At 57.2% G+C, this 55205-nt stretch carries 59 protein-coding genes, 5 pseudogenes and 1 riboswitch (1 of these 65 running past the window's edge); of the genes and pseudogenes, 31 read left to right on the forward strand and 33 right to left on the reverse strand.

Annotation, left to right across the window (positions count from 1 at the left end):
- Positions 1-225, forward strand: a pseudogene (locus V0R37_RS13570) (IS91 family transposase); the annotation flags it as partial.
- Positions 226-388: 163 nt separating this feature from the next.
- Here the strand turns inward: V0R37_RS13570 and V0R37_RS13575 are convergent.
- Together V0R37_RS13575 and V0R37_RS13580 are read right to left on the reverse strand one after the other, a co-directional pair.
- On the reverse strand, positions 389-622 hold the full coding sequence (locus V0R37_RS13575) for a hypothetical protein (RefSeq protein WP_420375040.1): 234 nt from the start codon (positions 620-622) through the stop codon (positions 389-391).
- A complete protein-coding gene (locus tag V0R37_RS13580; RefSeq protein ID WP_420375041.1) occupies positions 623-790 on the reverse strand; it encodes a hypothetical protein in 168 nt (55 codons plus the stop codon).
- Between the two features lie 324 nt (positions 791-1114).
- On the opposite strand from V0R37_RS13580, the pseudogene V0R37_RS13585 reads away from it, so the two are divergent.
- Positions 1115-1219: pseudogene (locus tag V0R37_RS13585) on the forward strand (IS1595 family transposase); the annotation flags it as partial.
- Positions 1220-1255: 36 nt separating this feature from the next.
- On the opposite strand, the pseudogene V0R37_RS13590 reads toward V0R37_RS13585, so the two are convergent.
- The 5 genes and pseudogenes from V0R37_RS13590 to V0R37_RS13610 all read right to left on the reverse strand — a co-directional run.
- A pseudogene (locus tag V0R37_RS13590) lies at positions 1256-1435 on the reverse strand (recombinase family protein); the annotation flags it as partial.
- A gap of 238 nt (positions 1436-1673) precedes the next feature.
- Positions 1674-2471 (reverse strand): sulfite exporter TauE/SafE family protein, encoded by a 798-nt coding sequence (locus V0R37_RS13595; RefSeq protein WP_311434962.1) that lies wholly within the window; start codon positions 2469-2471, stop codon positions 1674-1676.
- An 8-nt stretch (positions 2472-2479) separates the two neighbouring features.
- The gene (locus tag V0R37_RS13600; protein WP_420375042.1) at positions 2480-2917 is read right to left on the reverse strand and encodes a DUF6691 family protein; all 438 of its coding nucleotides are present in this window, start codon (positions 2915-2917) and stop codon (positions 2480-2482) included.
- A gap of 10 nt (positions 2918-2927) precedes the next feature.
- Positions 2928-3359: a YeeE/YedE family protein gene (locus V0R37_RS13605; RefSeq protein ID WP_284078247.1), complete on the reverse strand. Its 432-nt coding sequence runs from the start codon at positions 3357-3359 to the stop codon at positions 2928-2930.
- A gap of 9 nt (positions 3360-3368) precedes the next feature.
- A complete protein-coding gene (locus V0R37_RS13610) occupies positions 3369-3680 on the reverse strand; it encodes an ArsR/SmtB family transcription factor (protein WP_284078246.1) in 312 nt (103 codons plus the stop codon).
- A 124-nt stretch (positions 3681-3804) separates the two neighbouring features.
- Between V0R37_RS13610 and V0R37_RS13615 the strand changes: the two genes are divergently transcribed.
- The 3 genes from V0R37_RS13615 to V0R37_RS13625 all read left to right on the forward strand — a co-directional run bounded on the left by V0R37_RS13615 (position 3805) and on the right by V0R37_RS13625 (position 5887).
- A complete protein-coding gene (locus V0R37_RS13615; protein WP_284078245.1) occupies positions 3805-4554 on the forward strand; it encodes an MBL fold metallo-hydrolase in 750 nt (249 codons plus the stop codon).
- A 28-nt stretch (positions 4555-4582) separates the two neighbouring features.
- Positions 4583-5011 carry a protein tyrosine phosphatase family protein gene (locus tag V0R37_RS13620; protein ID WP_284078244.1) on the forward strand — a complete coding sequence of 143 codons (429 nt, stop codon included), beginning with the start codon at positions 4583-4585 and terminating at the stop codon, positions 5009-5011.
- 129 nt (positions 5012-5140) lie between these two features.
- Entirely contained in the window at positions 5141-5887 is a 747-nt protein-coding gene (locus V0R37_RS13625; RefSeq protein WP_284078243.1) for a TlpA family protein disulfide reductase, read from the forward strand.
- A 280-nt stretch (positions 5888-6167) separates the two neighbouring features.
- Here the strand turns inward: V0R37_RS13625 and V0R37_RS13630 are convergent, their stop codons facing one another.
- A complete protein-coding gene (locus V0R37_RS13630; RefSeq protein ID WP_202943819.1) occupies positions 6168-6428 on the reverse strand; it encodes a hypothetical protein in 261 nt (86 codons plus the stop codon).
- A complete protein-coding gene (locus V0R37_RS13635; RefSeq protein WP_012079610.1) occupies positions 6397-7371 on the reverse strand; it encodes a site-specific integrase in 975 nt (324 codons plus the stop codon). The genes V0R37_RS13630 and V0R37_RS13635 overlap by 32 nt, the downstream gene beginning before the upstream one ends.
- Before the next feature lie 199 nt (positions 7372-7570).
- Between V0R37_RS13635 and V0R37_RS13640 the strand changes: the two genes are divergently transcribed.
- On the forward strand, positions 7571-8605 hold the full coding sequence (locus V0R37_RS13640) for a DNA-binding protein (RefSeq protein ID WP_012079611.1): 1035 nt from the start codon (positions 7571-7573) through the stop codon (positions 8603-8605).
- 80 nt (positions 8606-8685) lie between these two features.
- On the opposite strand, the pseudogene V0R37_RS13645 reads toward V0R37_RS13640, so the two are convergent.
- Positions 8686-9015: pseudogene (locus tag V0R37_RS13645) on the reverse strand (manganese efflux pump MntP); the annotation flags it as partial.
- 50 nt (positions 9016-9065) lie between these two features.
- Positions 9066-9190, reverse strand: a riboswitch (yybP-ykoY riboswitch).
- Between the two features lie 257 nt (positions 9191-9447).
- Here V0R37_RS13645 and V0R37_RS13650 point away from each other — a divergent pair.
- On the forward strand, positions 9448-9957 hold the full coding sequence (locus tag V0R37_RS13650; protein WP_420375043.1) for a cupredoxin domain-containing protein: 510 nt from the start codon (positions 9448-9450) through the stop codon (positions 9955-9957).
- A gap of 15 nt (positions 9958-9972) precedes the next feature.
- On the forward strand, positions 9973-10449 hold the full coding sequence (locus V0R37_RS13655; protein WP_420375044.1) for a c-type cytochrome: 477 nt from the start codon (positions 9973-9975) through the stop codon (positions 10447-10449).
- Between the two features lie 184 nt (positions 10450-10633).
- Here the strand turns inward: V0R37_RS13655 and V0R37_RS13660 are convergent, their stop codons facing one another.
- Entirely contained in the window at positions 10634-10969 is a 336-nt protein-coding gene (locus V0R37_RS13660) for a hypothetical protein (protein WP_420375045.1), read from the reverse strand.
- Between the two features lie 122 nt (positions 10970-11091).
- Here V0R37_RS13660 and V0R37_RS13665 point away from each other — a divergent pair, with 122 nt between their 5' ends.
- The 3 genes from V0R37_RS13665 to V0R37_RS13675 all read left to right on the forward strand — a co-directional run bounded on the left by V0R37_RS13665 (position 11092) and on the right by V0R37_RS13675 (position 15509).
- Positions 11092-12870 carry a hypothetical protein gene (locus V0R37_RS13665; protein ID WP_420375046.1) on the forward strand — a complete coding sequence of 593 codons (1779 nt, stop codon included), beginning with the start codon at positions 11092-11094 and terminating at the stop codon, positions 12868-12870.
- A 351-nt stretch (positions 12871-13221) separates the two neighbouring features.
- The gene (locus tag V0R37_RS13670; protein WP_420375047.1) at positions 13222-13347 is read left to right on the forward strand and encodes a YHYH domain-containing protein; all 126 of its coding nucleotides are present in this window, start codon (positions 13222-13224) and stop codon (positions 13345-13347) included.
- A 599-nt stretch (positions 13348-13946) separates the two neighbouring features.
- Positions 13947-15509, forward strand: a complete 1563-nt coding sequence (locus tag V0R37_RS13675; protein WP_420375048.1) for a TerC family protein — start codon at positions 13947-13949, stop codon at positions 15507-15509.
- A 3-nt stretch (positions 15510-15512) separates the two neighbouring features.
- Here the strand turns inward: V0R37_RS13675 and V0R37_RS13680 are convergent, their stop codons facing one another.
- Together V0R37_RS13680 and V0R37_RS13685 are read right to left on the reverse strand one after the other, a co-directional pair.
- The gene (locus V0R37_RS13680) at positions 15513-16907 is read right to left on the reverse strand and encodes a sensor histidine kinase (RefSeq protein WP_420375049.1); all 1395 of its coding nucleotides are present in this window, start codon (positions 16905-16907) and stop codon (positions 15513-15515) included.
- A complete protein-coding gene (locus V0R37_RS13685) occupies positions 16904-17566 on the reverse strand; it encodes a response regulator transcription factor (RefSeq protein WP_420375050.1) in 663 nt (220 codons plus the stop codon). The genes V0R37_RS13680 and V0R37_RS13685 overlap by 4 nt, the downstream gene beginning before the upstream one ends.
- Positions 17567-17840: 274 nt before the next feature.
- On the opposite strand from V0R37_RS13685, the gene V0R37_RS13690 reads away from it, so the two are divergent.
- Entirely contained in the window at positions 17841-18842 is a 1002-nt protein-coding gene (locus V0R37_RS13690; RefSeq protein ID WP_420375051.1) for a glycosyltransferase family 2 protein, read from the forward strand.
- 61 nt (positions 18843-18903) lie between these two features.
- On the opposite strand, the gene V0R37_RS13695 is transcribed toward V0R37_RS13690, so the two are convergent.
- The 6 genes and pseudogenes from V0R37_RS13695 to V0R37_RS13720 all read right to left on the reverse strand — a co-directional run bounded on the left by V0R37_RS13695 (position 18904) and on the right by V0R37_RS13720 (position 22639).
- Positions 18904-19359 (reverse strand): chromate resistance protein ChrB domain-containing protein, encoded by a 456-nt coding sequence (locus tag V0R37_RS13695; RefSeq protein WP_420375052.1) that lies wholly within the window; start codon positions 19357-19359, stop codon positions 18904-18906.
- An 88-nt stretch (positions 19360-19447) separates the two neighbouring features.
- Positions 19448-20812: a chromate efflux transporter gene (gene chrA / locus V0R37_RS13700; RefSeq protein ID WP_420375053.1), complete on the reverse strand. Its 1365-nt coding sequence runs from the start codon at positions 20810-20812 to the stop codon at positions 19448-19450.
- Entirely contained in the window at positions 20809-21747 is a 939-nt protein-coding gene (locus V0R37_RS13705) for a chromate resistance protein ChrB domain-containing protein (protein WP_420375054.1), read from the reverse strand. The genes chrA (V0R37_RS13700) and V0R37_RS13705 overlap by 4 nt, the downstream gene beginning before the upstream one ends.
- An 87-nt stretch (positions 21748-21834) precedes the next feature.
- Positions 21835-22113, reverse strand: a complete 279-nt coding sequence (locus V0R37_RS13710; RefSeq protein WP_420375055.1) for a DUF2798 domain-containing protein — start codon at positions 22111-22113, stop codon at positions 21835-21837.
- Positions 22110-22253, reverse strand: a pseudogene (locus V0R37_RS13715) (YqaA family protein); the annotation flags it as partial. The gene V0R37_RS13710 and the pseudogene V0R37_RS13715, both read right to left, overlap by 4 nt.
- 104 nt (positions 22254-22357) lie before the next feature.
- Positions 22358-22639 (reverse strand): metal-sensing transcriptional repressor, encoded by a 282-nt coding sequence (locus V0R37_RS13720; protein ID WP_420375056.1) that lies wholly within the window; start codon positions 22637-22639, stop codon positions 22358-22360.
- Between the two features lie 287 nt (positions 22640-22926).
- On the opposite strand from V0R37_RS13720, the gene V0R37_RS13725 reads away from it, so the two are divergent.
- Positions 22927-23844 (forward strand): metal ABC transporter solute-binding protein, Zn/Mn family, encoded by a 918-nt coding sequence (locus V0R37_RS13725; protein ID WP_420375057.1) that lies wholly within the window; start codon positions 22927-22929, stop codon positions 23842-23844.
- Positions 23845-23888: 44 nt separating this feature from the next.
- On the opposite strand, the gene V0R37_RS13730 is transcribed toward V0R37_RS13725, so the two are convergent.
- A complete protein-coding gene (locus tag V0R37_RS13730; RefSeq protein WP_420375058.1) occupies positions 23889-25199 on the reverse strand; it encodes an MFS transporter in 1311 nt (436 codons plus the stop codon).
- A gap of 370 nt (positions 25200-25569) precedes the next feature.
- Here V0R37_RS13730 and V0R37_RS13735 point away from each other — a divergent pair, with 370 nt between their 5' ends.
- From V0R37_RS13735 to V0R37_RS13795, 13 genes are all read left to right on the forward strand, one after another.
- Positions 25570-25962 carry a hypothetical protein gene (locus V0R37_RS13735; RefSeq protein ID WP_420375059.1) on the forward strand — a complete coding sequence of 131 codons (393 nt, stop codon included), beginning with the start codon at positions 25570-25572 and terminating at the stop codon, positions 25960-25962.
- A 52-nt stretch (positions 25963-26014) separates the two neighbouring features.
- Positions 26015-26746: a HupE/UreJ family protein gene (locus tag V0R37_RS13740; protein WP_420375060.1), complete on the forward strand. Its 732-nt coding sequence runs from the start codon at positions 26015-26017 to the stop codon at positions 26744-26746.
- A 10-nt stretch (positions 26747-26756) separates the two neighbouring features.
- A complete protein-coding gene (locus V0R37_RS13745; RefSeq protein WP_420375061.1) occupies positions 26757-27455 on the forward strand; it encodes a transmembrane anchor protein in 699 nt (232 codons plus the stop codon).
- A gap of 574 nt (positions 27456-28029) precedes the next feature.
- Positions 28030-28119, forward strand: a complete 90-nt coding sequence (locus V0R37_RS13750; RefSeq protein ID WP_420375062.1) for a potassium-transporting ATPase subunit F — start codon at positions 28030-28032, stop codon at positions 28117-28119.
- A gap of 1 nt (position 28120) precedes the next feature.
- A complete protein-coding gene (gene kdpA / locus V0R37_RS13755; RefSeq protein WP_420375063.1) occupies positions 28121-29926 on the forward strand; it encodes a potassium-transporting ATPase subunit KdpA in 1806 nt (601 codons plus the stop codon).
- Between the two features lie 14 nt (positions 29927-29940).
- Positions 29941-32022: a potassium-transporting ATPase subunit KdpB gene (gene kdpB / locus V0R37_RS13760; protein ID WP_420375064.1), complete on the forward strand. Its 2082-nt coding sequence runs from the start codon at positions 29941-29943 to the stop codon at positions 32020-32022.
- Between the two features lie 7 nt (positions 32023-32029).
- Positions 32030-32605 carry a potassium-transporting ATPase subunit KdpC gene (kdpC, locus tag V0R37_RS13765; protein ID WP_420375065.1) on the forward strand — a complete coding sequence of 192 codons (576 nt, stop codon included), beginning with the start codon at positions 32030-32032 and terminating at the stop codon, positions 32603-32605.
- A 17-nt stretch (positions 32606-32622) separates the two neighbouring features.
- Positions 32623-35370 (forward strand): DUF4118 domain-containing protein, encoded by a 2748-nt coding sequence (locus V0R37_RS13770; RefSeq protein WP_420375066.1) that lies wholly within the window; start codon positions 32623-32625, stop codon positions 35368-35370.
- Positions 35367-36065, forward strand: coding sequence for a two-component system response regulator KdpE (kdpE, locus tag V0R37_RS13775; RefSeq protein ID WP_420375067.1), 699 nt, complete (start codon positions 35367-35369; stop codon positions 36063-36065). Before V0R37_RS13770 ends, kdpE begins: the two co-directional genes overlap by 4 nt.
- Before the next feature lie 124 nt (positions 36066-36189).
- Entirely contained in the window at positions 36190-36909 is a 720-nt protein-coding gene (locus tag V0R37_RS13780; protein ID WP_420375325.1) for a response regulator transcription factor, read from the forward strand.
- Positions 36906-38312, forward strand: coding sequence for a sensor histidine kinase (locus tag V0R37_RS13785; protein ID WP_420375068.1), 1407 nt, complete (start codon positions 36906-36908; stop codon positions 38310-38312). Before V0R37_RS13780 ends, V0R37_RS13785 begins: the two co-directional genes overlap by 4 nt.
- A 164-nt stretch (positions 38313-38476) precedes the next feature.
- On the forward strand, positions 38477-38938 hold the full coding sequence (locus V0R37_RS13790; protein WP_420375069.1) for a tripartite tricarboxylate transporter TctB family protein: 462 nt from the start codon (positions 38477-38479) through the stop codon (positions 38936-38938).
- Positions 38939-38951: 13 nt separating this feature from the next.
- Positions 38952-40457: a tripartite tricarboxylate transporter permease gene (locus V0R37_RS13795; protein WP_420375070.1), complete on the forward strand. Its 1506-nt coding sequence runs from the start codon at positions 38952-38954 to the stop codon at positions 40455-40457.
- Between the two features lie 57 nt (positions 40458-40514).
- Here the strand turns inward: V0R37_RS13795 and V0R37_RS13800 are convergent, their stop codons facing one another.
- The 7 genes from V0R37_RS13800 to V0R37_RS13830 all read right to left on the reverse strand — a co-directional run bounded on the left by V0R37_RS13800 (position 40515) and on the right by V0R37_RS13830 (position 45079).
- On the reverse strand, positions 40515-41297 hold the full coding sequence (locus V0R37_RS13800; RefSeq protein ID WP_420375071.1) for an anti-sigma factor family protein: 783 nt from the start codon (positions 41295-41297) through the stop codon (positions 40515-40517).
- Positions 41294-41821 carry a sigma-70 family RNA polymerase sigma factor gene (locus V0R37_RS13805; protein WP_420375072.1) on the reverse strand — a complete coding sequence of 176 codons (528 nt, stop codon included), beginning with the start codon at positions 41819-41821 and terminating at the stop codon, positions 41294-41296. Before V0R37_RS13805 ends, V0R37_RS13800 begins: the two co-directional genes overlap by 4 nt.
- A 37-nt stretch (positions 41822-41858) precedes the next feature.
- The gene (locus V0R37_RS13810; RefSeq protein WP_420375073.1) at positions 41859-42002 is read right to left on the reverse strand and encodes a hypothetical protein; all 144 of its coding nucleotides are present in this window, start codon (positions 42000-42002) and stop codon (positions 41859-41861) included.
- Between the two features lie 36 nt (positions 42003-42038).
- Positions 42039-42404: a COG4315 family predicted lipoprotein gene (locus tag V0R37_RS13815; protein ID WP_420375074.1), complete on the reverse strand. Its 366-nt coding sequence runs from the start codon at positions 42402-42404 to the stop codon at positions 42039-42041.
- A gap of 215 nt (positions 42405-42619) precedes the next feature.
- On the reverse strand, positions 42620-43039 hold the full coding sequence (arfB, locus tag V0R37_RS13820; protein WP_420375075.1) for an alternative ribosome rescue aminoacyl-tRNA hydrolase ArfB: 420 nt from the start codon (positions 43037-43039) through the stop codon (positions 42620-42622).
- A 161-nt stretch (positions 43040-43200) separates the two neighbouring features.
- Positions 43201-44169 (reverse strand): Bug family tripartite tricarboxylate transporter substrate binding protein, encoded by a 969-nt coding sequence (locus tag V0R37_RS13825; RefSeq protein WP_420375076.1) that lies wholly within the window; start codon positions 44167-44169, stop codon positions 43201-43203.
- A gap of 34 nt (positions 44170-44203) precedes the next feature.
- Positions 44204-45079: a fumarylacetoacetate hydrolase family protein gene (locus tag V0R37_RS13830; RefSeq protein WP_420375077.1), complete on the reverse strand. Its 876-nt coding sequence runs from the start codon at positions 45077-45079 to the stop codon at positions 44204-44206.
- A gap of 178 nt (positions 45080-45257) precedes the next feature.
- Here V0R37_RS13830 and V0R37_RS13835 point away from each other — a divergent pair, with 178 nt between their 5' ends.
- A complete protein-coding gene (locus V0R37_RS13835) occupies positions 45258-45962 on the forward strand; it encodes a FadR/GntR family transcriptional regulator (protein ID WP_420375078.1) in 705 nt (234 codons plus the stop codon).
- An 82-nt stretch (positions 45963-46044) separates the two neighbouring features.
- On the opposite strand, the gene V0R37_RS13840 is transcribed toward V0R37_RS13835, so the two are convergent.
- Entirely contained in the window at positions 46045-46392 is a 348-nt protein-coding gene (locus tag V0R37_RS13840; protein ID WP_420375079.1) for a carboxymuconolactone decarboxylase family protein, read from the reverse strand.
- Between the two features lie 216 nt (positions 46393-46608).
- On the opposite strand from V0R37_RS13840, the gene V0R37_RS13845 reads away from it, so the two are divergent.
- Positions 46609-47157: an NADPH-dependent FMN reductase gene (locus V0R37_RS13845; protein WP_420375080.1), complete on the forward strand. Its 549-nt coding sequence runs from the start codon at positions 46609-46611 to the stop codon at positions 47155-47157.
- Between the two features lie 60 nt (positions 47158-47217).
- On the opposite strand, the gene V0R37_RS13850 is transcribed toward V0R37_RS13845, so the two are convergent.
- Entirely contained in the window at positions 47218-47514 is a 297-nt protein-coding gene (locus tag V0R37_RS13850) for an acylphosphatase (RefSeq protein ID WP_420375081.1), read from the reverse strand.
- A gap of 78 nt (positions 47515-47592) precedes the next feature.
- Between V0R37_RS13850 and chrA (V0R37_RS13855) the strand changes: the two genes are divergently transcribed.
- Positions 47593-48822 (forward strand): chromate efflux transporter, encoded by a 1230-nt coding sequence (gene chrA / locus V0R37_RS13855; protein ID WP_420375082.1) that lies wholly within the window; start codon positions 47593-47595, stop codon positions 48820-48822.
- A gap of 4 nt (positions 48823-48826) precedes the next feature.
- On the opposite strand, the gene V0R37_RS13860 is transcribed toward chrA (V0R37_RS13855), so the two are convergent.
- On the reverse strand, positions 48827-50623 hold the full coding sequence (locus tag V0R37_RS13860) for a glycoside hydrolase family 15 protein (RefSeq protein WP_420375083.1): 1797 nt from the start codon (positions 50621-50623) through the stop codon (positions 48827-48829).
- A gap of 212 nt (positions 50624-50835) precedes the next feature.
- Between V0R37_RS13860 and V0R37_RS13865 the strand changes: the two genes are divergently transcribed.
- Complete coding sequence (locus V0R37_RS13865) at positions 50836-51261, forward strand: universal stress protein (RefSeq protein ID WP_420375084.1); 426 nt, start codon at positions 50836-50838, stop codon at positions 51259-51261.
- Between the two features lie 2 nt (positions 51262-51263).
- Here V0R37_RS13865 and V0R37_RS13870 read toward each other — a convergent pair whose 3' ends face one another.
- Genes V0R37_RS13870 through gnd form a run of 3 tightly spaced genes read right to left on the reverse strand, consistent with a single transcriptional unit; the run spans position 51264 to position 54921 of the window.
- Complete coding sequence (locus V0R37_RS13870; protein ID WP_420375085.1) at positions 51264-52445, reverse strand: PQQ-dependent sugar dehydrogenase; 1182 nt, start codon at positions 52443-52445, stop codon at positions 51264-51266.
- Between the two features lie 17 nt (positions 52446-52462).
- A complete protein-coding gene (zwf, locus tag V0R37_RS13875; RefSeq protein ID WP_420375086.1) occupies positions 52463-53899 on the reverse strand; it encodes a glucose-6-phosphate dehydrogenase in 1437 nt (478 codons plus the stop codon).
- On the reverse strand, positions 53896-54921 hold the full coding sequence (gnd, locus tag V0R37_RS13880; RefSeq protein WP_420375087.1) for a phosphogluconate dehydrogenase (NAD(+)-dependent, decarboxylating): 1026 nt from the start codon (positions 54919-54921) through the stop codon (positions 53896-53898). The genes zwf and gnd overlap by 4 nt, the downstream gene beginning before the upstream one ends.
- 115 nt (positions 54922-55036) lie before the next feature.
- On the opposite strand from gnd, the gene V0R37_RS13885 reads away from it, so the two are divergent.
- A protein-coding gene (locus V0R37_RS13885; protein ID WP_420375088.1) for a redoxin domain-containing protein crosses the window boundary here: on the forward strand, positions 55037-55205 show its 5' end (the start). The gene runs 314 nt beyond the window's last position; only the first 169 of its 483 coding nucleotides appear in the window; its start codon is at positions 55037-55039; its stop codon lies beyond the right edge, outside the window.

The following is a 55205-nucleotide window of genomic DNA, read 5'->3' on the forward strand; positions in this document are numbered from 1 at the left end:
TGCGGTGGGCAGATGCGCATCATTGCCTTCATCACCCACAGCGCCGAAATCCGCCACATCCTGAACCACATCGGGGTGGAGTCTGCCCCCCCGCACATCACCCCGGCACGCGGGCCACCGCTGTGGGAGGGCTGCGACGCGCCGGTGGATGATGGTGCGCAAGGCGAGCCGGATTGGGATCTGGCAGCTCAACCCGACGAGGTAGACCAGCGCGTCAATTGGTGACCCAGTGAAGCGGCGGTATCCATCGCTGCGGGGAAGCAGCTGCGCGCGCGCCAGGCCCAAATGCATACTGCCTCCCAAGCTCTTGCCATTGAGCGGCAAGCGAGCGCTCAACCTTCCTTGGCCGAACGTGTTTCGAGGCCCAAAACTCGTGCCATACTTGGCCTCATGCGGTTGAATTTCCTATCCGTAGGCGCTGGCCAGCCACAGCGGCCCGACCGGCGGCACCCGCGATGGTTGGGGCGCGGCGTTCTACCACCCGGGGAGCGTTCGGTGCACGACGCGTGACATAGTTCCAGGCGATGCGAAAGTTGAACGCCAGGTGCAGCGCAACCAGCAGCACCGTGGTGTGGCCGAACAGGTAGTGCCAATCGAACGCCGGCAATTGCTGGTTCGCCACCTAGAAGATGCCCAGCCCCGCCGTCGTCGACACATAGCTGGTCAGCAGCAGGCTCGACCAGATGTTCAGCGCATGCCGCGAGGGCGCGCGCCGCCGCAGCAGGGCCTGCAGCGCGAGCAGTGTCACCGCGATGAGCAGGGGCAGTGCGACCCAAAGAAGTTTTCCCACGGTGCATCACCTCGTATCAATTCTTGACACCAGTTGTCGATCATCGATCATCGATCGTCGAATTGGCCGAAGCTTAAGAAGGGTTGCCAGGTTCATAAATCGATTCCCGTTAATTCAGTCCTAGCTTATACTAACGATAAGTGAGCGCGTGAAGGCCAATTGAACTTGATCATTCTCAGGCGTTGGCTACAGTGCAGCCAATGCCTCAGATCGATAATCGGGAATAAATATATGAGGACCTGATTAGAAACGTGCCTCAGCGAGGCTCACCCCATGAGCTTGTGACTCACTAATCTGGAGTCTTCTTACAGTGGGGTGAGCACCATGGCCTTCAACCAGATTCAGTTCCAGCACGGCATGTCGATTCCGGAATTCCTTCGTAGCTTTGGCACCGAGGCGCAGTGCGCCGAAGTGATCAAGGCCGCGCGCTAGACGGTCCATGCTGTGTACGACTACCGTGTCGCCTTCGCGGGCGAACGACAGCAACGCGTCGAGCTGCGGCCGCTGCGTGTCTTTGCCCGATGCCTTGTCGGTGAACAGCTTGTCCACTTGGACCTGGTCGAGCTGACGCTCTGGATTCTGGTCGAAACTGCTGACCCGGACATAACCAATACGTTGACCTCGCAAAACGTGCCTCCTTAACAAGATGTGTCAGGAAAGACTCTATGACCGTTCGAGGCACCTGTCAAGTAATGGCTATACCAACTCTATCCTGACGGATTGCGTTAAGGTCGTCTGACATCAGGTTAGGGTATAGCCTAAGCTGACATGCTAGGCGACGCCGGAAATGGGAATAGGGGTATCTTAAAGCCGTTCTACGAACGAGCGATTCTCTGGCCGAGAGCCAGTAGGGGCATATGGGTTGTGTTATCGATCGTTTCCTCTACAGTGATTTGAAAGTCATCATTGCAGCGACCCCGAGACATATCACCCCGAAAGCACCTTTTAGATACTTTTGCGGAAGCCGCGAGGTGAGCACACTGCCGACTCCCATCCCGACTATGCTTCCTGCTGCAAACGGGAGCGCGACACCGAGGGAAAATTTTCCTGTAGATAAGCTGACCACTACGCCAGTTAGCGAAACAAGTGCGATAACAGCCAGCGATGTAGCGACGACCGACTGCGCCGCTAAATCCGTGGAACGCTGCAGGGCCGGCACCATGACGAACCCGCCGCCTACCCCGAGCAAACCGGACAGAATGCCCGCAATGGCACCCGCGATCGATAAGGCGCCGGCGCACTTGCTCGTCCAGATAAACCGTCCACTCATGTCGTCCCGAATGCAGGGTCGATCCAGAGTAAGAGAGGTGGACTCGACACTGCGACCGACGATTTCACGGAAGGTTTTATACGCGACCCAGGCGAGAACAGCGGCAAACAACAGGCTGAGCAGTCGCGTGTCCAAACGGTGAGCCAACCATACACCGAGTGGCGCGAGCAGGATGCCAGTGCCGGCAATGAGCACGGCCGCGCGGTAGCGCACAATCCCAGCCTTCAAGCCCATCAAAGCACCTGCTGCGGCAGAAACACCGACGGCGAGCAGGCCAACGGGGCCGGCTTCGGCGATCGTTAAGTGCATGCCGAAGACAAGAAGTGGGACCGCGAGAATGCCTCCCCCAGCTCCTGTCAGACCCATGATAATACCTACCACCGCCCCCAAGAGAAGACCCGTTATCATCATAGCCCCGTTTACGCGGCCGGTGATGCGGCTTTGGCTTTTGCTCGTTCGAGCAGTTCAAACAACGCCATTCCGACCAGCATGGCGATGAAGAACAGCAAGGGTTTGGCGCCGCTTTGTGCGAGCGATGCGAGCGCAGGACCGGGACAATAGCCGGCCAGGCCCCAGCCGACGCCGAACGCTAGTCCGCCGAGCACGAGGCGGCGGTCAATTTGCGTAGCCGTCGGCAAGCGCATGGCGTCGCCCAGGATCGATCTCGGACGTTTGGCCGCGAACGGAAACACCAGCGCGCCGACGACTACAGCGCCGCCCATCACGAACGCAAGCGACGGGTCCCAGTTTCCGGCCAGGTCCAAAAAGCCGAGCACCTTCGCGGGGTCGCTCATGCCGGACAAAATAAGCCCCAAGCCGAACAACAGGCCGACCAACAGCGACATGAAGATTTTCATTTTTGCTCCTTTAGCCGACAACATGGCGAACAACGTAGACGGTCACGAATCCCGCGAACATAAAGGCTACGGTAGCCACCATCGAACGCGGGGAGCGACGCGACAGCCCGCACACGCCATGTCCGCTAGTGCAGCCCGAACCGTAACGGGTACCGATCCCTACCAGCAGTCCGGCCAGGATCAAGACCGGATAACCGGCCTCGATGTGCACTTGGGGCAGGGGAGCGATGCTCGAAAACACGAGAGGAGAAAGCACTAGGCCGCCCACGAACGCAAGACGCCAGGCGATATCGCCCCTTGCAGGCGTTAAGAGGCCACCCACGATGCCGCTGATGCCCGCAATTCTTCCGTTAAATACCAAGAACAGTGCCGTGGCTATTCCAATCATCAGCCCACCCGCCAGCGACGTCCAGGGCGTGAAATTGTTCCAGTCAATCATCATTGCAGCCTCCTATTCCGTTGGGCAGTAAAGTTGGTACAACACCTGTAGCACTGCCAGTGCCTCACTACTGGAGATGCTGTAGAAGATCTGCTTGCCCTCACGGCGCGTATTCACTAGTCGCTCTTCGCGGAGCACGGTCAGCTGCTGTGAAAGCGTAGGCTGCAAGATCCTAGTGATGGTTTCCAGCTCCTTGACCGAGAACTCGCCCTGCGTCATCTGGCATAGCAAGAGCATACGGTCGGGGTTGGACAGTACCTTCAGAAGCTTGCTAGCCTCCCCAGCTGCGGCATGCAGTTTCACTAAATCAATTTGCTTTGGCATGGCCACGTAGATCCGTTTAAAAGTAACACTTTACACGAACATTATACCAGAACATAATATATTACACGTAGAGACGATGATCCATGTGTCGGACTCTGATCACGACGACTATCAAGGAGCGCCCATGATTTTTAGACAACTGTACGAACCCCTGTCAAGCACTTATACCTATCTGCTGGGGGACGAGGACACAGGACAGGCAGTCCTCATCGATCCCGTGATTGCGACCATGGATCGGGACCTGGCCGAGGTGCACAGGTTAGGTCTGACCTTGGCTTACACGGTCGATACCCATATCCATGCCGACCACATCACCGCAGCTTTGGAAATGAAGCGTGCCGTGGGTAGCAAGATTGCCGCGCCTGCCTACGATCAGTTGCCGTGTGCCGATGTCGGCATTGAAGAAGGCAGGCCATTTCAGGTCGGGGGTATTACTTTGCAGCCCCTGCATACCCCCGGCCATACCGACGGACACTTTGCCTATCTTTTAAATAGCCGCGTGTTCACGGGCGACGCCTTACTTATTGAGGGGTGTGGCAGAACTGACTTTCAAAACGGTGATGCCGATGCGCTCTACAAAAGCGTGCGAGAGAAGCTGTTTGCTTTGCCCGACGAGACCCTGGTCTACCCGGCGCACGACTACCAGGAACGTTTCGTCTCCTCGATCGCGCAGGAAAAGAAGCGTAATCCACGGCTTGGCGGCGAAAAGACCCTCGAAGAATTCAGGATCATCATGGCCAAGCTGAACCTTCCGTACCCCAAGTTCATTGACTACGCCGTTCCGGGGAATAAGCAATGTGGCGTCTGTCCCCCAGACCTGCCAGAGAACTTGGCCAGCTATTGTCGCCAGATGACCCAGAGTCCGCAGGGCTGACCTGACTCTAACCAACGGAGAAATTGAAATGACAAACTTCAAGCAAATAGGGGATGGCCTGTTCATCGGCGCCCAACCTACGGGGCAGGATCTGGTGGAGGCAAAGCAGCAGGGCATTCACACCGTGATTGACATGCGTGCGCCTGGGGAAACGGCCACCTCGAACGCCGACCTAGTCAGGGACAGCGGACTAGACTACGTCAATGTACCAGTCAACAAGACAGCCCTGTCGGAGCAGCAGATTGACGAGTTGAGCCAAGTAATGCAGAGAACACAAGGACCGCATTTACTGCATTGCGCCACAGGCACAAGGGCCGCGTTGCTGCTCGCGCTTGGTCGCGCAAAGCAGAATGGGTGGACAGCGGAACGCACGTTCGAGGAAGCGCAAACCATGGGGTTCAACCTTCAGGGTTCCGCTGATTTCGCCAGTTTCGTCAGGCAAGTCACGGCCAAATAGATGTTAATTCGCAACTAGAACTGCAAGTTAAAGTTCACAAATTTCGATTCAGGGAGCCACTTTTTGGATGCTGTACGATTTGGGCCGCTCGTCGTCCCTGTACAAGTAGCACTACTCTTGGCAAGCATAATGCTTGCCCATTCTGTTGCCGCGTGGTTCCGCACGAGGCGCGGTGTCGATCCGGGCCCCGTTCTTTGGAAGATGATCGTGTTCGGTTTCCTCGCCGGACGCTCGATCTTCGTACTAAGACATCATGAGATTTATTCCAATGTTCCATCGTTGATCATCGACTTTCGTGATGGAGGCTTCGACAACATGGCCGGTTTCGCGACGGCCGTTCTGGTTGGCATGGAATTGTCACGGCGCTCGACGACACTACGTAAGCCGCTTCTGACTGCAACCTTGACGGGCTGCTTTGTCTTTTTCGGAGGAAGTGCGCTGAATCATGCCCTCACGCCGGTGGGTCTGCCTGTCCCGACAATTGAAGTACGCCGCCTCGACAACACAACTGTGCCGCTCAGTGCCTTTGTGGGCCGCCCCTTGATTATCAATCTTTGGGCAACTTGGTGTCCGCCGTGCCGACGTGAGATGCCTGTATTAAAGGCTGCACAGCTAGCCCATCCAGAAATCCACTTCGTGTTTGTGAATCAAGGCGAATCAGCAGCAACAGTACAAAGCTACCTCGACGCGAATGAGTTACAAATGCCAAATATCGTTCTCGATCCCGCCAAGCAGGTAAGTGCCCGAACTGGTTCGTCTGGTTACCCCACAACGCTGTTCTATGACGCTCAAGGCCGGCTATACAAGCGGCACATGGGTGAGCTTTCGCGCGCAACACTAACCGAGAAAATCGACAGCTTCTTCGGCTCTCGCTGAACACTGGGATACCGCTGTTTTATGTCAGCTCTGATATTCGGGATGATGACATGGCCAGGCTGCCGCCGTTACTGCATGAGCAGATCAACACGCTTGGCCAGTATTCCTGCTCTGTGTTGGAAGCAGCAGCCAAGGGCAAGCTGCGGCCACCACATAATCAGCAAGCAACGAGAAAGTCAGGAGCCCTTAACCTGGTTTGCGGTTCCACTGCACCTCGCCCCCTCATTGGGTCTTAGCGCCCGATTTTTTCCGTTTTCCCTCTCCATCCCAATATCGCTGTTTATTTATGTGATTCGGATTTAAACAGCTTGGCAGCAAAAACACCCGCCAGAACGGCGACGACACCAAAAACAAGAAAAACGGTTTCGAAACCGAGCGACAACATCCCTCCGAAAATCAAGCTACCTGTACCAAAACCGAGAACAATGTAAAGACATTCAACCCCATTGCTTGGCCGCAATGGGGGACTCAAATCATTGACGATTCCAGCAAGCAAAGGCTGTGTCAGGTCATAGCCTAGTGACAATAGGGGCGCGATCACGGGACGCGCCCGTGATCGCGCGCTCGATGCGATGCTTTGCAAACGGATCGGCAGAATCAACGTAACGCATGGCAGACTGGACGTTTTTCCATCCCACATATTCCATCAAAGTCTTCAGGTCCCATCCATTGGACGTGGCCCAGTTGGCGAAGCCACGCCGCAATGAATGACTACTGTACAACTCAGCCGATGCAATGCCGGCTTCGGCCAACATTGTCCGTAGGAGCGGTGCCAGACTATCCGTATGCATGCCAGTTTCCCCAAGATGTCCCCATCGATTGACGGCGCGAAACGCAGGTCCTTCGCGCAAATGCGATACTGCCATCCACTCAAGGTACGCATCGACTGGACAAAGCCGGGACAACGCGGGTGCTTTGAAGCTCGTTCCCTGGTAAGTCCGGTCACCCTTGGTTTGCGGGAAATAACAGGTCATGCCTTCTCCTGGTACGACCTCGACGTGTTCAATTTGCAGCCGCGTTAATTCGTCGCCGCGAAAGCCACGCCAAAAACCGAGGAGCAGTATGGCCTTGTTGCGGGCATGCCGTAACTCTGCGGCGCGATCACTTGCGGAACGCGCCGCACTAGTCGTGGCATCCAACCATTGCACAACCTGTTCCAAATGTTCGAGTTGGAGCGGTTTGGCGCGTTTTTCGACGGCCGGATGGAGTGCCTGAATACCTCGCAAGACCTGACGCACGACGGGAGCCTTGGTGGGGTCGGGGAAACCTTGATCTATATGCCACTGCGCCAACGCTGCCAAACGGTGCCGCAACGTATTGACCGCTAGAGTCTCGGCGTGCGCGACCAGATAACGCGCAATGCTGTCGGTAGTAGCGGGCAGGAATCCGCCCCATTCGATTTCGAAGTGTCGAATGGCCGAACGATAGCTTTCGCGGGTGTTGTCGCGGGTGGCAGCGTGAATGTAGTGGTCGAGCGTCGTCAAATCGACTCCTGTAGCGCGGGAACTGCAATATTACGGCTTGGACCGTTGGAATTTGCTCAATTTCACTGATGATATCGGATAAATATATATTATCCATTTTTAATTTCAATGAAAATATTCTTGAATATGCACATATATTTAGTATGTAATTACGTGGTATGTAATATATTATCTTATTTCCCTCTCCGGAGAATCTGACATGGCACGTAGCGGACTGTACAAATCGGAAGTCAAGAAAGCCCGCGATTCCTTGATCGCACAGGGCGTCAATCCATCGGTCGACGCCGTGCGCGTTGCGTTGGGCAATACCGGCTCCAAGACCACGATCCACAAGTACCTCAAGGAACTGGGAGAGGAAAACGGCGGCGACGACCGCAAGGCGTCGATCAGCGAAGCACTACAGGACCTGGTGGCACGCCTAGCCGCGCAATTGCAGAACGAGGCGAACGCCCGTATCGAGACCCTTCAAGTGCAAAGCGCAGACATGGAACGCCAGCATGCGGAAGCGCTGGCGGCTTTGCACAGGCAAGTCGAGGCACTGAATCAGCAACTGCAGCGCGCCGACACTGAGATGCAGCAAGAAACGGCGGTGCATGCCCGCGCGATCGAAGATCTGCAGAACGAAAAGATCACGCGTCATACGCTCGATCAGCAGGTAGCCGACCTGAAGGAACGCCTGGCCGAGAACGAGGCGCACCGGTTATCGATCGAGGAAAAGCACCAGCATGCGCGCGACGCCCTGGAACACTACCGAGCATCGGTCAAGGAGCAGCGCGACCAGGATCAGCGCCGGCATGAGCAGCAGATTCAACAGATGCAAGCCGAAATGCGCCAATTACAGCAGAGCTTGATCGTCAAGCAGGACGACGTGACGCGCTTGAACCAGGAGGGCGGGCGCTTGGTGGCAGACCTGTCGCATGCACAAAGCGCCCTCTATGAACAGCAGGCCCGCGGCCGGCAACTGGAGCAGAAGCTGGAGACGCTGCAGGCGATCGAGCAGCACGCCAAGGCCCTTGAAACAAGGCTTGCTGACAGGGATATCCAGCTTCAGGCGCAAAAGGAACAACTTGAAGCATCGTGCAACAAGTCTCAAGGACTTGCGGACCAGATGCGCGAGCTTGAGCTGGCATTGGCAGCGGCTGATGCGAAACTGGCGGCACAGCAAGGTGTTGTCGCCGATCTGCGCACTTATTTGGACGCGAGAGGCACTGCGATCGAAGGCGGTGCCAAATGAAGTGCGGGTCGAAATAAGTCAATTAAATCATGTGGTTAACATCGTATTGGCGAAAAAAACCGTAATCCCGGCCGACCCTCTGTAGCGGCCAGCAGCCAAAACGAATGACGAGTCACGGAAGCGGTTTCGGGCTCTTCATCCCGAAGGCCGTTGCGGATCATTAACGCACCCAAAATCATCAAAAGGATGAAAGCGATCCAATGGTCCCAATCTTCGACGTAGCCGGCTGCGATGGAGCCCAGAGCCCATCCGACTAGCGGCGTGATGGCTTCGATTACGCCAAATATGATTCCAGTGCGCAGCGCTTCCGATATGCGAGGATTGCGAAGAGCGGTGCCTTTGCCGACCGCGGCTGCAAACGCATCGGTCGACATGGCCAGCGCCAGAATCATTGTGGAGACAAAATTCATGTGGGAGCGTTCCAGCCGAGCGACACATGGACTTTCCGGTACGGCTCGGCAGCGCACTGGAAAAGTCTATGGTCTCGCCATGCCTTTCGGCCGCTTGCGCCATGGCTTTGGAGCCAAGAATGTTGACGCGAACCTTTCGGCTGTGAAGTCGAAAGTAGGCTACTCCCCAAAGAGGAAGCCGAATTCTACCACTAGCCGAAGGCCAGTCGAAATCCAGTAAACAAAATCAGCTGGGTTCTTGATCACAGAAATGTGATGGAGCCGTCATGGGTGTGACAGCCTTACTTGATTGAAGTTGAGGAATAATACCCTTTTCGGTTCGCGCGGAATGCGGCAAATGAAGCCTCCATCAACGATTCATTACAGGATTCTTTAACATAGGCGGCTTAAAGCGGCTGCCCGCCGCGGCAATCCATCCAAGAGACTATTCATATGAAAAAGACCTTTTCCATTCTGGCTTTAAGCGTGCTTCCAACCCTGGCCATGGCTGCGGGCAGCCATGGCGGGGGGCATGGCGCGACGGCGCATGTCGTGCCCGGGCACGACATGTCCACCATGTCGAAGACACCTTCGCCTACTGGTCAGCCTGGCGATCCGGCTAAAGTTACTCGCACAATTGAGCTGACGATGGATGACACCATGAGGTTTACGCCCAGCGACATCCAGGTCAACGCCGGCGAAACCATTCGCTTCCTTATCAAGAACACGGGCAAAATCCCCCATGAAATGGTGATCGGATCCATCCCCGATCTAAAGGCCCATGCGGCCGAAATGCAAAAAATGCCGGGTATGCAGCATACGGAGCCGAATATGATCACACTGGCCCCGGGCAAGATGGGCGGCCTGGTGTGGCAGTTCGGCCAGGAGGGTACCGTTGATTTTGCCTGCCTGATTCCCGGTCATATGGAGGCCGGAATGGCGGGCAAGGTGAAGGTCAACTGACCTATTGGATTTGACATGGCAAAGAAGAAAATGATCGTTGGAGTGGCTGGCGCCGCAGTCGCCGGGGCCGCCGCTGTCCTTTACAGCGCAATGCCTCCATCCGGCCCCGCATTCATTGATCCGGCGGATCAAACACTTGTGGGGCAGGGCAGGGCCATTTACGCCAACCAATGCGCGGCATGCCACGGCGAGTCACTGCAAGGGCAGCCGAACTGGCGCGACCGTATGCCCAATGGCAAGTTGCCCGCGCCGCCGCATGACAAGACAGGCCACACATGGCATCATCCCGACGCCGTGCTGGTCGATATAGTAAGGAACGGCCTGGTTCCTGGAAGGACGGCTCCGCAGGGCTATGTCAGCGATATGCCCGCTTATGGCGCCCTGTTATCCGACGAAGATATTGCCGCCGTCATCGCTTACATCAAAAGCAGTTGGCCCCCAAAGTTCTGCAGGCGCAAAAAGAGGTCACGTTACAGCGGCGGGACTAATTGACGGGCTCCCTGCTGGAATCTGCAGAAAAAAGGAGAGGGGGCACCGCCCCTCATACTCAAAGTAAACAGCGATTCGACCTTTAGAAGCTTATTCGACTTACATGAAGACATCACGCTTTAGCGACGGCAGGTCCGAATCACTAGTCTTACTGGGAATACAGCGAGTCAGCCGAAGGCTCTAGCTTTTAGCAGGCGTTGTATTTCGCATCAGGTGGAGCAGCTTTTGGATTCTTGACTTGATCTTCGATCAATGCCCGAGCTTGAGTAGCGGTGACGCCGACCTTGGTCTCGACGTCCTTGAACAGTTTCTTGAAGCTTTCGATCTCTTGGGGCGAGTATTGTTGACGGGTGTGGCTATTGTCTTCCAGCTGTACCGCGATTGCGCGATTGCCAACACCCGCCTTTGCCATTTTCGCGATACGTTCAAGCGTCACGCCAGCACGGGAGGAGGGACCAGAAACCTTGTCGAGAGTATCGACAATCGAATCTTGCATAGAATTAATTTTTTTCGAAATAGTCATTTTCAGAACCTAGATTGTTGGGTTTAGAGAGAGCTCACTAATTCCGCCTAGCGGTGAGAAAGCATCTTCATAGTAGGATTACCCGCAATTCACAGGTGCCGGAAATTTACGGGGACGTTGGCATGCCACTTGAAAGTCAGCATAATGATGTAAAACAGATAACAGTCGTCCAGTTTGTGGAATCACTTAGTTCATTGTTTGACTTAGGTACGCAGCAGGCTGAAAAGTTGTCTTTGGCCAAGTCCTTCGGCACAAAGCAAGATCGCTATGCACTGCTAGACGGTGAACAAGATAGTCCTCTCGTCGATGCGTTAGTTGGCCGTTCTGTTGTTCTAAATGATGGGCAAAACGAAGTGGCCCCCAAATTAGTACGCGAGTTTCTCGCCTATATACAACAATTAATTTCCTGGATGCAAGCGAGCCTAGTGCATGAAGCGATAGACCAGGAAGATCTCAATATCGCCGTAAGCCGGTTGTTCGGCACGCCTCAATTGATGATGCTGATTTGTGCCTTGCTTGAGTCAGACCTGTTGAAAGACAGTAGCCCGCTGAAACAGGTTCCTCAATGTATGGAGGCCCTAGTTGAACACGACTTCGACCCAATCCACGCATGTAAGGCACTTTTACGGTTACGTATCCAAGAACGGCTGTACGGGCGAACGCCACCTAGTCTTGCGTTTCTCAAGCATATCAATAGTCTCGACTGGCGCTCAGCGCCTCGTCCGTCAACTCAACGACTTGCGCTCAAAAACCTGAACACAGAATTGATTAATGTGCCGAAGCTCACCGAAAGTGAAAGGCATGCACTAATCGACGAGTTGACAGGTATCTATGCGGCCATGATGGCCCTGCATCAGTTACGTCGCCGCACCAATGAGCGTCATCCGCAGTTCTTCCCATCAGTCGTTCGCCAGCTTCAGGCAGATTTCAGAGAAGCCTTTGGCGCGATCAAGCCTTCGCGCCGACTAACGGCGAACCACGACTTGTTTTTGTTGATGTTGAATGCAGATGACCCTAGAAGATTAACGGCAACGATATTGAACACCCCTTCGTTTAGGATGCTGCTTGATAGCAATGCATCATTTTCAAGCAAAGGCCTGCCGGACCTCTTACGCGACTTCCTCCGTGAAGGCATGACGCCATCTTGGAACAAATCCAGACTGCTGAAAGCGAACAGTCAGCTCAATTGTTTTACCAGTAAGCCATTCTTCAACGGAGTGCACTCGTTCATGGCTGGTCTCCTCGCTTTGAGCGAACATGCCCCTGGTGCTCAAATCCATTTTGAACACTGCCTTGACGCTTCGGAGCGATGGCCTCTTGGTCCGTTTCGTAGCCAAGCGGCCTTATTCCTGCTGGGACTTAAGTTGGCCCAAAAGCCGACCCACTCGCCTAATGTGTGGAATCCCTTGCTGTCGACCTACCTCGACGCCTTACCGCAAGAATTCAAGTTTTGGCTAAAGAGCGACGAACAGGAAACAGTCGAAATGTACAACTTGCGTGAACTGATAGGCAAGTACAACTCGTTAGTCTGGGCTCTCAGCGGTGCCAAGGGTGCCTTGATGGTCAATCCATTTAAGAAAATCGATACGTACTTACAAAAAATATTTGATGAAGTAGAACAGAGCAACTCAAACCTGACAGCCGAAACTCTGGCGAAGATCAGTATTAAGTCCACCACGAAGCGCGACCTGGAACGAGTCAAGAGCGACTTCTATGGCACGCCACTCAATCGATGGCTGGAAGATAAGCATCTAGGAGAGATGATTCGGTCATTTCCAGATCCTGATATGTGGCAACTGGTGCCGGCGATTGAGCGCTATATGAATCTACAAGGATCGATACAGAAAGCGATAGCCAGCGCTAGCGCGCAGTCGCAGTTTAGTCTTGCGCAACATCTTTAAAACTATCAAAATTACGCATAATGTGTATTATGTAAAGTCAATAATAGGCCGATAGGCGTACGTTGGTTCAGACGCGTCCGTTAAAGACAAACTCCATTGGCTACGCCACACGGCTAGTCTCCTCGGATGATGCGCGAGACCGAGGAGCACCATAAGATTCAATGGTGACCTTGCGCCGGAACAGCCAGGATAAGGGCAACATAATCTTAGGCGTGCGCGCGAGGCTATCGTTAACTCCGGCCCCAGAGTATTTGTGCTTCCAATATGTTTGGCATTTATACATTAATGTCAATTTGATACAAAGCGTGATAAATTGGTCCCTCACCCCACTCTAGGTAGGAGGATACTTTCATGTTGAAAAAGATCATAGCAATCGCCTTCATCTCCCTGTTCTCAACCAGTTTCGCCTATGCCCATTCCGGCGGGACCGATAAAAATGGCTGCCACGCAGGGTCCAAGCCGTATCACTGCCATTAATGTTCAGTTAAATTAGAATGCTTTTCCGGAGCGTGAGAGGCGCATTCATGCGGTGATCCGCGTGAATGCAAAATAACGTAGTCCCAACAGCTCCTTTACTCAAATAAACATATAGGCGCATCGCGTTATACTCGGTGCAATATTATTTTCGCTTGCATGTATGCGACGATTTATCGTCATTTTTTTACTTCTTCTCCTTCCAATTCAAGTCTTGGCTGAGTCTTTAGAAGACTTGCACGCGACCCACCACCGCGTCGCCCTAGTCGAAGCTGCTGATGTGGCATCAACGAACGCTGCTGTCGCCTTGAAGCGCTCAACGCCCTCCTCCGACGCGTCGAATCCTCAGCAAGCGGCGCATGCGGACATTAGCGATTCTGTGAATGGCGCAGCGCTATGCGTGCACAGCCCCCTATCGGCCACTCGCTGGCCAAACTATCGCCCCATTACATTCCCTTCGGTCTATCTTCGTTTGATAAAGCCGCCGCGTATTTGATTGACTCACCGCGTATCAAATGCCGTGCCCTCACGCTCTCGTATTCGTCTGCCTCCCTGCGACGGCGCTGTAACGTGGCTTTACTTACTTTTTATTAGGCTCGTATATGGAATGGCTTTTAGACCCCAATATCTGGGTAGGCCTGTTGACTCTGGTCATACTCGAGATCGTCCTCGGTATCGACAACCTTATTTTTATCGCGATCCTGGCCGACAAGCTGCCGCCGCATCAACGCGATAAGGCACGTTTGATCGGCTTGTCACTGGCGCTCCTAATGCGACTTGGGTTGCTGACGATTGTGTCGTGGCTCGTCACCTTGACGGCGCCCTTGTTTTCCGTGGGATCCTTTTCGTTCTCTGGACGAGATTTGATTCTTCTTTTAGGCGGGATTTTCCTCTTGGTCAAGGCCACCACCGAGCTGCATGAGCGCTTGGAAGGCACGACTCATGAACAGAGTAACTCCAAGGTGTATGCCGGCTTCGCCGTGGTGGTCACACAGATTGTGGTGCTGGATGCCGTGTTTTCGCTGGATGCGGTCATTACGGCCGTGGGGATGGTCGATGAGCTGCCCGTCATGATGGCAGCCGTTGTGATTTCCATGGGCATGATGATGTGGGCGTCCAAGCCCTTGACGCGCTTTGTGAATGCGCACCCCACCGTCGTGGTGCTGTGCTTGAGCTTTTTGTTAATGATCGGGCTAAGCCTCACCGCGGAAGGCTTGGGATTCAAGATCCCTAAGGGCTACCTGTACGCGGCCATCGGTTTTTCCATTCTCATTGAGTTTTTCAATCAACTCGCCCGCCGCAGCTTGCTGAAAAATCAGGCCCGGCTGCCTTTACGAGATCGTACAGCCGAAGCGGTATTGCGCTTGTTAGGAAACAAAAAGCGCTCTGAGCGAATAGAGTCGGCAACGGGATTTACGCCGGATATGGACGAACCGGCGTTTGGAGCCGAGGAGCGCAGTATGGTGAGCGGTGTGCTAACGCTGGCCGAACGTTCAATTCGTTCCATTATGACACCACGCACTGAAATTTCTTGGATCAACCTGGACGATGAGCCTTCAGCGATACTCCAGCATTTGCGCCAAACGCCCCATGGCTTCTTCCCGGTCTGCCGTGGGCAACTCGATAATATATTGGGCGTTTCCCGGGCCAAAGACCTCATGGCGGATATGATGGACGGCTGGGATCTGGACAAGCTCTCCAGCCTGCGAGAACCTATTATTGTCCATGAGCTAACGGGTGTATTAAGCGCAATGGAAACGCTCAAAAAATCCCGCGGACAACTGGTGCTGGTCACGGACGAGTATGGCGCCATTCAAGGACTACTTACCCCTATTGACCTCTTGGAAGCGATTGCCGGAGAGTTTCCGGATGAGGACGAACATCCGACCATTCAAGCGATTGAACCGGGACGCTGGCGCGTCAATGGCGCGACCGACCTGCACTATCTCGCTCAGGTACTCGAGGCCGACGCCCTATCGGTTCAAAATGATGGTTTTACGTCGATCGCCGGATTGCTTTTGGATCGATTCGGAAACTTACCCGAGATCGGCGCCACAATTGAGCTGGACGGTCTGCGCTTTGAGGTAGTGGAAATTGCTAACCGGCGCATCACCACCATTGAGGTGATGCGCATTCGGGATGAGCGGTATTCCGCTCCGAGGTAAGGCTCAAACAGGCGGCTCGGCCGCGGGGATGGAGACAACGATCCCTATCCCTCGCCCGAGTAATCCTTCGCTCCACCGAATCGTCGCGCCATGGGATTGGGCGATCCGGCGGACGATGGCCAAGCCCAACCCGCTGCCCGGCTGCTCGGTATAGGCAACTCGATAGAAGCGCTCGAATATCCGCTCACGTTCAGCCGTTGAAACTCCGGGACCATCATCACGAACGATCAAATTCAGATGCCCAGCAGTGCGAACGACATGCACTTCGACATGCCCTGATGTGGCGGTGTATCGAATCGCGTTATCGACAAGATTGTCCAAAATAGAGATGAATCCCGCGCGGTTTACCCGAAAAAATAGCGTATCGGGCGCTTCAAGAGACAGATTAACCGCACGTGCGCGGGCGATGGACGAGAGCGAGGCCAATCGCTCGCGCGATAGGCTGGCTATGTCTACTAGCTCCCGCTCGGCCGATGCCGGCTCCGCATCGGCACGTGCGATGGTAAGCAGCTGTGTTAATAGATGTGAAACCCGATCAATATCGTGCTGCAGCTCGCTAGCTGCCAAGCGTTGATGCGCGGTTTCTTGCGCGTTCACCAGTAGATGGGCCTGGGCATTGATTGCCGCAAGCGGTGTGCGGAGCTCGTGTGCCGCATCGGCTAGAAAACGCCGCTCATGCTCCAACCGTTTACCTTCGCGGCCCAGTAGGGCGTTCAGCTCTTCGAGGATGGGCGCAGTCTCGTCATATAAACGGGGGGAACGAATGGATGAAAAATCGCCTGCTTCTCGTTTCGCTATTTGCGCAGCGAGCACTCGAAGCGGGCGAAAGCCGCGATACGCGGTCCAAAGCATCACCACTGCACACCACGCGAGAATCAATACCTGCGACAGCGCAATATCGGTAAGCATAGGCAAACTGGTGGCCAACCGGCGATCGCCCCGTTCGGCGACATGAACTTTGACGGATAAATCACTGCTGGCGACGGCTACCGTTCTCCAGGAGCGGCCGGCCCAGCTTTTTTCCATGAAAACACCTTCACCACCCGCAAGGGGTTGATCAGGAGCGCCGGCAGTTCTATAAATCAGGCGGCCTGTGTTATCCCATACTTGATATAGCGGTGTGTAGTTTTCCCCTTTATCGTGCGTGACGAGGATTTGGCCATCGATAAACAATTTCTCGGCGGTTTTTACGCGCCGCTCCAACTCTTGGGGATTGCCTGGTGCCGCGCTGGAGGCTTCGGCAAGCGTATGCGCAAAGTACAACATCCGACGATCAAGGTCGCCGTTTTCGAATTCAAACCAGTGAAAGATCAGCCAACAAAAGACTAATAGGCACGCGATGGCCATGGCCAGAACTTGCGACAGGATCAAACGCCGTAGAAGCGACGGATGCTTCACAGCTCGACATTTTCCAATACGTAGCCCACGCCACGCACTGTGCCAATACGATGGCTGCCGATTTTGCTGCGTAGATTGTGGATATGAACATCGATCGCATTGCTCTCGGCACCTTCGATCAACGAGGCGGAGCGCTCAATTTGAGCGCGGGTCAACACCGTACCGGCATCCGAGGCAAGCACCAACAAAATATCGTACTCACGCGTGGTAAGCGCAATCTCTAATTCTCCAACAGATACTTTACGCCGTGCCGTGTCGATCAACAGCGAACCCACCCGCCAGGAGGCGGTTAGCTGTTTGCGTTGCCGGCGTAGAAGTACCCGAATACGAGATAAAAGCTCTTCGATCGCGAAGGGCTTGGGTAAATAGTCGTCGGCCCCACCATCCAAACCGGTCACACGGTCGCTGACCGCATCGCGGGCCGTCAGCATCATCACTGGCGTCGAGTCCCCACGATTCCGTAGCCAGTGCAACACTTCGAGTCCGGACTCATCGGGAAGCATGATATCGAGCAGTATCAGATCAAAGGGACTGTCTGCCAGGAACTTCTTTGCATCCAGGGCCTGGCGTAGCCACACAGCGTTATAGCCCGCGCCCGTCAACACGCGCTGAAGCGATGTGCCCAGCGGAATATCGTCTTCGACAAGAAGAAACTTCATAGCGCATCAACATTAAGAAAAACCATTGAGGAAGCAGCGTACAAGCGGCTCATAGGAGCTCATTAATGTAGCACCGCTCGGCGTGTCGTGAGACGCACCCACGAGGACTCTGTGTCGGCGCCCTTCATCATCTCTTAATTTTCATCTTTGTACACTGCATGAAAGCTTGGGTGGGTTGTCTCAAATATGAAGAGGCTGAAACCGACAAGGCGCGGGCTATACCTGGCCGGTCGACGGCAGGCTCGCATAGCAAAAGCTTCTCTGGGTCATATTCATGTCAAAAATGCTGTCTTCGCTCACCTATTTACCTCAACCCTGCATGCTCAGTGTTGTGATCCCGGTATACAACGAAGAAGAGGTGCTGGCGCCGTTTTACCGCCGGCTTGTCGCGGCTCTGGCCGATCTGCCTGGCCGCTTCGAAATCCTGTTTGTCGATGATGGCAGCACGGATAGCACGCCTCTGGCTCTTGAGACCATTCGCAAGCATGATCCGATTGTCGGCGTGGCACGGCTTACGCGCAACTTCGGCAAGGAGGGTGCCATAAGTGCGGGCCTGCAATTGGCCCGAGGTCAGGCAGTCGTCATCATCGATGCTGACTTGCAGGATCCACCCGAGCAAATAGCCCGCATGGTCCAAGCCTGGCAGGCCGGCGCTGAAGTGGTAAACATGAGGCGACGCAGCCGTGATGGTGAATCTTCGCTTAAGAAAAGCACAGCCCATATTTTCTATCGTGCCATTAACCTCGTGAGCGAAGTGCCAATCGCTGAGGATGTCGGAGATTTTCGCCTACTGAGCCGGCGCGCGGTTGATGCGCTGAACTCATTGCCAGAACGCTGTCGATTCATGAAGGGCATGTTTTCCTGGATCGGCTTTGATCAAGTGACATTAGACTACGACCGCCACGCACGGCTTGCAGGCAAGACCAAATGGCGATACTGGCGCTTGTGGAATTATGCGTTGGATGGCATTACGTCATTCTCCACGGCCCCGCTCAAGTTTGCCATGTATACAGGGTTTATCAGCGCTGTAGGCGCATTCGTCTATGCGCTTTATTTTTTGTCGAAGGCTCTGATTATTGGAGATCCTGTGCAAGGATTTCCGACATTGATCGTAACAATATTATTAGTTGGGGGGCTTCAGCTATTGGCAATAGGGATTGTGGGCGAATATGTAGGACGGCTGTATATCGAAGTAAAGCAACGTCCGCAATATTTGCTTTATAACTACCAACCCGCGTTGATGCATGGGGCTCAAGCTGGGGGACTTGCATCGTAAGTCGGCTCTTGGGAATGGTGCCGATCATTGTTTGTGGCGATGCCACATCGATACGATGGAATCAATCCATGACAGGCGGCCAGTTGTGCGTTTCAGTTTGGCAGTCGCGGCACCATGCGTACAGCGCGTCGTATATGACCATGCCGTGGCGAAGCATTTCATGATCGTCAGAAAAAACTTTCGAAAGTCCCAACGACAGCGCATAAAGGCCTGGGGATTGAGCCGTCAGATCCAGTTTCGAGGTATCCGCGCCACGAACAATGACCGCCAACTGCTGTAAAGCGGGATCAGCCAAATCGTACTTCTTTAGAAAAGCGTCAAAGCTGCAGAACTCGCCGGTATGGGTCAATTCAACACCTGGAATATCATATGGGATGGCCCCCGCCTCTCCCGCTATTCTGAGCACGTCGGCGGACGGCACATAGAGAAATTCCGGCGTCTTATCGATAAATCGTTCAATCAACCATGGACAAGCGATTCGATCAATTTTTGGACGTTCGCGCGTAATCCATTTCATGATGCGTACTCCTTTTTAGATCCATCGCAAGACATTGCCTCTAATGACGGCGTTAAACGGAAAAACTTACCTTCACATCAATGTCGTCCTAAGTCAGGGTTTTCACGATTAAACCGATGATTGCGCACGCTGCGATCACAAGAATGACGTTGCGTTTATAGACAAATAGGGCCACGGCGGCCGCTATGGCTATAAGCGCCGATACCCAGTCAAAGCGGCCTGCCAGTCCGGCGGGCCAAAGCACGTGGTAAGCAAAAAACACGGCCAAGTTCAGAATGACACCGACAACTGCAGCGGTAATGGCGGTGAGCGGGGCCGTGAACTTGAGGTTTCCATGGGTGGATTCGACAAAAGGCCCACCCGCCAAAATGAAAATGAATGACGGTAGGAAGGTAAACCAGGTGACGAGGACGGCTCCCGCGGCGCCGGCCATAAATGCCAGATCAGGACCAAAGAACGCTTGAATGTAGGCGCCCACAAAGCCGATAAATGCCACCACCATGATTAGAGGGCCAGGGTTGGCTTCGCCCAGCGCCAGGCCATCGATCATCTGCAAGGGCGTGAGCCAGCCGTAAAAATCCACGGCTCCCTGATAGATATAAGGCAAGACCGCATAGGCACCGCCGAAGGTGAGCAAGGCGGCTTTGGTAAAGAACCAGCCCATTTGGGTGAAAGTATGATGCCAACCCAAGGAGCTTGCCAGCAGCGCCATCGGCACTAGCCACAGCACAGCTCCCGCCAGCGCGACCCGCGCCAGACCCGACCAGCGAAATATGGCGTGTGCCGGGGTCGGCGTATCGTCATCGATCAGCGCAGGCCCGAAGAACTTACCGGCTTGCTTATGGCTAGCCCCAAGTGTGAACGTAGCGGGCACCAAGCGGCCCCCAACATAGCCAATCAGCGCCGCCGTGGCCACAATAATCGGAAACGGTACATTCATCGCAAAGATGGCAACGAATGCTGCAGCGGCAATGGCCCACATCAGGCTGTTTTTTAGCGCTCGCGAGCCGATGCGATGCACTGCATGCACCACAACCGCCGTGATCGCCGGCTTAATGCCATAAAATAGGCCTGCCACCAAGGGTTGACTCCCAAAGGCAATGTATATCCATGATAAAAAAATCAGGAAAAAAAGCGACGGCAAAACAAAGAGGACTCCCGCAGCGATACCACCGCGCGTGCGATGCATGAGCCACCCCATATAGGTGGCCATCTGCTGGCCTTCGGGGCCGGGCAGCAGCATGCAGTAATTAAGCGCATGCAGAAAGCGCGTTTCACTGATCCAACGGCGTTGCTCCACGAGCTCGCGATGCATCAGGGATATCTGCCCTGCCGGACCGCCAAAGCCGATGAAACCGAGCTTGAGCCATAACCGGAATGCTTGCCCAAAGGTGACGGCCTCGGGTTTTTCTAGCATCTCCCCGTCATGAGTGAGTGGCGTAGTTTTGGTCATGGGGCTGGCGCTTCGTTATCAAAAGCGGCAAGTAGGCTATCGAAGACTCCGCCCGCCGCAACGGCGAGCTGGTCGTCATCAGTCAAGGTTTCGCGCTGCCCGGCCAAAATGCACTCGATGCCGCTCGCCTCGGGCGGCTGCACACCCCCGACATCCAGGTAATGAACCAAGGCGCCAATACGTTTAAGCGCGGGCTGAGTGAGCCCAAAACTGGCCAACAGGACTTCGAAACTGACGCGCGCGTCGATATGGGTAAAGGTGGCGCCGTCAAAATCAAACCCAAGTGCATCAAGCGGGCATTGGGCGGGCGACTCAAGCCACAGGAAATGTGCCTGAGGATCAATGAAACGGCGAATCAGCCAGGCACACGCCAAGCGGTCGACCCAAGGCCGGCGGCGTGTCGCCCAGACTCGGCCTTGATAATCTTTAGTAAACAGTAAAGGTATGGTGCCTTTGATCGCGTGCGGCTCATCGGGAGCGAGCGCTTGGTTAGCCGTTAACTCCAAATCTTGTAAGGCAGAATCGGCTTGGCGTTGCGCTTCGCCAGGGAAAAAATCCATTTCGCTAATGCTGACAAAGACCTTGCGCAATTTGCGGGCCTGCTTGAGCGTATCGAGGGCCGACTCAGCGCTCAAACCCTGGCGCGCCGTGTCGATCTGCACAAGCAAAGTGGCGTAGTCCTGAGTGCGATCAAACAATCTGACAAATTGCTCATTTTCTGGCTCGCCACTGCACACTACGTGGGCGCTTCCTCCACCGTTTCGCACCTCGGCGCCTATCGCCTCCAAAGTACTTCGACGGGTTGAGTTCTCGGGCAGCACATAGACACCGTCGCGTAGCACGGCGGCACCGCATGCCTTAAGAGCGCGCCATGCCCGCATCCGTACCGTCGCGGTCTCGGTGGGCAAAGAAATAATAAGTAATAGCCAGTTCATTTGTAGAGTTTACTACTATATTAGAAATATACGCTACATAATTAATTTGAATGCTGCCAGGTATCGGTTTAAGGGTTCGAAGCGGTGTCAGGCAGCATCAGCCGCCATCGCGCGTGAAGCGACCCAGCGTCGCAGTCGCGCGGCTAACAAAAAATTGCAAAAGAACGCGACCGGCCAGGCGACACTCCACGCCATCGCCCAGCGCATCACAAAGTCAGTGTCCAGGCCTGTATTGAGCGCCGTGATAAAGCACGTCATGATCAGTGACATTACACAGGACATCAACGTTGCAAACGTGAGGTTTACGTATTTGGGGTTAATTCGCATCCGATTCTCAGCAGGTAGTAGGAATTGCCGCAAGATCATGTCCAGGGCAGTGTGAGGGCAACAAGCGCCAGGTAACGGCCGGTCTTAGCCAGTGTGACTATCCCGAGGAAGCGCCAGATAGGCTCGCGCATCACGCCGGCGATCACTGTAAGCGGGTCGCCAATAATCGGCACCCAACTCTCAGGGCGAGGGCTCGCCCTGGAACGTGTTAGAGAAAAGGCGCACCGGGACATCTGGAAGACGCCACACGGCAACACGGGCGTAGAGCCAACCATGCCTGGCTTCAAAGATATTTGGCAATTTGCTTGAACGTTTCAAGCGGCGCGCGATCGTCGCGACTTAACGCTTGGACGGTATCCTCAAGGCAGTGATCGATGTGATCCTGGATGAGCGTACGCTTGGCTTGGCATACGGCCTTTTCCACTGCATATAACTGCTGAGCGATATCCACGCACGCCCGACCCTCTTCGATCATGGCGACGATGCTGCGCAAATGGCCTTCAGCGCGTTTCAGCCGCTTGACGATATGGTCATGGCTCTGGTGCAGATGCGGTTGCTCGCCCATGAAATGGTGGATCCTATTGATTCGATAGAGAGCCATATTATATCCCCCTAGGGGGGATATAATCAACGCTAGCAAAGAAACGCTCGATTCCTTAGTCGCACAATCTACTTCATTGATAGCAAGCGCATACCATTACTCAATTATTGATATGTTATAACATATCAATAATTGAGTAATGAACCACGTTGCATCGTTAGCAAATCGGCATACAGCCATTTCGGAGCGCCAGAACGTGCAGCGCCTGCCCAATCCCCTCTTACAAAACCACATCATCAAGGAAGATTTATATGTCCAGATTGAAGAAACTTGCCTCTCTAACAGGTATCGTCGCGATAGGGCTGATGACATTGCCACAGGCAAGCGCTGAAGACCTCAAGGTCGTCTCAACATTCTCTATCATTAGCGACTTCGCCAAGAACGTTGGCGCAGACCGAATTGCAGTGACCACCCTGATCGGGCCGAACGGTGACGCCCATTCGTACGAACCCAGGCCTGCCGACGCGGCAGCGATCAAGGATGCCGACGTGGTACTCGCTAATGGCTTGCATTTTGAGGGTTTTCTTCAACGTCTCGTCAAGGCAAGTGGCACCACGGCGCCTGTTGTGGAACTCACCAAAGATGCGAAGCTGCTACGCAGTTCGCTGGATGAACACGACAGCCACGACGACGATAATCACGGCGAATATGATCCGCATGCATGGCAATCGGTACATAATGCCCAGATCTATGTGAATAACATTGCTGACGCATTTTGCGCCGCCGATGAGGCGGGCTGCCAAGGTTATCGGGCCAATGCCGCATCCTATGGCGAGAAGCTCAAAGCCCTGGACACAGACCTCAAAGCAACCATGGCGCAGATTCCCTCTGACAAACGTACGATCATTACTTCCCATGAGGCTTTCACCTATTTGGGGCACGAGTACGGACTTCAATTGCTGGCGCCTCTGGGCGCCAGCACCGGGTCGGAAGCCTCGGCTACTGATATTGCGGCGCTGATACGGCAGGTCAGGCAAGAAAATGCCTCTGCCATCTTTCTTGAGAACGTCAGCAATCCTCGACTGCTGGAGCAAATAGCACGGGAAACGGGCATGAAGATCGGCGGCAAGCTATATTCCGATGCCCTGTCAGCGGAAGATGGTTCTGCTGCTACCTATATCGATATGATGCGACACAACATCAATACGATTCGGAATGCCGTGATGTAGGGGGACGAAGTGCACTGCCTGACTTGTCGGGCCGGACAAAATCCTTATTCACGCGGCCAGCTCTGATGCAGATCATCCATGATAAGAAAATGGCGATGCTCCCCCTGGCTTGAGTATTCGCGTAAGTGAGGATGCTCCGGCGGCAGATTGGGGTGTTCGTGTGCAATATCAGATGGATCGCCGGCTGGCCACAGCTTCAACGCCAACGCCACGCCGGCCAGACCAATCAGCGACATGACAATGAAGGTCGTTGGCAGCCCCAGGGCAGTACCAAAGCGGCCCGCCAGCGGATAACAGATCAGCCAACAAGCGTGAGAGAGCGCAAACTGCGCAGCGAAAATCGCAGGCCGATCCTCAGCATGCGCGGACCGACGTAAAAGACGGCCGGAAGGCGTTTGCGCCGCACTGTAGCCGATACCAATCACTAGCCAAAGCGGCAACAGCATTGCATAAGTCGGAGCCAGCGCGCCGATGGCGGTACCGAGAACCAAAACGGCCGCCCCTGTCACCATGACCGGCCTGTCAGGAATCTTGTTGAGCAGGCTAGGCAGGATAAGGGCGGCGATCATCGAACCGCCGCCAAAAGCCGCTAGCGCCCAGGCAACTTCCGTGTCTCCCAGGCCAAGGCGAGCCCTGACAATGACCACGGTGTTCACAATGACCATGGCGCCCGCTGCTGAAACGGCCAAGCTGATTGCCAGCAGGCCCCGCAGACGTGGCGTGGCAAGGTAAATACGAATACCCCGTGTCGTGCGATCCCAAATACTCCTGTGTGGACCAGGCTTGGTTGCGTGAAGTGTCACGCTGACGACAAGTGAGGCCGAGACAAGGAAGCCGACAACCGTTCCAGCGAACAGGTTGTGGAAGCTGATAATCGTCAACAGTGCTGCCGCCAGCATTGGAGAAATCAAATTCTCCAGATCGTAAGCCAGCCGAGAAAGAGACAACGCTTTCGTGTACTCCTCTTCGTCGGGCAGAATGTCAGGAATTACGGCTTGGAATGTTGGCGTGAACCCGGCCGAGGCCGCCTGTAAAACGAAAATCAGTAAATAGATTTGCCAGATTTCCGTGACAAAGGGCAGGCACAGCGCCACGGCCGCTCGAATCAGGTCAAGTCCCACCAATAGCGACCGGCGTGGCAGCCGGTCGGAGAATGCCTGCGCAATTGGTGCGACGCTTACATAGGCGATCATCTTGATCGCAAGCGCGGTACCTAGAACTGCTCCGGCATCCGCCCCAGCCAGCTCATAAGCAAGAAGGCCAAGCGCCACCGTCATCAGTCCGGTTCCAATAAGCGCGATCACCTGCGCGGCAAACAAATGACGGTAAATGCGATTCTTCAGGACGGTAAGCATCGAATATCTTCAAAAGAGTTCGGTAAGCGCCCCAATAATATCCCCCCCAGGGGGATGTTGGCAAGAAAAGGAAAATTGATAGCCTTAACCACAGAGATCCGCAGACGCTCGGGGCATGCCTGTCACTGCCACGTCTGGCAAGGCTGAAAGTTTGGCCCATCTCTCGATGTGCAGCGCGGCAGCGCGAGCGGCCATTATTCTTGGCCGGAGGGATCCAAGCAATTGAAAGTTTTATGTCCAAAACCTACTAAAGGGTAGACGTGCAACGCCTGCTACAATACGATCCCCCTAGATAGGATATTATTTATTGTTGGTTCCGACGTAATATGCACGGACCAATCCCGTAAATCCGGCATATACGATAGATTTCATGCAACACTGGTTTGGCCGATCAACAGTTCGTTTTATCACCGCGATTGCGGTGATTCTGAGTCTGTTGGCCACCCTGCCAATGACCCGCTCAACGTCGCATGATCCGCTTGCTCTCGCTTCGGCGGAAAAGCTGCGTCATACCGAGTTGTCTGCAGAGCTTTCCGATCATGGGCATAGCCACGATTTTGGCCTAGAAGAAGAAAAACAGACAGGCCATCTGCATGGTCATAACTCGGCCGATCACTCACACGAAACACAAGACATTCCACCCGAAGTGTTAGTTGCGTTAGCGCACATGCCTCAAATATGGCATCCCGCACCGCCACAATCGAAGCCTCTCAAATATAGCTTTCTACTTGAGCGCCCTCCGAAATTTGGTTTCGTTTCCTGAAAACCGGTCAATTCCAGGCCATTTCAACTTCATCGAAACAATCGGAGTACTCATGTTTAGACCCTTCCTTGGGGGCTGGCTACGCTCGCCCATATATGGGAAGCGAGCAACTTTTCTTTGCTTAGCTTTTCTGCCTCTTTTGCTATTCGCCGATGTGGCCTTCGGTCACGCTGTGGCGGAAGGCGATAAGGGCTATATCCAAGAGATAACGGGCATTAATTTGCTGCCGTTCATCTATCTTGGCGCCAAACACATGGTGACCGGATATGACCATATCCTGTTCTTGCTCGGCGTGATTTTCTTCCTCTACCGGATGAAACATATCGGCCTCTATGTGAGCCTATTCGCCGTCGGGCACTCCACCACCATGCTGCTGGGTGTGTATTTCAATGTCGGAATCAATAGTTACATCATCGACACCATCATTGGCTTGTCAGTGGTCTACAAGGCGCTCGACAACATGGGCGCATACCAGCGTTGGCTCGGGTTTCAGCCCAATACCAAAGTGGCAACATTGATCTTCGGGTTTTTCCACGGCTTTGGCCTGTCCACAAAGATCATTGAATACAACATCTCACCGGATGGCCTGGTTCCTAATTTGCTCGCCTTCAATGTTGGCGTGGAGATTGGGCAATTGCTGGCGCTTGGGGCGATCCTCATCGCCATGAGCTATTGGCGTCGCACAGAGAGCTTCTGGCGTCACGCCTACACGGCCAACGTCGTCATGATGAGCGCAGGCTTCATCCTGATGGGCTATCAAATTACCGGCTATATCGTTTCGTAAAGGATTCAGTATGTACAACACCGACCTTCCACGTCGCGCAGAGTTGCCGACTTCCGAACAACTTAAGCGCTCTACCATTATTGCGGCTATCGCTGCCTTGATCATTCTTGTGACCGTAGTACTCCCATCCGAATATGCGATCGATCCAACGCGAATCGGCCGTGTGTTGGGCCTCACGGAAATGGGTGAAATCAAGACGCAACTTGCAGCCGAATCAGCCGCTGACGCCGCTGCCGATGCCGCGGCCAGAGAACTTGCGCCGCAACCGTCTGCGCCCGTCGCTGCATTGAGCGCGACTCCTACAGTCAGCCAGGCACCGCAGCCGCCCGCCCCTGTCGTTCAAGCTTCGGGAGCACCGTCCAATACCCAAGCCACCGCTACGCCGGCTCAAACCGGCAGATCCGATGAAGTTAGTATCATCTTGAAGCCGGGACAAGGGGCTGAGGTCAAGCTGGTAATGGCGGCGGGAGCAAAAGCCAATTTTTCCTGGACAGCCAATGGTGCCGTGGTGAACTATGACACCCATGGTGATGGGGGTGGGCGCTCTATTTCCTATGAAAAAGGCCGTGGTGTAGCGAAGGATGAAGGAGTGTTAGACGCCGCATTCGATGGCAACCACGGTTGGTTTTGGCGCAACCGAACTCAATCAGACGTTACGGTCACTCTTCGAACAAATGGGGACTACGCCGAGCTAAAGCGCGTAGTTTAGTTTTTGTTTTAATCTTTTTTGTTTGGCCCTGAGGCCTAATTGGGCATGGGAAGAGCCCGCTCCTTCCATGCCCAGTGTTCTTTATCGACTCAACTAAAACACATACTCATGCAGCTATTCCTCAAAACCCCTGCCTATTCTTCACGCTACCGATGTCCCTGAAAATCGTCATTTCGTTGTGACTTCTTGTGACTGTGTTATCTGGCTCGGTGGCGAACTCTTGGCAGGCCGACGTTAGGGCCGCAGAATGCTCTCGACACTATGCCGCATTTCCTTATCGCCGGACTCGTGTGTCAAACAGACGGCCACCGGCTGGAATACATACAGCCCAACCGAAAAGGCGACCCCGAGGCCCAGCCCGCATCGCGCCTGAACGCAGAGTGATTTTTATACCTTTTTTATATTCGGCAGCCCAGTTTTTATAAATTTTTTAGGCGCATCCGGATACTCTTTCCGTCATCGAAACAACGTTTAGAAAGATGATGGCGGACCTCCTCTATATCGGCATAGTTCTCATACTTGGCTTCTTGGCCTGGGCCTTGGCCGCGGGCTGCGATCAGTTGGGAGATGATCAATGAGTCTGACGTATCTTGTCGGCGCGATCGTGTCCGGCTGTCTCTTGGTGTACTTGATCGCGGCACTTATGAAAGCAGAGGACTTATAGAATGACAATGCAATCCTTGTTGCTCTTGTTGATATTTCTCGTGCTCTTGTTATGCCTGGCCTATCCGTTGGGCAAGTACATCGTGCAGTTGGCTTTCCATGTGCCTGTGCGCGGCATGAGCTGGCTCGGTCCAATTGAAAGCGCCCTTTATCACGCGGCCGGCGTTGATCCCCAGGCCGGCATGGGATGGAAGGCCTATGCCTTGTCGCTCCTGGCGTTCAACACACTGGGCGCGCTAGCGACATATGGCGTGCAGCGTCTGCAGGCGTGGCTTCCACTCAATCCTCAAGGATTCGGCAATGTCGGCCCCGACTCGTCGTTCAATACCGCAATAAGCTTTGCCAGCAATACCAACTGGCAAGGCTACGGCGGCGAGGCAACCATGAGCTACCTCACTCAAATGCTGGTGTTGGCGGGGCAGAATTTTTTCTCGGCGGCCACCGGTATCGCCGTTGCCTTTGGCCTGATACGCGGGTTTTCGTCACGCTCGGCACACTCCATAGGCAACTTCTGGGCCGATCTTCTGCGCTCGACCCTGTACCTGGTATTGCCGCTATCCATCCTGTTAGCCATCGCGCTGATGAGTCAGGGCGTGATTCAAAATTTCTCCTCCTATAAGGAGGTTACCCTGCTTGCGCCGCTTAGCTATGAGCAGGCTCAAACCGACGCACTGGGTCAGGCGCTAAAAGACGCCAAGGGAAATCCCTTGACTGAAACCCTGGTTGCGAAGACCCAGACACTGGCAATGGGGCCGGTGGCCTCGCAAGAAGCCATCAAGCTGCTGGGCACCAACGGCGGCGGCTTCTTTAACGCCAACTCGGCTCACCCCTTCGAGAACCCCACTCCCCTCTCGAACCTGCTGCAAATGCTTGCCATTTTTCTGATCCCCGCGGCGCTGTGCTTCACTTTCGGTCGGGCGGTGGGGGATATTCGGCAAGGTTGGGCGGTGTTGGGCGCCATGACGGCAATCTTTGTCCTGATGGCGGCCATCGCCTTGTTTGCAGAACAGCAAGCCCATCCTGGGCTTGCCGCGTTAGGAATCGATCAAGTCGCCAGCGCGTGGCAATCGGGCGGCAATATGGAAGGCAAGGAAACCCGCTTCGGCATCAGCGCCTCCGCCTTGTTCGCAGCCATCACGACGGCGGCGTCCTGCGGCGCGGTCAATGCCATGCATGACTCTTTCATGCCCTTGGGCGGCCTGGCTCCGCTCGTGCTGATGCAGTTGGGCGAAGTGGTCTTCGGCGGCGTGGGGTCCGGCCTGTATGGCATGCTTGTCCTGGCGATCGTGACGGTATTTATCGCCGGGCTGATGATAGGACGTACGCCGGAGTACCTGGGTAAAAAATTACAGTCGTTCGAAATGAAAATGACGGCCATCGCGATCTTGATCGTGCCGTTTCTGGTGCTTTGCGGTACCGCCATCGCCGCCATGGCCGATCCTGGACGAGCCGGTATCGCCAATCCCGGAGCCCACGGGTTTTCGGAGATGCTGTACGCGTTCACGTCGGCCGCCAATAACAATGGCAGCGCATTTGCGGGTTTGTCAGCCAATGTCCCGTTCTACAACCTCATGCTTGGCTTGGCGATGTGGTTCGGCCGCTACTTCGCCATCGTGCCGATTCTGGCGATTGCCGGATCACTTGCGGCAAAAAAGCGACTTGAGGCAACGTCCGGCACCTTGCCAACGCATGGCCCGCTATTCATTGCACTTCTGACCAGCGTCGTGGTGTTGGTGGGTGTATTGAACTACATACCTGCATTGGCCTTGGGGCCCATTGTCGAACATCTTCAGTTATTCACTCATTAAGCGGGACGCTAGCGATGTCGCACAAAAAAAATCTGACACTTTTTGATTTCGCCCTTTTTGGGCCAGGCATTGTCGACGCGTTCAAGAAGCTGAATCCCCGCGCCCAATGGCGCAACCCCGTCATGTTCGTGGTGTATGTCGGCAGCGTACTGACCACATTGCTGTTCTTTCAAGCCATCGCCGGCGCAGGCGAGGCCAGCCCCGGTTTCATCCTGGCTATCGCCCTGGGATTATGGGCGACCGTGCTGTTTGCAAATTTTGCCGAATCGATGGCGGAAGGCCGCAGCAAGGCGCAAGCAGCCTCGCTGCATGCTTTAAAGCAGGCCATAACGGCCAAGAAACTGAGTACGGCGACGGATCGAGACCGCTGGACCCCCATATCGGCCGCTCAACTGAGCAAGGACGATATTCTGCTGGTGGAAGCGGGCGACACCATTCCTGCCGATGGGGAAGTCATAGAAGGTGTGGCATCGGTGGATGAAAGCGCCATCACGGGGGAGTCCGCGCCTGTCATCCGCGAATCCGGAGGAGACTTTTCCGCGGTAACGGGAGGCACCCGCGTCCTGTCTGACTGGCTGGTGCTTCGTGTATCGGTCAATCCGGGCGAGGCCTTCATAGACCGTATGATAGCCATGGTTGAAGGCGCAAAGCGTCAGAAGACACCCAACGAAATAGCATTGACGATACTGCTTGTGGCTCTGACCATAGTCTTTCTGCTGGTGACGGCTACCCTGCTGCCCTTCTCGCTGTTTAGCGTCCATGCCGCCGGCCTGGGCACGCCTGTCACCATAACAGTGCTGATAGCCCTGCTGGTGTGCCTGATCCCCACCACCATAGGCGCTTTGCTGTCGGCCATCGGTGTGGCGGGCATGAGCCGCATGATGCAGGCCAATGTTATCGCGACATCGGGCCGTGCCGTGGAAGCGGCCGGCGATGTTGACGTACTGCTGTTGGACAAGACGGGTACCATTACACTGGGCAATCGCCAGGCCGCCGCCTTTATTCCCGCGCCGGGAATCACTGAAACCCAATTGGCCGATGCCGCGCAACTGGCTTCTTTGGCAGACGAAACGCCCGAAGGACGCAGCATTGCTGTGCTGGCCAAGCAGCGTTTCAATATTCGGGAGCGCGAGATGGCATCGCTGCATGCGACCTTCGTGCCCTTTTCCGCTCAGACCCGCATGAGCGGCATTGACATCCATACTGGCAATGACACGCGCGCGCTGCGCAAAGGGTCCGCCGAGTCCATGAAAAGGCATGTCGCATCGCTGGGGTGTCCCTATCCGGCTGAAGTGACCCTTGCCGTCGAGGAGCTATCGCGGCAAGGCAGCACGCCGCTTGTGGTCGTCGATGAGGGCCGTGTGATGGGCGTCGTAGAGCTCAAGGACATCGTCAAAGGCGGTATTAAAGAACGCTTTGCCGAACTGCGCAGGATGGGCATCAAGACCATCATGATTACCGGGGACAACAAGCTCACGGCGGCCGCCATCGCCGCCGAGGCCGGCGTCGACGATTTTCTGGCGGAAGCAACGCCGGAAGACAAGCTCAAGCTGATACGCCGCTATCAAGCCGAAGGCAGGCTGGTCGCGATGACAGGCGACGGAACCAACGATGCACCGGCACTGGCGCAGGCCGACGTCGCGGTTGCGATGAACTCCGGCACGCAAGCTGCGAAAGAGGCCGGCAACATGGTGGACCTGGACTCCAACCCTACCAAGCTGTTGGAGATCGTGGAGATCGGAAAACAGATGCTGATGACGCGCGGATCATTGACCACGTTTTCCATTTCCAATGACGTCGCCAAGTATTTCGCCATCATTCCGGCCGCCTTTGTCGGGACCTACCCCCAGCTTGAAACGCTCGACATCATGCAGTTGAACAGCCCATCGTCGGCCATCATGTCGGCGGTGATCTTCAATGCGCTGATCATAGTTGCATTAATCCCTCTTGCCTTGAAAGGCGTGCGGTACCGGGCCATTGGCGCCGCCATGCTCTTGCGCCGCAATGTGCTGATCTATGGCTTGGGCGGCATCCTGGTGCCGTTTGCCGGGATAAAACTCATTGACATGGCTCTTGCCGGCCTCCATCTCATTTAGGACATACATGAAAACGACTATTCGCCCCGCCCTGGTCCTGTTTGCCGCGCTAACCCTTATTTGCGGTGTGCTGTACCCGCTGGCCATGGCCGGCATCGGACAGCTTGCGTTCCCCGGCAAAGTGGCTGGCAGCTTGATCATTCGGGATGGAACAGCGATAGGATCCAAGCTGATTGGGCAAACGTTTACCTCTGTCAATTATTTTTGGGGCAGGCCGTCAGCCACCGGCCCCATGCCGGCAAATGCAGCCGCGTCCGGCGGCTCAAACCTGGGGCCGAGCAATCCGGGCCTCATTGAGGCGGTGAAAAGCCGTATCGAAGCGCTGAATGCCGCCGATCCAGGCAATGCCTCGGCGATTCCGGTCGACTTGGCGACTGCCTCCGCAAGCGGCCTGGATCCCGAAATCAGCCTGGCCGCCGCTTACTATCAGGCGCCCCGTGTTGCGCGCGAACGCCGTTTAACACTCGAGACGGTGCATGGCCTGATTGCTCAGCACAGTGAATCGCAGTACTTTGGGTTCCTGGGCGAGCCACGCGTGAACGTCTTGGCGCTGAACCTTGCCCTGGATCAACAGCATAAATAGCTTCCAAACACCAAATCATGTATTCCACTGACGCACGACGCCCGGATCCGGACAGCTTGCTGGCTCAAGTCCAGGAGCAAGAGGGTCAAGCCAAACGTGGCAGGCTGCGGATCTATTTCGGCGCCTCCGCCGGGGTGGGCAAGACATACGCCATGCTTGCGGCGGCACAGAGACTGCTGGTTGACAAGGGGGTTGTGGTCGGAGTGGTCGAAACGCACGGCCGGGGCGAAACCCAATCATTGCTGAAAGGCCTGGAGATCCTGCCGCTTAAAACCATCGATCATCGGGGAAAAATCCTTAAGGAGTTCGATATCGATGGGGCGTTGCTGCGGCGCCCATCGCTGATCCTGGTGGACGAGCTGGCGCATTCCAACGTGCCCGGCTCACGCCACCCCAAGCGGTGGCAAGACGTTCATGAGCTCCTGAATGCGGGCATCAACGTATATACGACCGTAAACGTCCAGCACTTGGAAAGCCTGAATGATGTAGTGGGTGGAATTACCGGTGTCCGCGTCAGTGAAACCTTGCCGGACACCGTATTTGATAAAGCCGATGAAATCGTTCTGGTGGATATCCCGGCGGACGAGCTGCTTAAACGGCTCAAGGAAGGCAAAGTCTATCAGCCGCAACAGGCGGATCGGGCCGCGAAGAACTTTTTTCGTAAAGGCAATTTGATTGCACTGCGGGAGCTGGCGTTACGCCGCACGGCGGAACGAGTGGAAGACGACGTGCAGGCGTACCGAATCGAGAAATCGATTGCGTCAGTCTGGAAAACCGATACGGCATTGATGGTTTGTGTCGGGCCCCGCCCCGGAACAGAACATATCATTCGCAGCACGGCCCAGTTGGCCAGCCAACTAAATGCCGAGTGGCATGCCATTTATATTGAAACCCCTCAGTTGCTGCGTTTACCATCGGAACAGCGCGACAGGATACTCAAGACCCTCAAGCTTGCCCAGGATCTGGGGGCCGTGCCGGTCGTATTGTCGGGCAGCGACGTCGCCTTGGTTGCCGTCGATTATGCCCATAGCCACAATTTCTCCAAAGTCGTCCTGGGCAGGCGCCGCTCGGCTTGGTCCTTACGTCCCGCTCTGTTTAAGCGCATAGCCGCATATGCCCCTGAAATTGATCTGATCGAAATGGGCGACCCCGGCCCGGGGCTCAGGAAACCGCCAAAACCCGGCATTGCCCCAGTCATGCGAAATGGCGATCTTCCCAGCTATCGCCAACCACGTTTGCGGCCTTATCTGTGGGCTATCGCCGGCAGCGTCCTGACAGCGCTTATCGCAACGCCACTGCTGCCCTATCTGGATCTGGCCAATATCGTGATGCTGTTCCTGCTGACCTTGGTCCTGGTCGCGGCACGATTTGGCCGCGGTCCCGCGATCTTTTCGGCTTTCATGAGCGTCGCCGCATTCGACTTCTTTTTTGTGTCGCCGCGCTTTTCTTTCTCGATCGGCGATTTTCAGTATGTGGTGACACTTGCAGTCATGCTTGCGGTCGGCTTGATCATCGGACAGCTCACAGCAGGATTGCGCTATCAGGCGCGTGTGGCATCGCGCCGGGAATCCCGCTCGCGAGCGCTGTACCAATTCGCCCGGGAGCTGTCGGGCGCCCTGCAAACCGAGCAGATATTCGAATCCACCCGTCGCGTCATCCTGCATACCTTCGATGCCGATACAACATTGCTTTTGCCCGATGATGAGGGACGCCTGGAAGTGTTTCGATGGCCTTCCAACAATGCTGGCCACGGACTGGAAACGGCGGATTTGGGTGTGGCTCAATGGGCCTTCGATCACGCTTCGCCGGCCGGGATGAACACCGACACGCTACCGGCCAGCCGCTACTTTTACTTGCCTTTGCAAGCGCCCATGCGCACCCGGGGCGTCCTTGTGGTCGCCCCTCGGAACCCGCGATGGCTGCTCGTCCCCGAACAGCGGCAGCAACTTGATATTTTTGCCGCGCTGGCAGCCATCGGGCTGGAACGTGTGCACTACGTCGAGGTTGCACAAGAGGCCCTGCTGAAAATGGAATCCGAGCGGTTGCGCAACTCTTTGCTTGCCGCGCTCTCTCATGATTTGCGCACGCCGCTGACTTCCTTGCTTGGCCTATCCGAATCGCTTGCTTCGTCGGCGCCGCTCACCCAGACGCAGCAAGAACTGGCCGGTGTCCTGCACGAAGAGGCGCAGCGAATGACAAGGCTGGTAACCAACCTGCTCGACATGGCCCGCCTTCAAAGCGGCGAAATCAAACTCAATCTGCAATGGCAGCCCTTCGAGGAAGTAGTGGGAAGTTCGCTGCGCGCCAGTCACGCCGCGCTTGGCCGGCATAAGGTTCGGACGCAATTGGCCCCGGACCTTCCCCTGCTGCGTTTCGACGCGGTATTGATAGAGCGGGTACTTTGCAATCTGGTGGAAAACTCCAGCAAGTACTCACCCGATGGGTCGTTGATCGTCATCGCCGCAAGCATCAAGGGCCAGTATCTGGAGGTCACCGTCTCGGATAACGGACCTGGCTTGCCCTCTGGCTGTGAAGAGGCTGTTTTTGAAAAATTCATGCGTGGCCATCAAGAATCGTCCACGCCTGGCGTGGGCCTGGGCCTTGCTATTTGCCGCGCTATCGTTCAAGTGCATAATGGCACTATCAGAGCCCGGCGCGACCCTCAGGGCGGCGCCGCCATCGTTTTTACCCTGCCCCTGGGTACGCCCCCCGCCATGCCCGACATTGAGCAAGCCAATACCGAGCCCGGAACCCACAGCTCATGAGTGTACCGACACCTGTTGCGCTACTGATTGAAGATGAGCCTCAGATCCGTCGCTTTGTGAGAACCTCGCTCGAGCAAGAAGGATGGCAGGTCCACGAATCGGAGACCATGCGGCGTGGGCTCGTTGATGCCGGAACCCGTAAACCCGACTTGATTATCCTTGACCTTGGATTGCCTGATGGCGATGGTGTGGATTGCATTGCCGACATCAGACAATGGTCGACGGTCCCTATTATTGTGCTTTCCGCGCGCGTTGATGAGCACGACAAGATTAAAGCCCTTGATGCCGGCGCCGATGACTACCTGACCAAGCCATTCGGGATCGGAGAGCTGCTTGCGCGAGTGCGTGCGGCGCGGCGCCGGCAGGATCAAACCCCTGCTGGCGATGCCATTCGGTTTGGCAACGTCACCGTGGATATCAAGAGCCGCCTGGTCTGCAAGAATGATCGGATTGTTCATTTGACGCCAATAGAATACCGATTGCTGACCGTCCTGGCCGCCAACGCGGGTCGGGTAATGACCGGCCCGCAATTATTGCGCCAGGTGTGGGGTCCGTCGCACAGCGAAAGCGCGCATTACTTGCGTATCTACATGGGGCATTTGCGGCAGAAGCTCGAGGACGATCCGGCCCAGCCGAAACATCTCCTGACGGAAACCGCCGTAGGCTATCGGCTCGCCCTCGTTGCTTATACCTAGATTCTTCGTGGTCTATCTCTTTGATTGCACTATAAGTATTCGCCTGAACCCATAAGGAAATGACCGGCAAAGCTCAAATTGGATATCATCGTTCCATTTGCAGAACGAAAGAGGCATTGATTTGATATGGAATTGCCTGATCATCGAGGATGATCGCGAGAATGCGCATTACATTGCCGATGGCTTCAGGGAGATGGGCCATTGGCCGGTCGTATGCTATGACGGCGCGGAAGGCTTGCAGCGCGCCACGACCGAACCCTGGGACATCATCGTGCTTGACCGCATGCTGCCCAACCAGGTCGACGGCCTATCCATCCTGACCACGCTGCGCGGCGTGGGCATCAAGACTCCGGTCATCGTGCTTAGCGCATTGACCGCATTGGATGAGCGCGTGCGGGGCCTGAAGCTGGGCAGCGACGATTATCTGACCAAGCCCTTTGCGCTGATCGAACTTCTGACGCGAGCCGAGGCCCTGATCCGCCGTTCCAAAAGCACCGAGACGGACCGCATCCTGCAGTATGCCGACCTTAGGCTGGACCTGACCGTCCCCAGGGCCACGCGTGCAGGCAAGCCGGTGACCCTGCAACCGCGTGAGTGCCGCTTGCTGGCCTATATGCTGATGCATCCCGATCAAATCCTGACGCGCGCAATGCTGTTGGGCGCGGTGTGGGGCTATCAGTTCAATCCGCAAACCAACGTCATCGACGCGACCATAAGCCGGCTGCGACAGAAGATAGATGGAGACTTCGCCTCTCTTCCGACATTGATTCATACGGTAAGAGGCGTGGGCTACATGCTGTCCAGCAAGCTGGAGCCCGCCGCTTCGGCACAAAACAAATCATGAGCCAGGGGCGCGCCGCCAAGGCATGGCGCAGGCTGTGGGGGTCGGTGGCCTTCCGGCTGACATTCAATTATGGCGTGCTTGCCGTCTGCACGACGATCTTCCTGCTGATCTTCGCGTACGGAAAAATCGTCGACGTCTTCCAGACGCAGTTCTCCCGCCAAGTCATCTTGACCTCGCAGCGCCTGGCCGTGCATTACCAGGAATACGGGCGGCCGTCCCTGCAGGCTGAAATCAGGCAATTGCTGTCCGACCAGACCGACATCGACACCGAGATGTACCTGCTGATCGACCAGCGGGGCAAGAAGCTGGCGGGCAACCTGGACTTGTTTCCGGCCTCTGACTACGTGCGCGACCCGCCCGCTCCCGTCCAGTTGAATGTACTGCGCAGCGGCAGCCCGGTGGCGGCCCTGTTGGGCATACATCCCTTGGCCGATGGCAGCACGCTGGTGGTGGGCCGCGATACGCATGACTTGAAGGAAATCAAGAAGCTCATCGGCAATGCCATCATCGCCGCCACCCTGGTGGGACTTTTGCTGGTACTGATCGGCACATTCATCTTCCGCCGCGAGCTGCGGCGGCGCGTTGAAGCCATACGGGATACCGCCTTTCATGTCGGAACGGGCGAACTGACGCGGCGAATTCCGGTGTCGTCCGATGAGGATGAGTTCGCCCAATTGCGGCACGACATCAACCATATGCTGGACCGCATCGAAACCTTGATGAAGGGGGTGCGCAATGTGTCCGATTCGATTGCGCACAACATCCGCACGCCACTAGCCCGTGTCCTGGCCAAGCTGCATCTGGCCAGGCACGATGTGCATGATCCGGCGGCCTTGTCAGTCGCCATCGATGCCGCCTCCGACGAGATCATGGATTTGATTTCCGTGGCCGAGAAGCTGCTGCTGATCGCCGAGGCGGAGTCGGGCGTGCGCCGCCAGGCTTTCCGTCCGGTGATGCTGGAGGGGCTTGCGCAGGACGTCATCGAACTGTACGAGCCGCTGGCCGACGAGAGCGGCACGCAGCTCGCGCAGCGCAAGATACCGGAGGCTGACACCGGAACCTGGGTTCTGGCCGATGCCGATCTGTTGGCCGGCGTGATTGCCAACCTGGTCGACAACGCGCTGAAGTACGCGGGCACCGGCGCCAGGATCACTATCGCGACGGCACAGCGCGGCGACAAGGCCATACTGACCGTGAGCGACGATGGGCCCGGCGTTGCCGCCTCGCACCTGGCTCTTCTTGGAACGCGGTTCTATCGCGTCCAGCCCGACATTCCCGGATCAGGGCTGGGCCTGGCCTCCGTCCAGGCCATCGTGTCCCTGCACGAAGGCGTCCTGCGCTTCCAGGACGCCGCGCCCGGGCTGCGCGTTGAAATAGAGTTGCCCCTGTACAAGACGCCCTGATTACGGAATCGCCCAAATCATTACCGTATGGTAATGATTTGGTAATGCGCCATAGCGCCCCAAGCGCGCCTCTCTCCCCTACTATCCCGGCTACGCTCATCGCCCTGCGTACAGGCCGGTGCGTGAGTGGAACATACCGATAACGAGAGAGAGATTTCATCGACATGAGAGTAAAGAACAAACAGGACTTCTGGTCCGGAATCATGTTCTTCGCGCTGGGAGTGGGGTTCGCCCTGGGCGCGACGAAGTATTCCATGGGCACGGCCGCGCGCATGGGGCCCGGCTATTTTCCATTCTGGCTGGGTGTGTGCATGGCGGCACTGGGTTCCGTCGTGGCGCTGAATTCCATGAAGCAGAAGGCCGAAGAGGTCGAGCTGGAGAAGTTCGATTGGGGCATCACGGTCATCCTGCTGGGCAGCGTATCGCTTAGCGGCGTGCTCCTGGATTACCTGGGGGTCTACATCTCCGTCTTCCTGCTCGTTTTCCTGAGCAGTTTCGCCAGCCACGTATTCAGCTGGAAAGTAGCTGCGCTCAACGGCCTGTTCCTGGTGATCTTCGTCTGGCTCGCCTTCGTGAAGGGCCTGGGCCTGATCTTCCCGCTTTGGCCAACTTTTCTAGGCAATTAAAGGAAACCCGAAAATGGAATTGTTTGAACACCTTGCATTGGGCTTCTCGGTTGCCTTGTCGGTCGAGAACGTCGCATATTGCCTGCTGGGCTGTCTTTTGGGGACGGCGATCGGCGTGCTGCCGGGCATCGGACCGGTGCCCACCATTGCCATGCTGCTGCCCATTACCTACGTGCTGCCTCCCGTGGCCGGCCTGATCATGCTGGCCGGCATCTACTACGGCGCCCAGTACGGCGGCTCGACCACCGCCATCCTGGTGGCTCTGCCCGGCGAAACCTCGGCGGTGGTGACCGTCCTGGACGGGCACCAGATGGCGCGCAACGGACGGGCCGGTGCAGCCCTGGCCATTGCCGCCATCGGTTCGTTCTTCGCCGGCTGCTTCGCCACGATTCTGCTGGCCGGTTTCGCGCCGCCCCTGGCCGAAGTCGCCTTCAAGTTCGGCCCCGCCGAGTACTTCTCGCTGATGGTGCTGGGCCTGATCGGCGCCGTGGTGCTGGCCTCGGGCTCACTGCCCAAGGCCATCTGCATGATCCTGCTGGGCCTGCTGCTGGGCATGGTCGGCACCGATGTGAACTCGGGCGTGGCGCGTTTCGATTTCGGCATTCCGGAATTGCAGGACGGCATCGACTTTGCCGTGGTCGCCATGGGCGTGTTCGGCTTCGCCGAAATCATGAGCAACCTGGAATTGAAGGACCAGCGAGTGGACCTTACCGACAAAGTCGGATCGCTGTATCCCAACAAGCAGGAGTTCAAGGAGTCCTGGCCCGCCTGCGTGCGCGGCACGGCCCTGGGCTCGGCCCTGGGCATCCTGCCGGGCGGCGGCGCGACGCTTTCGTCGTTCGCGTCCTACACACTGGAAAAGAAAATCTCCAAGAACCCCGAGCGCTTCGGCAAGGGCCATCCGGCCGGCCTGGCCGGCCCGGAATCGGCCAACAACGCCGCCGCGCAGACCTCGTTCATTCCGCTGCTCACCCTGGGCATTCCCGGCAACGCCGTGACGGCCCTGATGATCGGCGCAATGACCATCCACAATATCCAGCCCGGCCCGCAGGTCATGACCAGCCACCCGGACCTGTTCTGGGGCCTGATCGCCTCGATGTGGATCGGCAATCTGATGCTGATCATTCTGAACCTGCCGCTGGTCGGCCTGTGGGTCAAGCTGCTGAAGGTGCCCTACCGCATCCTGTTCCCGGCCATTCTGGTGTTCTGCACGATCGGCGTGTATTCGCTGAACTACAACGTGTTCGACATCTGGATGACGGCGGCCTTCGGCCTGGTGGGCTACTTGTGGTCCAAACTGAAGTGCGAAGGCGCCCCGCTGCTGCTGGGCCTGGTGCTGGGACCCATGATGGAAGAGAACTTCCGGCGCGCGCTGCTGCTGGCGCGCGGCGACTACACCACCTTCTTCACGCGGCCCCTATCGCTTAGCCTGTTGATCGTGGCCGCGGTGCTTGTCATCCTGGTGACGCTGCCGTCCATCAAGAAGAAGCGCGAGGAAACCTTCGTCGAAGAGGGCTAAGCCCTTCCCCGCTTCATGCAAACGCGGCGCCGGAATCTTCCCGCGCCGCGTTTGTTTTTACTGCCAGATTTCCGGCTTGCCGCCCAAGGCGCCGCACACATCGACGGCCATATTGCGTAGATCTTCCCGAGCCACCCGCCCTGAAAGCGCATAACCCATGCCTTGATCCACCCAGTAGTAGGTGCTTTGTCCACTCGGTTCGTGCAAAGCCCGCATGGCGCCCGGCCGGACGTTTGCGGCGGTGATATACAAGGTCAGGCGCTTGCCCGCTGCGTCCTCGTACATGAACTGCGCCGCGGGCCCGGCCGGACCGGGCAGCAGGCGGCCGCCCAGCAAGGAGTAGCCATACTCCCGCAAGGACGGCACATTCAACGTCCGGTCCAGACGCTTGGACAGCCAGGCCAGCAGATGTTTCTCGTCGGCCACCGGCACTTCGACGGCATGGCGCTGTTCCGGTGCATAAACGGCATAGGCAAGATCCGCGTTCGATGCAAAAGCAGGCTGCCCGGCGGATTCTGTCCGGAGCCCGGACGACATCAGTCCCAGCGCCAATCCGCAGGCCATCCAGGCAGCGGCCGTTCCCACCCGCCTGAACCAAGGCGAACGCTGCGGGACCAAAATCGGAAGAACCGCCTTCTCGCCGATGGGAAACAGGGCTTTCAATGCGGATTTTTGTGCGCGATAGGAAGCGATACGCGCGGCAGCCGACCGATCGCTTGCAACGCGATCGATCAGCGCGGCGCACTCTTGCATTGGAAGCTCATTGTCGATCAAGGCGGACAAGGCCTGTCGATACGGTTCGTCCGCAAGCGGCGCACCGAAAGCCGGATCGTCGTTCATTGCGGACTCCTTACCACTTTAAGCACGGGCGGCTTCTGCTCCCCGGCATCATCGCCGGACAGAAGGCTGTGCATGCGCTCCCGAGCGCGAGACAAGCGGGACATGACGGTGCCCCGGGGTATATCCAGGACCGATGCGGCTTCCTGGTAGCTGAGCTCTTCCAAGCCCACCAGCAGCAGCACTTCGCGCTGATCGATGGGCAGGAGATAAAGCGCGCGCTGGACATCCCGCAGGAACAGGCCGTCGACCTGCTCTTGGTACGCCTCGCCCGCCAGCCCGGGAAACTCGTTGCCATCGCCGCCGGTTTCGCGCTGCTTGCGCAACTGGTCGATGTACAGATTCCGCAGCATGGTCAGCAGCCAGGCCTTCAAGTTACTGCCCGCCCGCCATTTGAGCCGCTTGTTCAAAGCGCGTTCGGCCGTGTCCTGCACGAGATCGTCCGCCCAGGCGGCATTGCCCGTCAGTGCGCGGGCATACCGGCGCAAAACGGGCAGCAAGGCCACCACCTCGGATTCGAAGCTCATTGAAACATTGGTATCAGACCTGTAATGAAAGCATGTTTCAGTACCCTCCTCCGCCATTGCCTGTGTCGGTGGTATTGCTTGTGCCCGAACTGTTTTGATAGGCGCCATCGCCCGCCGTGCATGCCGACAAGCCTAGCGCCATGGCCAGGAATAGGAACAGGATGATTTTGGATAGCTTCATGACAGCCTCCTTCGGGCTGCTTGCATGCGCGGCGGATCAGGGTTTGGCGATATGCCATATCCCCTTGATTCCGTCGCCTTGCGCATCGCCCGGCTTTTTGTCCTTGACGAACCGGTACAAGGGTTGCCCTTTGTACGCCCATTGCCGCTTGCCGTCGTGTGTCTGGACAAAGCTCCAGTCGCCTCCGGCCTTGTCGGCGGCTTCCGCAAGCGCGGGTGGCCAGTTCTGTGCGCACGACGCGTCGCAGGCGCTTTTGCCCGGTGTATCCTTGTCGAAGGTATAAAGCGTGGCGCCGCTTCCATCCACCCATTGCCCATTGTTCTGCTTGGGCATTTCGGCTAATGCCGGGCCGGCCAGCACCGCGCAGGCAAGCAACAGAAATAAGGATTTTGATTTTTGCATGGTCTCTCCCGGTAAGGGCGTGCCGCGCGGCCGCGCTGGCAGAATGCATGCGCGCTCCGGCGGACGGCCCATAGTGCTCCGCCCTGTCAATTTAAACAATTAACCGGACAGACACTAGCTAAACGCACAGGGCCCGCGGTTTATTCCAGGCCGCCCCTTTATTTTGCATCCGCTTGCACTTTATGGCGCGCGGACGGCCGTGCGCGTCGGCGACCCTAGTGGAAATCGCTGACCTTGGCGCGAAGCTTCTTGACTTCTCCGTGCAAGGTCTTGCGCTGTACCCGCCGGCGCTGAGAGGCCCGCGTGGGCCGCGTTGCCTTGCGCGGCACCGGCTTGTCCAGGGCCTGGCGCAACAGCTCGATCAACCTTTCCAGCGCGTCGGCGCGGTTCTTGTCCTGGCTGCGAAAGGCCTGAGCCTTGATTACGACGACACCGTCTTTCGATATGCGCCTGTCATTCAGTTCGCGCAAGGCGGTCTTGACCTCTTCGGGAAGGCTGGATGCCTGGATGTCGAAACGCAGGTGAACGGCGCTGGACACCTTGTTGACGTTCTGGCCGCCCGCTCCCTGGGCCCGGATCATGGTGAACTCGACCTCGCGCTCGTCGAGGAAAATCTGGCCGCTTATAGGCTGCATATCGTCGCTTCTGTATACGTATGATGGTTATGGCACCGCAAGCCCCCGCGTCGGGTAGCAGCGGTGTCAACAGCCATTATCGCAGCGATCTTGCACACCAGGCATACAGGATGTCCGGATGGGCGCGGTGAATCTCCCCGAAACCCGCGCCACCCGCAACGTCAGTCCACCTTGCCGATATTTCTTACCGCCTTGACCAGCGCGGCGTCGTCGGTGTCCCAGTACTTCTGGAATTCGGGTGCGTCCATGTATTCGATGGGGCTGCCCGCCGCCAGGACCTTGGCCTGAATGTCCGGGTCGTTGGCGACGCTTTTGGCGCTGGCGCGCAAGGTCTTTATGACCTCGGCCGGCACATCCGCCGGCACGAATATCCCCGACCACTGCACGAACTTGGCATCGTAGCCCAGCGACTCAAGACTGGGCACATCGGGCAGCGTTGCCAGCGGCTTGTCGCCCCAATGCGCCAGGGCGCGCACCTTCCCCGCCTTGATATGCTGCACAATGCTGGACGGGCCGGTGGAAATGGCCTGCACCTGTCCACCCAGGAGCGCCGCCACGGCCGGCCCCGCGCCCGTGTACGGGACATGGGTCAGCTTGATGCCGGCGGCGCTTTCCAGCATAGCCATCGGAACGTGCATGGAGCCGTAGATGCCCGAACTGCCGTAGTTGATCTTGCCTGGCTGCTTTTTGGCCGCTTCCACGAATTCCTTGGCCGTCTTCCAGGGAGAATCGGCGCGCACCACCAGGACGGTCGGATCGGCCGTAATGCGGGCGATGGGCTTGAACTGGCTGGTTTCATAGGCCGCCTTGCGGCCCAGGATCTTGTCGGCCTCGGGCAGGATGGATATGGACGAAAGCATAAGCATGATGGTGTAGCCGTCGGGTTTGGCGCGCGCCGCCTCGCCTGCTCCGATCGCTCCGCCCGCCCCGACCTTGTTCTCGATGACCACCGGCTGCCCCAGATTGCGCGACATGGCGTCGGCTATCGGTCTGGCTACCGTATCGGTGACGCCTCCCGGTGGGAAGGGTACGATCATCTTGATGGCATGGTCGGGGTACTTAGCCATAACGCTGCTGGATAAAAGCAGCGCGGCGACGGCGCCCAGTGTCTTCAATGTTGTTTTATGCATTTGTTGTCTCCTCGGTATCGATTTGGTCGATGGCTTAGATGAATCTGTTTTCAAGCACTCCCAGCCCGTCTATTTCTATACGCACCACATCGTGGGCTTTCAGGTATTGCGGCGGGGTCAGGCCCATTCCGACGCCGGCGGGCGTGCCGGTGGCGATGATATCGCCCGGCAGCAAGGTGATGCCGCGCGAGCAGGTTTCGATAAGAGCGGGTATGTCGAAAATGAAATCCCGCGTGTGGCCATCCTGGCGCGGCTCGCCATTGACCCAGCAGCGCACCCGGGTATTGGTGCCATCCAGTTCGTCGGCGGTCACCACCCAGGGGCCCATGGGGCAAAACGTGTCGAAAGACTTGCCAAGGTCCCACTGCTGATGGCGCATCTGGACATCGCGCGCCGTGACATCGTTGACGATGGTGTAGCCGAATACATGTTTCAGGGCGTCATCGCGGCTTATGTTCTTCCCGCCCGTGCCGATCACGACCGCCAGTTCGGCTTCGTAGTCGATCTGATTGGACACGGCGCCGGGCAAGACGACATTGTCCTTGGGCCCCACCACGCATTCCGGAAACTTGGTGAACACGATGGGCCATGCCGCCGGGTCGGCGTTGTTGGCTTTGAAGACCGAACCGGATAGCTCTTTGGCGTGCGCATGGTAGTTGCGCCCGACACAGAAAATATTGCGTCGAGGCACTGGAATGGGAGCCGCAAGCACGACGGAATCCATCGATAGGCTGGGGCCCGACAGTTTGGAAAGGTCTTCTCCCTTGCCGGCCAGATCGATCAGGGCGAGCACCCCTTTGCGCGCCTGTTCGATGGGGATATCCAGCCGGGTGATGCTTGATCCGTCGGCCGATACCGCGCCCACGAGGCGCTCCGTGCTTTCCCCTTGCGTAAATGTTGCGAATCGCATTCTGCTCCTGTTTTACCAATTGGTTCCAGTTTTGGTTTTCAAGCCTAATAGGCCTGGTCAAATGCATTCTAGAGCTGAAATTGGACCCGCACAATAGGAAGCGTTCTTGTCATTGTTGACCAATTGGTATCGTTAAAATATCATCGCAATGCTATGCATAAGGAATTGGAATTGGGTCATGGATGATTTGCTTGCGAAGCTGGGTACCCGCGCCGCCGGTGCGAAGGCGCTTGCCCGCCATCTGCTGGAGGAAATGGCGGCGGGCCGCCTGCGCGAAGGGGTAAAACTGCCGCCCGAACGTGAGCTCAGCCAGCGATTCGACACTTCGCGCGGCGCGGTGCGCCGGGTGCTGGGGGAACTGCGCCAGCAAGGCCTGATTACGCAAGCGGTGGGCAGCGGCACTTTCGCGTCCGCCGCCGCGCACAGCCTTCAAGCGCCCAGCGCGGTCCAAAGTCCGGCGCTGGACACCAGCCCCGCCGAACTCATGGAGGCGCGCCTGCTTATCGAGCCCCTGATGCCCGCCCTGATTGCCTTGAATGCAAGTGCGGCGGACTTTGCCCTCATGCAGGAATGCCTGGAAAAATCCGAAGCGGCTCAGACCATAGAAGAATTCGAGCACTGGGACGAGACGCTGCACAGGTCGTTTGCCCAGGCTACACACAACTCTTTCTTCCTGCATATTCTGGATCTGACGAACCGCGTGCGGGAACAAGGCGAATGGGGCCGGTTAAAACGCAACTCGCTGACCGCCGAGCGCCGACGCCAATACGAAATGCAGCACCGCGGCATCGTGGAAGCGCTCAAGGACCGCGATGCGGCCCAGGCCCGCGCATTATTGCTGGGGCACCTGGAACAGATCCAGCGGAACCTTTTCCAGGCCTGATTGCCGACGGCCTTTTGGCGTAAGGCGGGCTGTGCGCGGCCAGCCCAGCCCAATTGCCGTCGCTTTCCTTTTGGCCGCCGGTTTAGCCCGGCGCGTGGCTCTTGGCGTGATTGATGGTGTCCAGCGCCAGCGTTGAATGGGCGTAGGCGCCGCCGGCCCGCATTTCGGCCGCGACCCAGATAGCTTCCATGATCTCCTGTTCACTGGCTCCCTGCTTGACGGCAAGCTCGGTATGGCCCTTGATGCAATAGGGGCACTGAGTGACATGGGCCACCGCCACGGCGATAAGCTGCTTGGTCTTTTTGGGCAAGGCGCCTTCGGCGAATACGGCGGAGCTGAAGGCCTTGAACGCCGCCTGTATATCGGGCGCCAGATCGGCCCTTTGCTTGGCAAGCTCTTTGGACATGACCGGGTACATCGACTGATCCATGCTGTTTCTCCTGAAGTGAAAACAATGCCGCGCGAACCCTTTGCCACATCATAGTCCTTCAGCATCCGGATCAGTGTAAAGCCCCCGCCGCCGACTCGCCTGTGCGGTTGCCTGAACCGCTAAGCCATTTCGGAAAAGGGTTGTGAATAGAGTCGGCTTGAATCACACTATCCGGGCGCAGTTCCCATTTTTTATATATCCATACAGGAGATCGCCATGAGTCAATATCAGATCGCCGTAGTCGTAGGCAGCCTTAGAAGAGATTCTTTCAATCGCAAGCTGGCCCAGGCGCTTACCCGCCTTGGACCGCCTGAATTCTCCTTCAAGCCCCTGGAGATCGGCGATCTGCCCCTGTACAACCAGGATGACGACGGGGATCAGGCCGATTCCGTCAAGCGCCTTAAAAGCGAAATAACGGCATCGCAGGGGCTGCTGTTCGTTACACCGGAATACAACCGTTCCATTCCCGGCGTGCTGAAAAATGCCATCGATAACGCTTCGCGCCCCTATGGCCAGAGCGCCTGGGCCGGCAAGCCCGCCGGTGTTATCGGCGTCTCGGTTGGCGCTATCGGCTCGGCGCTGGCGCAACAGCACCTGCGTAATATTCTGGCCTATCTCGATGCCCCCACCATGGGCCAGCCCGAGGCCTTCATTCAGGCGAACGACAAGCTGTTCGATGAGGCCGGCAACATAGGCCCCGCCAGCAAGGACTTCCTGCAGGGCTGGATGGATCGCTATGTGGCGTGGGTGAAAAAGCACGCCTGATGCGGGAGGGCGCGCCGCCGCCAACCGGAGCCGGATATCGGCGGCGCGTCCCGGGGTAGCCTAGATTTGCTCAAAGCGCTCGAAATAGCGCTCGGTGAACGTTTCGCGATGGTTGACTTCACCGACTCGAGCGCCGGGTGGTCCGACATGCAGCCATGAAAGCATGCGATCGACCCGGTCATGCGGGCCCTGCAGCAAAGCCTCCACCGAGCCGTCCTCCAGGTTGCGCACCCATCCCCTGACACCCAGCAGATGGGCCTGGCGGACCGTCGCGGCCCGAAAGCCGACTCCTTGCACCCGCCCTGTAATATTGACGCTGATGGTTTCAGCTTGGCTGTCGTTGTATAGCTTTTTCATAATGCTCAGTGTATCGAATGGGCAACTCACGGCAACTCTGATTATTATGTCACGATCTTTCCGACGCTTCCCTTATCCATGACCGCCAACTCAGACCCCGCAACAGCACACCGATCCGCCAAAGAAGCATGGAAGGTCTTCCTGGCTTTCCTGCGATTGGGACTTACTTCGTTTGGGGGCCCCGTCGCGCATCTGGGCTACTTCCGGGACGAATTCGTTACACGCCGCCAATGGCTGGATGATCGCAATTACGCCGACCTGGTGGCTTTATGCCAGTTCCTGCCCGGCCCGGCCAGCAGCCAGACCGGCATGGCCATAGGGCTGGCCCGGGCGGGTTATGCCGGCGCTTTCGCGGCATGGCTGGGCTTCACCCTGCCTTCCGCGGCGGCCATGATTCTGTTCGCGCTGGGCATGGCCAGTTGGGGCGACTTCGTTTCACCCGGCTTCCTGCATGGCTTGAAGATCGCCGCCGTGGCCGTGGTGGCGCAAGCGGTGTGGGGCATGGGCAGCAGGCTGTGCACCGACAATTTGCGCATAGGACTGGCCATCGGCGCGGCCTGCCTGACCCTGTTGTGGCCGGGTCCAGCCGGGCAGATGGCAGCCATGGCGGTGGCTGCATCATTGGGAATGCTTTGGTTCAAGCCGGCGGACATCCAGGCGCGCAGCCCGGGACATCTGAGTTTTCCCATCAGCCGAACCGCCGGCCTGGCATGGCTGTTGCTGTTCGCCGCCCTATTGATAGGCCTGCCCATCGCCGCGCAGGCCACCGGCAGCATCATGCTGGCCATATTCGACGCGTTCTACCGCGCGGGGTCGCTGGTGTTCGGCGGAGGCCATGTACTGCTGCCCCTGTTGCAAGCCGAGGTCGTGCCCAAGGGCTGGGTATCCGATGCCACTTTTCTTGCCGGCTATGGCGCCGTTCAGGCCGTGCCGGGCCCCCTCTTCACCTTTGCCGGGTTCCTGGGCGCCTCCATCGATACCGGCATCAACGGTGTGGTTAGCGGGATATGGGGCATAACCGCTATTTTCGTTCCTTCCTTCCTGCTGGTATGCGGCGCCTTGCCGTTCTGGAATCAATTCCGGCGGAACCGCCGCATGCGCGCGGCGATGGATGGCGTCAATGCCGGTGTCGTGGGATTGCTTCTGGCGGCCCTGTACCAACCGGTGTGGGCCAGCGCCATCATGAGGCCGGCCGATTTCAGCCTGGGGCTGCTGGCTTTCGGCGCCCTGATGTATTTCCGGGTCCCCCCCTGGCTGGTGGTCGCGGCCAGCGGCCTGGCCGGCTCGCTGCTGGCCACCCTGCCTTAAACCATCAGGCGTGCACCCGTTCTTGCGCCGGGGCTTGCACCCGGTGCAGGTTCAGGGCCGTGTTGATGATGCCGACATGGCTGAAGGCCTGCGGAAAGTTTCCCAGCATGCGTCGCTCATGAGGGTCGTACTGCTCGGCCAGCAGCCCCACGTCGTTGCACAGGCCCGCCAGGCGTTCGAATAGCTCATGGGCGTCATCGTCCCGCCCCTGCAATACATAGACATCGGCCAGCCAAAAGGAACAGACCAGGAAGGTCCCTTCACCCGGCGGCAGGCCGTCAACGCCGTATTCGGTTTCGTAGCGCAGCAGCAGGCCGTCGCGCATCAGGCGCTTTTCGATGGCGGCGACAGTGCCCAACACGCGGGGGTCGTCCGCCGGAAGAAAGCCGGTCAGTGCAATGTGAAGCAGGCTGGCATCCAGGCATTTCGAGCCGTAGTATTGAACGAAGCTGCCCAATTCCGGATCATAGGCCTTGCGGCAGACTTCCTCGCGTATTTCGTCGGCCACCCGCCGGCAGTTTCGCGAGAAATCGCCCCCGTTTTCCAGCGTTCCGGCGACCGTGGCTATTCGATCGAAGGCCACCCAAGCCATTACCTTGGAATGCGTGAAATGCTGCTGCTGGCCGCGGATTTCCCAGATCCCTTCGTCGGGCTCGCGCCAGGCCTTTTCAAGAAACGGCACGATGACTTCGGCAATGGCTTCGATGCGCGGATGGCGCGGCAAATGACCCTTGATCGCCTGTGCCATGGCGTCGGCCACTTCGCCGTAGACGTCCAGCTGCGTTTGTGTGGCGGCCGCATTGCCTATGCGCACCGGCTGCGATTGCTCGTAGCCGCAAAGCCAGGGCAATTCGTATTCGGTCAGGCTGCGCTCCCCGCCCAGGCCGTACATGATCTGCATTTGATTGGGATTGCCGGCAACCGAACGGGTCAGCCAATCGCGCCACGCGCGGGCCTCGTCGAAATAGCCCAGGCTCATGAAAGCCAGCAAGGTCATGGTGGCATCGCGCAGCCAGCAATAACGATAGTCCCAGTTGCGCTTGCCGCCCAGCTTTTCGGGCAGCGAAGTGGTGGGCGCCGCCACGATGCCTCCGGTCGGAAGATAGGTAAGCGCTTTCAGTGTGATCAGCGAACGCTTGACCAGATCGGTCCAGGGCCCGACATCGGGGCAGCGGCTGGAAAATTCATGCCAGAAGTATTCGGTCTTCGCCAGAGACGCTTCGGCATCGAAACCTTCGGCGACCGGCTCGTGCGAATGCTGGTGCGAAAGCGTGAACACCTTGCGCTCGCCTTCGGACACGCTGAATCGCGCCGTGGAATGCTGAGCGCGCGCCTTGATGGGCGTCGGCGTACGAAGCACAAGCATTTCTGGCCCCGCCACAGCCGTCAGTGTCAGCGGATCGTGCCGTTCGACCCAAGGTATGGTCCGGCCGTAGTCGAAGCGGATGACCAGATCCATGTCGAAGGACACCCTTCCTTTTACGCCCACGACGATACGCGCAATGCTGGAGTGCCTTAAGGTGGAGGGCATGAAGTCGATGAGGGTCGCGATGCCATCATCGGTATGAAAGGTGGTTTCCAGGATGAGCGTGCCATCGTGATAGCGGCGCTTGACGCTGCGCACCGCCTCGATAGGGGAAATTTTCCATCGGCCATTTTCCGGCGTGCCCAGCAAGGCGGCAAAGCATGCCGGCGCATCGAAGCGGGGAAAGCAGAGCCAGTCGATGGAGCCTTCTTTGGATACCAACGCCGCCGCGCGGCAATTGCCGAGTAAAGCGTAGTCTTCGATTCGGGCTGCCATAGTCCTCCGTACCAAATAGGCCTCTACCTTGCGGTCGAGGTTGTTTAGTTGCTGATGAAGTCATGCGCCTGCACGGTTCTTGATTTAAATCATGACGCGTTCCAGCCGGTCTTTTACTATAAGCAATATAAGGCAGCCGCACTCGTTGTGCTACCCATGCGTAAAGTGTTATATAAATTTAACCCACACAATAACTTCCTAAAGAGGCTCTCATGAAAACCATACTCGTCCCAGTAGACGGTTCCGATTCGGCGGTTCGTGCGGTCAAGGCGGCCATCAAGGAGGCCAGCGAATCGGGGCAGGCAAACATCCATCTGATTACCGTCCACCCGCCCATTGTGTCAGGCAATGTCAAGCGCTTCTTTTCCGCGGAAGCCATCAACGATTTCTATCAAGACGAAGGCCGCAATGCGCTGATGTCGGCCAAAGCGGTGCTGGATGAGGCGGGCGTGGCCTACCAGGAAAAGATAGAAGTCGGCCCGGTTGCGCAGACCATTGCCGAGTACGCCAAGAAGAACCAATGCAGCCAGATCATCATGGGCACGCGCGGCCTGGGCAGTGTTAGCGGCCTTGTGCTGGGCTCCATCACCATCAAAGTACTCAGTCTGGTCGACGTTCCGGTCACCTTGATCAAGTAAATCTATTTTTTCAAGCCTATTTTCAAAAGCTTGCCATTCGATTCATCCGTAAGCGCATACAGGAATCCATCGGGGCCGACGCGTACGTCGCGTATGCGTTCGCCCCTGGATTCCAGCAAACGCTCTTCATGCACGATCTTGTCGCCTTCGAGCTGCAAGCGTATAAGGGCCCGCTCCTTCAGTGCACCGATAAATACGGAATGCCGCCAGGCCGAAAACCGATCGGCATCATAGAAAGCCATGCCCGATATGGCCGGAGAGACCTTCCAGTAGTAAACCGGGGGCTCCGTGCCGGGAGCCGAGCTTCCCTTGGCTTCCGGTATGCCGAACCCCGAATAATTGATTCCATGGGTGGCGATGGGCCAGCCATAGTTGCGTCCCGCCTGGGGAATATTGATTTCATCCCCGCCTCGAGGGCCATGCTCATGCGTCCATAGCCGGCCGGACCACGGGTTCAGCGCGGCGCCTTGCTGGTTGCGATGGCCGTAGGACCAGATTTCGGGGCGCGCATGCTTATTGCCAATAAAAGGATTGTCCCGCGGCACGCTTCCATCAGGGTTGATGCGAACGATTTTTCCTTGCAGTTTATCCAGATCCTGCGCGGTCGGCCGCCGGTTGTTTTCGCCCAGCGCAATGAATAAATGCCCTTGCTTGTCGAATACCAGGCGGGAACCGAAATGCTCGCCGGTGGAAAGCTTGGGGACTTGCCTGAATATCACGGTGAAGCCGGTCAATTCCCTTGCGTCGGGGGAAAGCACGCCATAGCCCACCGCCGTACCCGCCTGGCGGTCTTCTCCCTTTTCCGCATACGACAGGTAAACGCGGCGACTTTCCGAAAAATTGGGGGCCAGGACGACATCGAGCAGCCCACCCTGAGAGCGGCTGTAGACGGCGGGAACGCCTTTTATTGGATCGGACAGGCCTGATTCGCGCCGCCACAGGCGCAGCTTGCCCGGCCTTTCGGTAATCAGGATGCCCTCGGCATCCGGCAGGAACGCCATGGACCAGGGGTGATCCAGACCGGCTAGCAATTCATCGACGATGACGGCCTCCTTCCCGCCTGCGGGCTTCTGCGCGGCGGCAGCCTGTGCCGCAACGGGCGGGGCCGACACGATGAAGAGACTGGCGGCAATGCCGATTCGGCATGCGATGCGATAAAGGCGACGGCAACTCAGTGGATTCATGTCAGTGCTCAGGGCTGCTAAATCGGGGCTGTCGGGAGGGTATCGCCGCAAGCGCTTTCGGGTTCGGGATTGTGCCAGCCTCCGTGATCGGCGATCAGCTCCCGGGCCTTCCTGGGTCCCCAACCACCCGCGGCGTATGTCAAGGCCTTGGAATGACGGATCAATACAGGCTCGAGCACGGCCCAGGCGGCTTCTATCGCCTCTTCGCTGGTAAACAAGGCCCTGTCGCCCGCCAGCGCGTCGGCAAGCAGTCGTTCATAGGGCGATTCTTCCAGCGGATCGTCATCCAGCAGATAAAGCTCACGCTGATCACCGATGAACTCCTTCCCCGATCGCTTCACGCGGGCGGCCAGGGCGACAGCCGAACGCGGCGACAGGCGAAAGCGCAGGTAATTGGCCCTGCCCCTGGCGGGATGCGAATCGGCAAACAGCTTTTGCGGCGGCGCCTTCATTTGCACCAGGACTTCGGCCGCGTCCTGGGCCAGGCATTTTCCCGAACGCAAGAACCATGGCACGCCAGCCCAGCGCCAGGAATCGATGAACAGGCGCAGCGCGCAGTAGGTTTCAACATCGGAGCGCGGGTCCACATGCGCCTCCTGTCTGTAGCCTTTGTATTGGCCACGCACAAGATCTTCGGACTGCAAGGGGCGCATGGCCTGGAACACCTTGGCTTTCTCGGAGTGCACGGCGTCGTAGCCCGGGTAGGCGGGCGGCTCCATGGCCAGCAGGGCCACGACCTGAAACAAATGATTCTGGATGACATCGCGCAGGCATCCCGCGCTTTCGTAAAAACCGCCGCGATTGCCCACACCGAAGGTTTCCGACAAGGTGATCTGGATGCTGTCGATATGATCCCGATTCCAGATAGGCTCCAGGAAGGAATTGGCAAAACGGAAATACAGAATATTCATGATCGCCTCCTTGCCCAGGAAGTGATCGATGCGGAAGATGGACTCTTCCGGGAAGACTGAGCAGGCCAGGCGGTTGAGTTCACGGGCCGAGGCCAGGTCGCGCCCGAAAGGCTTCTCGACAATGACGCGCGCTCCCTGCGCCAGGCCGCAGGCATCCAGGCTTTTGATGACCGTGGCGAAAAGCGATGGCGGGATGGCAAGATAGTGGGCGGGCCGGCGCGCGCCGGCCAGCGCCTGCTTCAGCCGCGTAAAGGTATCGGGCAGGGTGTAGTCCCCGCTGACATAGTGGACTTGGGAAATCAATTGCTCGAACGCCGGCCTATCGTCGATCTTGCCCGATTGGCGGATACTGCCGGCTATCCGCTTGCGCAATTGCGCCCGTGTCATGGCCGACGACGCCACACCTATTACGGGCACCTTCAACCTACCCCGCTTGGCCATGGCGTAGAGCGCGGGAAATATCTTCTTGTGCGCCAGATCGCCCGTCATGCCGAACAGCACCAGCGCATCGGATATGTTTTTCTTGTTTTCGGCCGCCGTCACACCACGGATCCCCCTCTGGGCTTTTCGGTATGTCCGCCGAACTGCTTGCGCATGGCCGACAGAACGCGGTTCGCATACACCGCGTTGCCGCGCGACTCAAAGCGCGAAAACAGCGCCGCGCTAAGCACTGGAGTGGGAACGCCCTGATCGATGGCCGCCGCCAGCGCCCAGCGCCCTTCCCCCGAGTCGGAAACATGGCCGGCATAGCCGTCCAGTTCGGGGTCGCCCTGCAGGGCTTGCGCAGTCAGGTCCAGCAGCCAGGAACCGATCACACTGCCGCGCCGCCACAGCTCGGTGATTTCGGGGATATCCAGGTCGTAGCGATAATGTTCGGGATGGCGCAGAGGCGTGGTTTCCGCATTGGCTTCACGCTCGTGCTTGCCGATATTGGCCTTATGAAGAATATTGAGGCCTTCCGCATAAGCCGCCATCATCCCGTATTCGATGCCGTTGTGAATCATTTTGACGAAATGCCCCGCCCCATGCGGGCCGCAATGCAGGTAGCCGCTATCGGCGCTGCTGGCCGCGGAGCGGCCGGGTGTGCGTGGCACCATGTCCTGGCCTGGCGCAAGCGCCGCGAACACGGGCTCCATATGCCTGAAAGTGTCCGCTTCGCCGCCGACCATCAGGCAATAGCCCCGATCCAGCCCCGCGACACCGCCGCTGGTACCCACATCCATGTAGCGGATTCCGGCCAAGGCCAGATCGGCGGCTCGGCGGATATCGTCGTGATAAGACGAGTTGCCGCCGTCGATGACGATGTCGTCTTTGTCGAGCAAAGGCTGCAGAGTATCCAATACACCGTCCACGACGGCGGCCGGCACCATCAACCATATGGCGCGCGGCCGGGCCAGCGACGCGACCAGCTCAGGCAGATCCATGCATGCCTTGGCCCCCTGCCCGCCAGCCCGCTCGCGCGCCTCCGAGTGACTGTCGTACACCGCGCATTCATGGCCTTTTTGCAGCAAGCGCTGCACCATATTGCTGCCCATTCGGCCCAAACCCACCATCCCGATCTGCATTCCGTCTCTCCCCGAAAAAAACCCCAAACGCTACCATAAAAAACGAAAAGGACTAGACTATTTGGATCGTGCCTGCCCTGAAAGCAAGCCCCATGCCCAAGAAGGAAGAGCCCCCATGACCGCCATCGCCTATGAACAAGCGCCGCCCTTGACAGTCAGCCAATGGCTGAACGCGCGCCAGGACTTGTCCCTGGAATCGTTGCGCGGCTCCATCGTCGTACTGCATGCCTTTCAGATGCTGTGTCCCGGTTGTGTTTCCCACGGGATTCCGCAAGCCAAGGCCA

Source organism: Pollutimonas rozaliensis (genome assembly GCF_048751585.1).
GTDB lineage: Bacteria > Pseudomonadota > Gammaproteobacteria > Burkholderiales > Burkholderiaceae_B.

Bases quoted from the DNA above. Each gene is read 5' to 3' on its own strand.
- V0R37_RS13835 (WP_420375078.1), top strand. From the start codon at position 45,258: ATGGATGATTTGCTTGCGAAGCTGGGTACCCGCGCCGCCGGTGCGAAG.
- V0R37_RS13600 (WP_420375042.1), bottom strand. From the start codon at position 2,917: ATGAAAATCTTCATGTCGCTGTTGGTCGGCCTGTTGTTCGGCTTGGGG.
- V0R37_RS13740 (WP_420375060.1), top strand. From the start codon at position 26,015: ATGTTTAGACCCTTCCTTGGGGGCTGGCTACGCTCGCCCATATATGGG.
- V0R37_RS13605 (WP_284078247.1), bottom strand. From the start codon at position 3,359: ATGATGATTGACTGGAACAATTTCACGCCCTGGACGTCGCTGGCGGGT.
- kdpB (WP_420375064.1), top strand. From the start codon at position 29,941: ATGTCGCACAAAAAAAATCTGACACTTTTTGATTTCGCCCTTTTTGGG.
- V0R37_RS13865 (WP_420375084.1), top strand. From the start codon at position 50,836: ATGAAAACCATACTCGTCCCAGTAGACGGTTCCGATTCGGCGGTTCGT.
- V0R37_RS13860 (WP_420375083.1), bottom strand. From the start codon at position 50,623: ATGGCAGCCCGAATCGAAGACTACGCTTTACTCGGCAATTGCCGCGCG.
- V0R37_RS13720 (WP_420375056.1), bottom strand. From the start codon at position 22,639: ATGGGCGAGCAACCGCATCTGCACCAGAGCCATGACCATATCGTCAAG.
- kdpA (WP_420375063.1), top strand. From the start codon at position 28,121: ATGACAATGCAATCCTTGTTGCTCTTGTTGATATTTCTCGTGCTCTTG.
- V0R37_RS13625 (WP_284078243.1), top strand. From the start codon at position 5,141: ATGCTTGCCCATTCTGTTGCCGCGTGGTTCCGCACGAGGCGCGGTGTC.
- V0R37_RS13830 (WP_420375077.1), bottom strand. From the start codon at position 45,079: ATGCGATTCGCAACATTTACGCAAGGGGAAAGCACGGAGCGCCTCGTG.
- V0R37_RS13655 (WP_420375044.1), top strand. From the start codon at position 9,973: ATGGCAAAGAAGAAAATGATCGTTGGAGTGGCTGGCGCCGCAGTCGCC.
- V0R37_RS13685 (WP_420375050.1), bottom strand. From the start codon at position 17,566: ATGAAGTTTCTTCTTGTCGAAGACGATATTCCGCTGGGCACATCGCTT.
- V0R37_RS13620 (WP_284078244.1), top strand. From the start codon at position 4,583: ATGACAAACTTCAAGCAAATAGGGGATGGCCTGTTCATCGGCGCCCAA.
- V0R37_RS13810 (WP_420375073.1), bottom strand. From the start codon at position 42,002: ATGAAGCTATCCAAAATCATCCTGTTCCTATTCCTGGCCATGGCGCTA.
- V0R37_RS13735 (WP_420375059.1), top strand. From the start codon at position 25,570: ATGCAACACTGGTTTGGCCGATCAACAGTTCGTTTTATCACCGCGATT.
- V0R37_RS13610 (WP_284078246.1), bottom strand. From the start codon at position 3,680: ATGCCAAAGCAAATTGATTTAGTGAAACTGCATGCCGCAGCTGGGGAG.
- V0R37_RS13710 (WP_420375055.1), bottom strand. From the start codon at position 22,113: ATGATCTTGCGGCAATTCCTACTACCTGCTGAGAATCGGATGCGAATT.
- V0R37_RS13745 (WP_420375061.1), top strand. From the start codon at position 26,757: ATGTACAACACCGACCTTCCACGTCGCGCAGAGTTGCCGACTTCCGAA.
- V0R37_RS13705 (WP_420375054.1), bottom strand. From the start codon at position 21,747: ATGAACTGGCTATTACTTATTATTTCTTTGCCCACCGAGACCGCGACG.
- V0R37_RS13805 (WP_420375072.1), bottom strand. From the start codon at position 41,821: ATGAGCTTCGAATCCGAGGTGGTGGCCTTGCTGCCCGTTTTGCGCCGG.
- V0R37_RS13640 (WP_012079611.1), top strand. From the start codon at position 7,571: ATGGCACGTAGCGGACTGTACAAATCGGAAGTCAAGAAAGCCCGCGAT.
- V0R37_RS13815 (WP_420375074.1), bottom strand. From the start codon at position 42,404: ATGCAAAAATCAAAATCCTTATTTCTGTTGCTTGCCTGCGCGGTGCTG.
- V0R37_RS13675 (WP_420375048.1), top strand. From the start codon at position 13,947: ATGGAATGGCTTTTAGACCCCAATATCTGGGTAGGCCTGTTGACTCTG.
- V0R37_RS13690 (WP_420375051.1), top strand. From the start codon at position 17,841: ATGTCAAAAATGCTGTCTTCGCTCACCTATTTACCTCAACCCTGCATG.
- chrA (WP_420375082.1), top strand. From the start codon at position 47,593: ATGACCGCCAACTCAGACCCCGCAACAGCACACCGATCCGCCAAAGAA.
- V0R37_RS13790 (WP_420375069.1), top strand. From the start codon at position 38,477: ATGAGAGTAAAGAACAAACAGGACTTCTGGTCCGGAATCATGTTCTTC.
- V0R37_RS13665 (WP_420375046.1), top strand. From the start codon at position 11,092: ATGCCACTTGAAAGTCAGCATAATGATGTAAAACAGATAACAGTCGTC.
- V0R37_RS13825 (WP_420375076.1), bottom strand. From the start codon at position 44,169: ATGCATAAAACAACATTGAAGACACTGGGCGCCGTCGCCGCGCTGCTT.
- V0R37_RS13785 (WP_420375068.1), top strand. From the start codon at position 36,906: ATGAGCCAGGGGCGCGCCGCCAAGGCATGGCGCAGGCTGTGGGGGTCG.
- V0R37_RS13845 (WP_420375080.1), top strand. From the start codon at position 46,609: ATGAGTCAATATCAGATCGCCGTAGTCGTAGGCAGCCTTAGAAGAGAT.
- V0R37_RS13750 (WP_420375062.1), top strand. From the start codon at position 28,030: ATGAGTCTGACGTATCTTGTCGGCGCGATCGTGTCCGGCTGTCTCTTG.
- kdpC (WP_420375065.1), top strand. From the start codon at position 32,030: ATGAAAACGACTATTCGCCCCGCCCTGGTCCTGTTTGCCGCGCTAACC.
- kdpE (WP_420375067.1), top strand. From the start codon at position 35,367: ATGAGTGTACCGACACCTGTTGCGCTACTGATTGAAGATGAGCCTCAG.
- V0R37_RS13850 (WP_420375081.1), bottom strand. From the start codon at position 47,514: ATGAAAAAGCTATACAACGACAGCCAAGCTGAAACCATCAGCGTCAAT.
- arfB (WP_420375075.1), bottom strand. From the start codon at position 43,039: ATGCAGCCTATAAGCGGCCAGATTTTCCTCGACGAGCGCGAGGTCGAG.
- V0R37_RS13660 (WP_420375045.1), bottom strand. From the start codon at position 10,969: ATGACTATTTCGAAAAAAATTAATTCTATGCAAGATTCGATTGTCGAT.
- V0R37_RS13615 (WP_284078245.1), top strand. From the start codon at position 3,805: ATGATTTTTAGACAACTGTACGAACCCCTGTCAAGCACTTATACCTAT.
- chrA (WP_420375053.1), bottom strand. From the start codon at position 20,812: ATGACCAAAACTACGCCACTCACTCATGACGGGGAGATGCTAGAAAAA.
- V0R37_RS13695 (WP_420375052.1), bottom strand. From the start codon at position 19,359: ATGAAATGGATTACGCGCGAACGTCCAAAAATTGATCGAATCGCTTGT.
- V0R37_RS13730 (WP_420375058.1), bottom strand. From the start codon at position 25,199: ATGCTTACCGTCCTGAAGAATCGCATTTACCGTCATTTGTTTGCCGCG.
- V0R37_RS13670 (WP_420375047.1), top strand. From the start codon at position 13,222: ATGTTGAAAAAGATCATAGCAATCGCCTTCATCTCCCTGTTCTCAACC.
- V0R37_RS13800 (WP_420375071.1), bottom strand. From the start codon at position 41,297: ATGAACGACGATCCGGCTTTCGGTGCGCCGCTTGCGGACGAACCGTAT.
- V0R37_RS13795 (WP_420375070.1), top strand. From the start codon at position 38,952: ATGGAATTGTTTGAACACCTTGCATTGGGCTTCTCGGTTGCCTTGTCG.
- V0R37_RS13770 (WP_420375066.1), top strand. From the start codon at position 32,623: ATGTATTCCACTGACGCACGACGCCCGGATCCGGACAGCTTGCTGGCT.
- V0R37_RS13725 (WP_420375057.1), top strand. From the start codon at position 22,927: ATGTCCAGATTGAAGAAACTTGCCTCTCTAACAGGTATCGTCGCGATA.
- V0R37_RS13650 (WP_420375043.1), top strand. From the start codon at position 9,448: ATGAAAAAGACCTTTTCCATTCTGGCTTTAAGCGTGCTTCCAACCCTG.
- V0R37_RS13595 (WP_311434962.1), bottom strand. From the start codon at position 2,471: ATGATGATAACGGGTCTTCTCTTGGGGGCGGTGGTAGGTATTATCATG.
- V0R37_RS13840 (WP_420375079.1), bottom strand. From the start codon at position 46,392: ATGGATCAGTCGATGTACCCGGTCATGTCCAAAGAGCTTGCCAAGCAA.
- gnd (WP_420375087.1), bottom strand. From the start codon at position 54,921: ATGCAGATCGGGATGGTGGGTTTGGGCCGAATGGGCAGCAATATGGTG.
- V0R37_RS13870 (WP_420375085.1), bottom strand. From the start codon at position 52,445: ATGAATCCACTGAGTTGCCGTCGCCTTTATCGCATCGCATGCCGAATC.